Here is a 56,129-nt window from a genome sequence, read left to right as displayed (position 1 = left end):
ATAGGCGATGCGGCGGGTGAAGGCGATGACGGCGGATACGTCGGAGGCGATGAAGGTTTCTTGGTCGCCCAATGCCACCAAGAGCGGGCAGCCCATGCGTGCAACGACCATTTCTTCGGGTTTGTCCTGCGCCATTACGGCGATGGCATACGCGCCGTGGAAACGGGCTGTGGCTGCGCGGACGGCTTCAAACAGTTTGCCGCCGTTTTGTGTGTATTCGTGATTGACGCTGTGGGCGATGACTTCGGTATCGGTTTGCGATTCGAAGGTGTAGCCCAAGGATTGGAGGCGTTCGCGTTCGGCTTCGAAGTTTTCGATGATGCCGTTGTGGACGACGGCAATCATGCCGCCGGAGATGTGGGGGTGGGCGTTGGGTTCGGTTACGCCGCCGTGGGTTGCCCAACGGGTATGGCCGATGCCGATATGGCCGAACACGCCTTTTTCGCGTACGGCGTCTTCCATCAGCTGCACGCGGCCGACACGGCGCACGCGCTTGATTTTGCCGTCTGTGTTCACGGCGATACCCGACGAGTCATAGCCCCGATATTCAAGGCGTTTGAGACCATCGGTCAGAAAATCGACTACATTTTGATTGGCGCGGATGGCGCCGACGATACCGCACATATAAGTTCCTTAGTATCAATATGGGGCAGTAGCCCCGTTGGTAAAATCCGCAACGCTGACTTTCAGACGGTACGAGGTATTGTTTCAAGCTTTTCGGTGCCATTACTAACTAAAAGAACGGCCACCAAAACTTTTCTCAACTACTTCCCGTTGTGCTTCTTGGGCAATAGTTTGTTGTTCTTCTTGCTTTATTTTCTCCTGAACTTTGGCATCAAAAGCATCAACGATATTTTTATTGTCTGCTAACAACTGTTTGGTAAACGAACCGTCTTTATCGTTAATCAGGTTGTTAACTAAAGTACTAAAGTCATCATATGAAAATTGCGTACCTACTTTCTTATCTTCTCTCTGTTTAATTTTATTTATGGATTTTTCAGGATCAATAAATAGGTTTCTAATTTCATTATAATTATCTTTTTTATTCCCTTCTAATTTAGCAGGATTGTCAAGAGGAGTTGTTTTAACACTATTCCATTTATCAAAAAGACTATTATCTTTTTCTATGATATTTAATTGAGAGATTAAAGTTGCGCCTAATACTGCCTCTTTTCGACCAGTTTCTATATAGTCCTTTTTGCCGCTGGCTTTAATAAAGCTATCAATTCTACTATCTACTTCATTGACTGAATGAAATTTCCCATCTTTAACTTCTTGCAAAACTTTTCTCCCCCACCTTTCACTTTGATTATAAAGTTTTGAAGTAACTGCTACTAAATGTGTTTTATCATCAAAAGATAACTCTTGATATAGTTTTGTTTCTTGTAGAGGAATAAAAATATTTTGCTCAATCTTATTGATCTGATTTACATCTCGAGTATGAACCCAAGTAATTCCATCTTTACTACTTAAGAATTGATTGAGCCTAGATTTAAACTCAGATGGCAATGGTCGCCTATCTTCTCTTATTATCTCTTTCCCCGTTCTTCCCAAATCATGAATTATCGCTTTTTCTTGAGTTTCAGAGAGCCTCCAATCAGGTTTTTTCTCTAATGTCCATTTTTGATATGCTCCAACTAAATCTTTGGCAACTTCAGGGTGTTGTCCTAAGTCTGTTTGTATTGTTCCAATAGAATATCCACTATTTCCGATGGGATATAATTTTCCATCTCTAGTATTTGCTGCGATAACTAATCTATACGCGTTTGATTTTGATTCAGAAGAAACACCTACTGCAAAGTAAGCTATAGTTTGGAAATCTTCTTTACTTAATGTTTTATGTTGGTTGGTTGAATCTACCATTTCATACTCCTTATTTAGTTAAAATAAACTCATTACCTTTTTTATATAATTTATTATCTATTATATTATATTCAATAATTTTATTATTTTTTTTAATAAAATAACTTTCATCATTTTCATATTCAGGACAAGATTTATACCAATTGTTTCCTTCATCAGAACAATAATTTAAAAATAGTTTGTTTCCCTTCACATATCCTTTTAGTTTTCCACTTCCCCCGCTACCTGTCGAAATTCCTTCATTCCATATCCCTGTAACTAAATTACCCGTTTGTTTAAGGACCAATTCTTTCCCTCCAACGGTATCTCCAACCTGATCCGTATATAACCAAGTCCCTGAAAAAGATAATGGGCGAGCATTGGAAAATGCTGCCAAAGGAATTAATAAAAATATTGCGATAAGTTTTTTCATTATTTACCCTCCAAATATTACTAGTATCGTTTCTGAATTACTCTGTAACCATTTTCTCCAGCCTTACTTGTCCTTGCGCATAATTCGTTTTCGCAACGGACAATATCCGCCCGATTAATCCGTGTAATCATATCTACATCAAGCTTCTTACTCCGAAGAGCATTTGAATAAAACCAAAACAATGCAATTTTATCATTGATCAGATTGCTAACTAATGCACTAAAATCATTGTATTGTGCATTTGATGAATGTTGCTGCCCTTTTTGAATTTTATCTAAATATTCAGGAGTTAATTTTTGATAATACTCATCATACTTATTTTGTCTATCTGCCAAACCATTTAAACCACCATTAATATATTTTGTAGCTTGTCGTACATTCTCTTTGTGAGAATCCGGAACTCTTTTTTCCCAATATAAAATAGCTATTTTGGCCGCAACTTCTGAAGTTGCGGCTAATTCTGGTTTATTAATTAGATCGATCTGCAATTCTTTCGTAGCCATTTCATAATTACTGCGCCCAGTTAATTGAATATAGCCTCTACCTCGATAACGGTAACCATCTCCTGAATTAGAATTACCATTTCCCATTCTATTGGAGTACACATGATTAGCAATTTTTTCAGGGTTGTTAGCAATATTCAAAGCTTTTTCATTTGGATTATGATTTCCATCTGCATATCTTTTGGGCCATAATTGAGCTAATCTTTTAGCAGAATAATTTAAATTTTCTTCCATAGTACTAAAATTACCAGATTCATGAGCAACCTGAGCAAGAAGATTGGCCAGTTCTTTTCTCGAAGAAATTCCATTCGACATAGCTTCCTGAAGGATTTTTTCCTCATGCATCAATTTCGTATTATTATTATTCATATAGACTCGCTCTACTTAATTATAAAAAAATTCATCATAATTGAAATCTTGAAGTTTTACTGGTTTTGAACTATTTATACTTTTCCTTTTTATCTCATTCTTGCCAGTTGCCGTATCATACACGTTCAATCTCGCTTTTCTCAAAATCCATGTACTTAATTTAGGTGAATATTGAAATCTATATACAGAAGTCCATCTTTCACGACTTCCTCCTTCTTGTGTAATTTCAAACACATTTCTTTTTGCTTCAACCGAAACCAAAGGATCTCCTGTACTCACTCCTCCACAATATTTGCATAAAACCATATTACGGTTTTCAATAACTGTATTCCACTGTTTTTTAGAATCTTTAACAAGGATTTTTAAATTTCTTTTACCTTCCGAGTTTTCCTCAATAACTAATTTATCCTTTATTCTATCTTGATTTAAATCTATTTCTTTTTCATAAATTATCTTGGCAAGACTTTCAGGCCGACTTCCAGCATAAGCATTTGTTAAAAATAAAAAACTTGAAAATCCATATAAGAAATACTTTACCACGTTTAAAATCCTCACTATTTATTTAGCTCAAATAAGTTATCATCGTTTTTTAATAACTCTATACCCATTTTCTCCAGCTTTACTTGTCCTCGCGCATAAATCATTTCCGCAACGGACAATATCTGCTTGATTAATCCGTGTAACCATATCTGCATCAATTTTCTTACTCTGAATAACTCCCGAATAAAACCAAATCAATGCAATTCCCCCAATAACCAACGTTGCCAATGTTAGCGATGTAACCCATACTGAACGGGAAGAAATTTTATTATTTTCCTCCTGTACTTTCCGAAGGTAGCCATTAAATTCTCTAACTTGATCTGCCATCTGATTACGGGCTTTTTCCATATCTTTTACATAAGCATAAACAGCTTGAGAGACTTCTTTTGTTACTTCCTCCCTAATCATCTGAACAAGCATACGACGTTGTTCAATTAAAGATTTGTCTAACTCATTTCGAACATCATTCACAAGTTTTTCACTATTGTCTCGATATGCAACCATTAATCTAGATGTCTCGATAACCAAACTTCGAGCTTGTTCTATATCAGTGTTTTCTTCCATTAATACGTCCTAATTAAGAATTAAGTCTTTCTTATTTTCAGGCAGCCTTACTTCTTATCGCCTTTTTCCGGACGCACCCAGCCTTCGATGACGGTTTGGCGAGAACGGGCGAGGACGAGTTTGCCGTCTTCGCAATTGCGGGTAATCGCGCTGCCCGCGCCTGTCGTTACTTTGTTGCCGAGGGTGACGGGCGCGACTAGGACGCAGTTGGAGCCGATGCGGACTTCGTCGCCGATGACGGTTTTGTATTTGTTCACGCCGTCGTAGTTGGCGATGATCGTGCCTGCGCCGAAGTTGGTTTTGCTGCCGACTTCGGCGTCGCCGATGTAGGTGAGGTGGTTGGCTTTGGTGCCTTTGCCGATGGCGGCGTTTTTGATTTCGACGAAGTTGCCGACGTGTACGTCGTCTGAAAGACGGGCTTGCGGACGCAAACGGGCGTATGGGCCGATTTGGTTGTTTTCGCCGACTTCGCAACCTTCAAAATGGGAGAATGGGGCGATTTTGGTGTTGGCACCGATTTTGGCGTTTTTGATGACGCAGTTTGCGCCGATTTCGACGTTGTCGCCGATTTCGACTTCGCCTTCGATTACGACGTTGACGTCAATCACGACATCTTGTCCGTGTTTCAGACGGCCTCGTAAATCGAAACGTGCCGGATCGCGCAGGGTTACGCCTGCTTTGAGCAATTCTTGCGCCTGTTCGGTTTGGAAAATGCGCTCGAGTTCGGCCAGTTGGAGTTTGTTGTTCACGCCGGCGGCCAAATGGGAGGCGCGGACTTGGACGGGATGAACTTTGATGCCGTCGGCAACGGCTTTGGCGATGAGGTCGGTCAGATAGTATTCGCCTTGGGCATTGTTGCTGGAAAGACTGTTTAACCAAGCTTCGAGTTTGGCGTTAGGCAGAACCAAAATGCCGGTATTGATTTCTTTCACGGCTTTTTGGGCGGCATCGGCGTCTTTTTCTTCGACAATGGCGGTTACGCTGCCGTTGCTGTCGCGGATGATGCGGCCCAAACCTGTCGGGTCGTTGGGTACATCGGTTAACAGGCCGACTTCGTCGCCTGCGGCTTCGAGCAGGGTTTCGAGGGTGGCTGCGTCAATCAGGGGGACGTCGCCGTACAACACCAGCGTGCGGCCTTCGGCAGACAGGTGCGGCAGGGCGGTTTTGACGGCGTGGCCGGTACCGAGCTGTTCGGTTTGTTCGACCCAAACGACATCGCGTTTGACGGTGTCCAAGACTTGCTCTTTGCCGTGGCCGATGACGACGCAGATGTTTTGGGGATTCAGGGAGGCGGCGGTGTCGATAACGCGCTCAACCATGGGAAGGCCGCCGATGCGGTGCAGCACTTTGGGCATTTTGGAGTACATGCGCGTGCCTTTGCCGGCGGCGAGGATGACGATATTTAAAGCTGTCTGAGCCATGATACGGTTTCCGTTGTCGTTGTTTGAGGCCGTCTGAAAAGTGTGGCAACAAGTGTTGATTGTTTTTCACTCCGTTTCAGACGGCCTTGGGGATATTGTTATTCGGTTGCTGGCTGTTGGTTGGCAAATTGCGGTTTTTGCCAGTGCTGGCCGCGTTCGCCGTGTTCAGCATGATCCGCTTGGTTGGATTGGACGGCGCGACGCTCAGGACGGAATTGGTTGTAATTCATGTTTTTAGAATAAGTCCCGTCCTGATAAACGATAGGTGTGCCGGTAGCATATTTTTGGCGTACGGCGGTACGGCCGGATTCGTTGGTGTAGGTTTCCCAAGAGCAACTGGCCAAAACGGCGGCGGCGGTCAGAATTAAAGCGAGTTTACGCATGATGTTGTCCTTGTTTTTAAATGTTGGAAATACTGTGTATTGTACTGGTTTTTTAAAGGCTTAATGGCAGGTTTTGTGCAAAATCAAGCAAGCCCTGCATATCTTTCGCTGTGCCGTCGGCAAATGGCAGCGGATGGACTTTTTCGCCGTACCAAACGGTCTTCATGCCCAAGGCTTTGGCTTGGTGCAGATTGTCGGCGCTGTCGTCCACCATAATGCACTGTTCGGGTTTGACGCCCAACAGGCGGCAGACGTTGAGATAGGCTTGCGGATTGGGTTTGTAGAGCAGGCCAAAGTCGTCCGTGCCGAACAAGCCGTCAAAATGCGCTTCCAAGCCCAACACCTCAACCAATGCGCGGACATAAAACGAAGGCCCGTTGGAAAATACGGTTTTTCGCCCTTTCAGACGGCCTAAAACGTCATCAGTTCCATCCATACCCTCCACCTTTGCCAAAATTTGCTTAAGCGGGTGACTTTCACGCAAAAATTCATCGATATCGACTTCAGGATGGTGGATTTGCAAACCGGCAAGCGTCGCGCCGTATCGGTGCCAATAATCTTGGCGCAGGTGGGATGCGGCTTCTTCGGAAAGTTTCAGACGGCCTGCCATGTATTCGGTCATGGCGCGGTTGATGATGTAGAAAATGCCGGCTTCGGCATTGTGCAAAGTATTGTCGAGGTCAAACAGCCAAACAGGAGAATGATTCATATCGTGCCTTGATATGCAGATTTTGTTATGATATTTCGTATTTTACCCGTACAAAGGAAAGAGAATGAAACTGAAATTGTCCGCCGTGGCTCTGTTGCTGGCTTCGGCAAACCTGTACGCCCAAACCGAAGTGCGTTTGGCCGTGCACAAATCCTTCAGCCTGCCCCAAACCGTCATCGCGCAATTTGAAAAAGCCAACGATGCCAAAGTGTCCGTCATCAAGGCAGGCAGCGGCAACGAAATGCTCAACAAGCTGATTTTGAGCAAGGCCAACCCGATTGCCGATGCGGTTTACGGTTTGGACAACGCCAACATCGGCAAAGCCAAAGCCGCCGGCATCCTTGCCGCCAACCAACCCAAATCCGCACCCGTAACCGCCTCCCTGCCCGATGCGCTGGCCGTCGATTACGCCTATGTCGCCATCAACTACGACAAAAAATGGTTTGAACAGAAAAAACTGCCTCTGCCGCAAACCCTGCAAGACCTGACCAAACCGGAATATAAAAACCTTTTGGTAACCCCGTCTCCCGCCACATCCTCGCCCGGCCTCTCCTTCCTCTTGGCCAACATCGGCGGCATGGGTGAAGAAGGCGCATTCAAATGGTGGGCGCAAATGCGCCAAAACGGCGTGAAAGTTGCCAAAGGCTGGAGCGAAGCCTACTACACCGACTTCACCCAAAACGGCGGCGCCTATCCCCTCGTGGTCAGCTATGCCACCAGCCCGGCGGCCGAAGTCCACTACTCCAAAGGCAAATACAGCACCCCGCCCACCGGCAACCTCTTCCTCAAAGGCGGCACATTCCGCCAAGTTGAAGGCGCGGCCGTTTTGAAAGGCGCAAAACAACCCGAGCTGGCGGCCAAACTGGTGAACTGGCTGCAAAGCGGCGAAGTGCAACAAGCCCTTCCTGCCGAAATGTGGGTCTATCCGGCTGCCAAAAACACGCCGCTGCCCAAAGTATTCGAGTTTGCCCAAACCCCGAAACACAGCGATTCCCCCAACCGCGCCGACATCAACACCAAACAAAAACAATGGGTGAGCCGTTGGAGCAAAACTGTTTTACGTTAAACCGAAAAACTTGAAAACACATCAAGGCCGTCTGAAAAAACAAATCATTAGTTTTTCAGACGGCCTTGTTTTACAATGACCTTTTAAACAACTTCACACGCACACACAATTATGAATTTCGATCTTCAAGTCCTCTCTTCGTTCTCCGGCTGGGAACAACTCGCCCAAACCGGCATGTCTTTCGGTACCAACCTGCTGGCCGCCTTAGCCATCTTCTTTATCGGCCGCTGGGTCGCCACGCGCGTGGTGACACTGATGAAAGCCGCGCTGACACGCGCCAAAGTCGATAAAACACTGGTCAGCTTCCTCGGCAACGTTGCCAACATCGGCCTGCTGATCCTCATCATTATCGCGGCACTGGGCAAACTCGGTATCCCGACCACTTCCGTTACCGCCCTGATCGGTGGCGCAGGCTTGGCCGTGGCTTTGTCTTTGAAAGACCAACTGTCCAACTTCGCCGCCGGCGCGCTGATTATCCTGTTCCGTCCGTTTAAAGTCGGCGACTTTATCCGCGTCAACGGTTTTGAAGGCATCGTCCGCGAAATCAAAATGGTGCAGACCTCTTTGAGTACGCCGGACAACGAAGAAGTCGTCCTGCCTAACAGCGTGGTCATGACCAACAGCATCACCAACCGCTCCTCCCTGCCCCTGTGCCGCGCCCAAGTCGTTGTCGGCGTCGACTACGCCTGCGACTTGAAAGCCGCCAAAGCCGCCGTATTGAGAGCGGCAACCGAGCATCCATTGTGTGTTCAAACTGAAGAACGACCTGCCGTCGTATACATTACCAACCTTGGCGACAGCGCCATCGAAATTACCCTTTGGGCGTGGACGCAAGAAGAAAATCTCGGCCCGTTCCGATTCGCCCTGAACGAGCAAGTGGTTGAAAACCTGCGCGAAGCCAACATCAACATCCCATTCCCACAATGTGATGTCCACCTCATTCAGCCGAAAGACTGATTTCAGCTTTCAGGCCGTCTGAAATCCGGCGGGCCAAGCGCCTGCCCGGTTTTACCCTTTTCCCTAAGGAGCCGCCATGTCCCACCTGCAAACCATCGCCGAACACCTGACCAGCCGCCGCCAAACCGTTACCTGCGCCGAGTCCTGCACCGGCGGCCTGCTTGCAGGTGCGCTGACCTCCATTCCCGGCAGCTCGCAGTGGTTTCACCAAAGCTTCGTCACATACAGCAACCAAGCCAAACAAGACCGCCTCGGCGTCATGCCCGACACCTTGCTGAAACACGGCGCGGTTAGCCGCGAGACCGTCTATGAAATGGCACGCGGCGCAAAAGCCGTCGCGCAGGCAGATTACGCCTTGAGTATTTCCGGCATCGCCGGCCCTGGCGGCGGCAGCGCGGCCAAACCGGTCGGCACAGTCTGGTTCGGCCTGGCCACGCCCGAAGGCTCGTTTGAACAAACCGCGCTATTCACGGGCGATCGCGAAGCTGTAAGGGTGCAAGCCGTCGAATACGCATTGGCTTTCTTGGCGGAACATTTGGTTTGATAGAAAAAACTCAGGCCGTCTGAAATCTGGAAATCAGGTTTCAGACGGCCTTTTTATCTATTCAAACCATCGGAGGATTTATACGCCCAAAAGCTCTTTGCCGAGGAAGCTGTCTTTTTCGACACCCGGCAGGACGAAGAAATAGCCGCCGCCAAACGGGCTGATATATTCCTCCAGTGGCTCACCATTGAGCAGGTTTTGCACGAAGATGAAACCATCGGCAAGGTTGGCCTGATAGCAGATGAACACCAAGCCGACATCGAGCTGGCCGTTGGCGGCGAGACCGCGCGAGTAGTTGAAGGCGCGGCGGTAGAGCAGGTGTTTTTTCATGAACTCCGGATCGCGCGGATTGGCAAGGCGCATATGGCTGTCTTTGGGCGTGATTTTGCCGTCGGGGTCTTTGGCGAAATCGGCGGTGTCGCCCTCTTTTTTACCGTCCATGGGCGCGCCGCTGTATTTGCGCCGGCCGAAAATATCGGTTTGTTCCTGCATCGGGGTGCGGTCCCAAAATTCGACAAAGTGGCGGATGAGGCGGACGGCCTGATAGCTGCCGTTTTTCGTCCATGCCGGTTCGTCCAAGCTGTTGGCGGCAATGCCCGTCCACAGGACTTGATCGGCGACTTTGGGATCTTCGACTTTAGGATTGCCGGAGCCGTCGCGGAAACCTAAAAGGTTGCGCGCGGCAATGGCGCCGGGTTCGGCTTTAGGGAGCCAACCGTCTATGCTCCAGCGGATCACGGCAAACTGGGCGGTGTTTTTGATGATGTCGCGCAGGGCGGCTTGGCAGGTTTCGGGGGAGAATGCGCAAATTTGCAGGCTGAGGTCGCCGTCGCACCAAGATTTTTGGAGTTTGTCGTTAGGAAAGTCGCGCATTTCCTGCAGGTGTTTCGGCTTTTTGTCTTTGAGGCCGAAGCGGTCGTCAAAGAGGCTGTTGCCGACGCCGACGGTAACTGTCAATCCGTCGGGGCGGAATTGTTTGCCGAGGATGCCGCTGCCCGCAGGCGGGAGCTTGTCGTCGCCGTCTTGGTATTCGCCGCCTTGGGTGAGGAATTCGATGCGGGCGGTCAGGGCGCGGAACAGGTTTTCAAGTTGTTTGGCGTCTTTGGCGGTAACGTCAAAGGCACACATGATGCCGAAGAGCTGGTGTGGCGTAACGATGCCTGCCTGATGCTCGCCATAGCACGGATAGGCCAGCTCGGAATGTTGGTTGTTTTGGGTCTCAGCGGCGGTTTCGCCTTGTTTTTTACCGGCAAAATAACCGGCAACGCCGATGGCGCCGGCGGCAAGGGCAGTTTTGAAAAGGGTTCGTTTTTCGGGTTGTGCCGGTTGTTTGTTTTGGCTCATGGTCTGCTCCTTGGCAGGGAACGGAAAGATTGCAATCGTGTGAAGTAAGGTCGGTTTTCAAGCATATTTGTGTGGGCGACAATAAGATTCAGACGACCTTTCAATATCCAAAGGCCGTCTGAAAACGCGTTATCTTATTTCAAACCCAAAATACCGCGCAGTTTGGCCAAGTCTTCTGCCAAGGCATTAATCGGCGCCTGCAGGGCTTTGCGGTCTTCTTCGCTCAGTTTGTCATACAGCTCGAAACCGTTCGGGGTTTTGTATTTCGCCAAAATGTCTTCAACCTGTTTGAAGTTGGCATCGGTTTTTTCCAACAACGCTTTGTCTTTGGCTTCGATCAGCGGACGGAACAAATCAACGATTTTTTTGGAGCCTTCCACATTGGCTTGGAAGTCGCTCAAGTCGGTATGGCTGTAACGGTCTTCTTCGCCGCTGATTTTGCTGCCGGCCACTTCTTCAATCAGTTCGGACGCGCCGCCGACCACCTTACCCGGAGGGAATGCCAATGCGTCGATTTCTTTTTGTAGTGCTTCGACATCGGTCATCAGTTTGGCTGCAATTTCCTTCACGCCGGATACGTCTTTTTCTACCCAAAGGGCGTGTTCGATACGGTGGAAGCCGGTAAATCCGGCATCTTTCGCACCGTCTTTGAAGTCGTCTTCACGCGCATCGATGACGGGGTCGAGTTCGCTGAAAAGCTCGGCAATCGGTTCGATACGTTCGTAATGGACGCGGGTGGCGGCAAACAGGGATTTGGCCTTTTCAATGTCGCCGGCTTTAACGGCTTCGGTAAAGGTTTTGGTTTTCGCCACCAGCTCTTTAACCTCGCCTTGAACGTAAGCTTTATAGTCGGCGAGCGGTTGGGACAGTTTTTCCAAATCCGCTTCGTTGGCAGTATCTTTGAAGCCGCTGTCGGTAACAATCAGCTTACCGCGCGGATTGGTCAACAGGCCGCAAGTCATTTCATATTCGCCCGGCAGCAGGGTAACGGTCATTTTGTCGGATAAACCCGGGGCGATGTTTTCACGCTCGTCCACCACCATCACGCCTTTCAGGATTTCCCATTCCAGCTTGCGGCCGCTGTCGTTTTTAATATTGAACACGACTTGGCCGCTGGGGACGGTCAATTCCATTGGTTCACAAGCAGTATCGTTCACGCCGATATTGACCGAACCGTCGGCATTGGCGGCAGCGGATGCGCCTGAAGCGGCAGGCGCGGCTTTTTCGGCTTCAGGCGGCTGACACGCGGTCAAACCCAGAGCCAACATTACGGACAAAGCAGTCAGATTGAATTTTTTCATTTTCATTCCTTTTTATTTAGTTAACGTTTTTGCTGGCGCACTGCCGCGCAAAAACCAAATCATGACGGGAACCAGATACAGCAGCCAAATCAGGACTTCGCCTTCGGTTGGGTGGTCGGTATAGCCGAAGAAACCGCCGAGCAGCACGCCTAAAGGGCTGTCTTCATGCAAATATTTCGATGTGTCGAAAGCAATATCCTGCATCACATTCCATACGCCGGCCTCATGCAGCGCGCGAAACGAACCAGCCAGCAGACCGGCCGCCACTACAATCAAAAACGCGCCCGTCCAACGGAAAAACTTCGCCAAGTTCAGGCGCATACCGCCCTGATAAATCAGCGTACCGATGACAACCGCCACCAACAGCCCCAACACCGCGCCTATCGGCATAGACCATGTCGGGCTTTGCTGGAACACGGCCAGCAGGAAAAACACGCTCTCCAACCCTTCACGCGCCACAGCCAAAAACGCCATGCCGACCAAGGCCCAACCCTGGCCGCTGCCGCGGTTCAAGGCCGACTGAACAGAATCCTGAAGATGCTGTTTCATCGAACGTGCGGCCTTTTTCATCCACAAAATCATGTACGTCAGCATGGCCACGGCCACCAGGCCGATGACGCCGACCACCAATTCCTGTTCTTTTTGCGGAATCTCGCCAGTAGCGGAATGAATGCCGTAACCAATACCCAAACACATGACCGAAGCCAAAAACACGCCCAGCCAAACCTTCGGCATCAGCTCGCTGTGTCCCGACTGTTTCAAAAAACTGGCAACAATGCCGACGATCAGGGCGGCTTCGATGCCCTCGCGCAGCATAATCAATAAAGCAATCAGCATAAAAAACTCTAAAGTGAAACGTTCATTTGTTAACGCATTTATAACGCTTTATGTTTAATAATGCAAATTATTTTTATTTTTTAATAACCCTATATTTATTAAGATTTTTTAAAAGAAAATAACGAACGTAATCAATAAAAACTAAAAGGCCGTCTGAATTTTATTTTTTCAGACGGCCTTAATTTATCTAAGTAATTGTAAATAAATAATAAAAAAGTTCCATAGTATAAATTTCCCTATCAGTGATATTTTCAAAATTTATCAAATTTAAAAGGTTGATTTACAACAAAAATTAAAACCGCCTTATCTTTTATAGTTGGCATATTGCTGGTGCAATCAGCAATCCATGACATAACAAACGCATAACAAAGGAACCCTCCTACGCCACGTTTAAAACTCCACCAAATCGCTTTGGCTTTGGCCGTTTCTGCCGCGCTGACCGCCTGCGGCGAGAAAACGGCTCAAACAACCGAAACCCCTCAAGCAGCTTCTGCCGCGAGCGGTGCCGATGCTGCCGCAAGCACCGCCGCTGTTTCGGCCCCTCAAAATTCTGCCGATGTTTCTGCCGAAGACAAAGCCCTGTTGGAACGCGCGCAAGCTACGTTCAAACCTTTGCCTGACTTAGCCGAAATGCAAAAAGTTCGTCCGTTTACCGAAGAACAGGTCAAACTCGGCCAACAACTTTGGTACGAAAACCGCCTGTCCAAAGGCAACACCGTCAGCTGTAACTCTTGCCACAACTTGGCAACTGCCGGCGTAGACAACATGCCGACCAGCGCGGGTCACAAAAGCCAATTCGGCGGCCGTAACTCCCCAACTGCCCTGAATGCCGCCTTGTTGGGCAGCCAATTCTGGGACGGCCGTGCAGCCGATGTGGAAGAACAAGCCGGCGGCCCATTGCTCAACCCGGTTGAAATGGCCAACGCTACCGAAGCCGATGCCGCCGCCAAAATCGCCGGTATCCCTGAATACCAAGAAAAATTCAAAGCCGCATTCCCTGAAGACGGCGCGGTTTCCTTCAAAAACATCACCACCGCATTGGGCGCGTTTGAACGTACCCTGCTGACCCCGACCCGTTGGGACGACTACCTGAAAGGCAACGTATCTGCCCTGAGCGAACAAGAACGCAAAGGCGTACGCGCATTTATGGACAACGGCTGTATCGCTTGTCACAGCGGCGTCAACTTGGGCGGTAGCATGTTCCAAAAATTCGGTTTGGTGGATGGTCCTTACTGGAAACACATCGACGATCCTAAACACGACAAAGGCCGTGCGGACGTAACCAAAAAAGCCGAAGACGAATTCTTCTTCCGTGTTCCCGGCTTGAGAAACGTTGAACGTACCTATCCATACTTCCACAACGGCAGCGTTTGGGAACTGGATAAAGCCGTCAACATCATGGCAAAAGCGCAATTGGGTAAAACCTTGGCTCCGGAAGACACTGAAAACATCGTTGCCTTCTTGAAAGCCCTCTCCGGCAATGTTCCAGAGTCTGCCCGAACCATGCCTGAGCTGCCCGTCTCCCACGATGTCAAATCCCAACCTGACAACAAATAAGGTTTAGCATAAAACAAGGCCGTCTGAAAATCCGTTTCAGACGGCCTTTTTGTTGCCGGCCATATGGGCGCATTTGTTTCACGATTCCACACAATATGGTAATCTTGAACCGATTTTCACCATACATCCGAAAGGAACATCATGAGCCTGATTATTGAAGACTTGCAAGAAGGCCACGGCAAAGAAGCCGTCAAAGGCAAAGAAATCACCGTACATTACACCGGCTGGTTGGAAGACGGTACCAAATTCGACTCCAGCCTCGACCGCCGTCAACCGCTGACCATCACTCTAGGCGTCGGCCAAGTAATTAAAGGTTGGGACGAAGGCTTCGGCGGCATGAAAGAAGGCGGAAAACGCAAGCTGACCATTCCTTCCGAAATGGGCTACGGCGCACACGGTGCCGGCGGCGTGATTCCTCCGCACGCAACTTTGATTTTTGAAGTCGAGCTGCTGAAAGTGTACGAATAAGCATTTGACGCTCCCAAAGACCGAGGCCGTCTGAAACCCTGTTTTTCAGGTTTCAGACGGCCTGTTTTTATCAAGATTCGGTATAATGCCTGTTTTACAAACAAACCATTTCCCAAGGAACCCTCATGCTTTTACCCGAACAAGTCAAAACCCTGATTGAAGGCGTTACCCCTTGCGAACACGTCGAAGTCGAAGGCGACGGCCATCACTTCTTCGCCGTAATCGTTTCCTCTTCCTTTGAAGGCAAAGCCCGCCTCGCCCGCCACCGCCTGATTAAAGACGGCCTCAAGCCGCAACTTGAAAGCAACGAATTGCACGCGCTGTCGATTTCCGTTGCCGCCACGCCGGCCGAATGGGCGGCCAAACAGGCTTAATTCGGAATCAAACAAAAGGCCGTCTGAAACTTCAGACGGCCTTTTTCATACATATCAAACAGCGCAGGCAATCGATACAAACGCTACACCACATTCCACAATACGCAATCGCGGTGTAAACCCTACCGGCACAACCGCCAAACTAGCCCTGCCGTTTCGGGAAAAACTGCACCACGTTCTCCCCTTGCGGCAACACCAATTTCTTCACGGCATGGCCGTACACGGTTTCAAGCGTGATGTTCAGACGGCCTTCGTTGGCAAAAATCTTATCCACAGCTTCCTTGGCCGCTTGCGGATTGCTGAACTTCAACGCATTCCACAATCCCAAGGTTTCCATGTCCTGCCAAAACGTCCCGGCTTTTTTATAGCTCAACTCAAGCTTGGCCGTGTCGGTTACCGGATCGTAAAAGCCGTTGTCGGCGAGCATATCGCCCAAGTCGTGCATATCAATCAGCGTGGGCGCTTCGCATTCGATGCCTTCATGGTTCAGACGGCCTGTCAGCTCGCTCAGGCTGTCGCGGCCAAAGTGCGTGAAAAACAATAATCCGTCGGTTTTCAAGGCTGCGGCCCAGTTTTTCAAAACCGGCAAAATATCGTCGGCGCGGCTGAGGCTGAGATTGGCCCACAACATATCGACGGATGCTTCGGGCAGCGGCGCGGTCAGGGCTTGGCAATGCTGCGGGATGATTTTGCCGGTCAGCTTCTGCCAGAAACCGCCTTTGCGCGCGGCGGCGGCGGTTTTCAAAAAGTCGGCATTCGGATCGTATTCTTCAAACACGGCGTCGGGATAACGCGCGGCCAGCAGGCTGCGGCTGATGTCGGCATCGGCACCAATCAGCATGATGCGTTTAGGTGCATTGCGGACTAGCTGCAGGCGCTCGTCGGTGTCTTGGGCGAGATGGCGGTGAATCTGCCAGCGTTTGTCTTGTTCGGTCATGGTGGGTCGTGTCAGCGGGCTTTGCCCGACAATGTTTTTATGGTTTAAGGCTGTTTCAGACGGCCTTTTCGACAAAATTGCGGTAGGTTTCGGCAAATTCGTCGGCATGGCTTAAAAAGGGCGCGTGTGCGGCTTTGTCGATCAGGACCAGCTCGCTGTCGCTCAAATGGCGGTGTAAATATTCGCCCATGCGCGGCGGCGTAATGGCGTCTTTCTGTCCAAACACCAGCAATGACGGCGTTTGAATCAGCGGCAACAGCGGACGCGCATCGGCATGGTTGACCGCTTCAAGCGCGGCCTGTAAGGCGGAAGGCGTGCCGCAGCGTGCCAAATCGGGCAACACCCGGTTTAAGATTTCGCCTGAATGCGGCGTGTGCAGCAGTTGCAGTTGTAGAAACTGTTTAATATGTTTGGCATAATCCTGCTGGAATGCGCCGACCATCTTGCCCAAGGCAGGTTGCGCCAAGCCTTCGGGATAATCCGTATCGGCAGTCAATCGGGCAAAACTTGCCGTCAGGCAGAGCGATTGGATTTTGTCGGGATAAAGCGCGGTCAGATACAGGGCAACCAATCCGCCCAGCGACCAGCCGAGAATGTGTGCCGGCGTGTCGATTTGTCCGGCGAAGGCTTCGGCAACGGCGGCAATATCAAACGGTTCGGCAAAAGGCGCATCGCCGTGTCCGGGCAAATCCAGCGCGCGGACGTCCCAATCGGCAGGCAGGCGCGGTATCAAATCGTCGAATACATGGCGGTTCGCCGCCCAACCGTGTATCAGATAAACTTTTTTGGCGGAGTGTGGCATGAATGTTCTTTCTTGGTGGCGCAGTTTGAAACAGCTCAATGCGCGACGTTGCGTATTATGCCACGATTCCGTTTCAGACGGCCTTTGCCGAGGCTGCACAAACGATTTAACGGAATATTTTATCGATGCGGCACAAAGCTGCCCTTTGTGTTTCCACCATGTCGCGGGTGGGGCAGTGTGCGGCAGTTGTCAGAAAAATCCGCCCGCATTTGATAGAATGTGGGCCTCGCTATATTACGAACCGCCCGTCAGCAGCATGATACGCGAGCTGAAACACTTGGCCGATTTGGGCATGAGCCGTCCGTTGGCGGATTTAATGTGCCAAAACGCACCGGACTGGCTAACGACGGAACACTTTGATTTTGTCCTGCCCATGCCTTTGAGCAAAGAGCGGCGGCTCAAGCGCGGATTCAACCAAAGCGAGGCGTTGACGGATATTTTGGCAAAACGCTACGGCTGGACGCTGCTGCCGCGCCACGCGGTTTTCAGACGGCATGGCGAGCCGCAAAGTACGCTGAAAAGCGATGAACGTCTGCTAAATATCAAGAATGCATTTAAAATCAAAGCCGAATTGCCGAAGGCGTGTAATATTCTGTTAATTGACGATGTCTTCACCACCGGCTCGACTTTAAACGAATTGGCGAAAACGCTGAAAAAATCAGGCACAGGTAAGATTTTTTGCTGGAGCTTGGCACGGCCGCCAATGAAAAAATAGCTTAAACTTTTTGACACCCATGGAACATTTCGGCATTATGCCACTCTATAAGTGATTGATTTATATGTTTACCATAGTTTTGTACCAACCCGAAATCCCGCCCAATACGGGCAATATCATCCGCCTGTGCGCCAATACCGGTGCCGATTTGCACTTGGTCAAGCCGCTTGGTTTCCCTCTGGATTCGTCCAAAATGAAACGCGCGGGTTTGGATTATCACGAGTTTGCCAAACTGACGGTACATGAGAATTTCGAAGACTGCCTCAAGGCCCTCGAAGGCCGCCGCATTTTCGCGCTGACCACCAAAGGCTCTACCCGCCCCGACGAAGTTTCCTTCCGCGAAGGCGACGTGTTGCTGTTTGGTCCCGAAACACGCGGCCTGCCTGCCGAAGTTTTCGACAGCCTGCCTGCCGGACAAAAAATCCGCCTGCCGATGATGCCCGACAGCAGGAGCATGAATCTTTCCAATACCGTCGCCGTTATTCTGTTTGAAGCATGGCGACAAAACGGTTTTGCCGGCGGCGTATAACAGGCCGTCTGAAACCGCTGCGTTATCAACTCAAGAACGGAACCCGTTTTGACTTTTACTAAAAAAACCCTCCTTTCCTTAGCCGCCGCCACCATCGGCGTCCTTTCTATCAATGCCGCCGTTGCCGACAGCGTGGTCCGAGTCGAAAAACTGCATCCTTCTGCCAACCGCAGTTACAAAGTTGCCGGCAAACTCTACACGCCGCTGACCAAAGTTTCCTCTTTCAGCCAAACCGGCAAAGCCTCATGGTACGGCAACCAATTCCACGGCCGTAAAACTTCCAGCGGCGAGCGTTACAATATGAACGCCCTCTCCGCCGCCCACAAAACCCTCCCTATTCCCAGCTACGCACGCGTGACCAATATGCAAAACGGCAAAAGCGTCATCGTCCGCGTCAACGACCGCGGCCCTTTCCACGGCAACCGCGTCATCGATGTTTCCAAAGCCGCCGCCCAACAATTAGGTTTCATCAACCAAGGCTCGGCCAACGTCAAAGTTGAACAAATCATCCCCGGCCAAACCGCCGCTCAAACCATTATTTCCCCAAACAACAAAGAATTTTTTGTTGATTTGAAATCCTTCGGTACCCAACGCGAAGCGCAGGCTTATTTGAACCAAACCGCACAAAACCTACCATCCGACAGCAAAATCATGCTTGAAAAACGCAACTACGAATACGTTGTCAAAATGGGTCCGTTCAGCAGCCAAGAACGTGCCGCCGAAGCAGGCGAACGCGCCCGTCATCTGAACCTGGCATCCGCCATCTGATTTCGTCCGCGTTACCGCTGAAGTTTGATACAATACAAGGCCGTCTGAAACCCGATTGCAAGGTTTCAGACGGCCTTTTTTAATCACAGGGGAACACCATGATCAGCAGGCTTACAGGCAAATTGATTGAGAAAAATCCGCCGCAGGTCGTTATCGACGTCAACGGCGTCGGTTATGAAGCCGACGTTTCCATGCAGACTTTCTACAACCTGCCCTCCGTTGGCGAAGCCGTCCATCTCTACACCCAGCTGGTCGTCCGCGAAGACGCGCATTTGCTGTTTGGTTTCGCCTCAGCCGAGGAACGCGCCACCTTCCGCCAACTGGTCAAAGTCAGCGGCATTGGTGCCAAAACCGCATTGGGCATTTTGTCGGCCATGAATGCCGACGAACTGGCGCAAGCCATCGCCGAGGAAGATGTCAAACGCCTATCTTCCGCCCCCGGCATCGGCAAGAAAACCGCCGAGCGCATGGTGTTGGAACTGCGCGGCAAACTTGTATCCCATACCGTTTCAGACGGCCTGTTTGCCCCTGTTGCCGTTGCCGACGAAAGCCAAGATATCATCAACACCCTGCTTGCCCTCGGCTACAACGAACGCGAAGCCAAAGCCGCCACCAAAGGCATTCCTAAAGGCACGGAAGTCGGCGAAGGCGTGCGGCTGGCCTTGAAAAACCTGCTTAAATAAGGCCGTCTGAAACATGAAGGCATTGGCCCTGAGCATCACCCTCTTACTGAGCGCGTGCGTCTATACCGAGACTCCGTATGGGCGCACCGCCGTCTTGGACCTGCCCGTCCACTCGCAAACCACCATCAACAAAACCGTAACCATCAACGCCCCGCCCGGGACGACCGTCATCTATCAAGACAGCGAACCCGTCCGTAATTACCCGGCCTATCCCGTCTATCCGCGCCGGGTTTATCATTATCGATAAACAACGCTGACCGTTTGAAACCATATGTTCAGACAGCCTGTTGAGAGACCGACCATGAAATACATCCTTCCCCTGCTTTTACTCCTAAGTGCCTGCACACCGGACACCAAGACCACAGATGCCGCATCCTCCCCAAAAACATACGGCTTCGCACACCGCCTGACCGAAGGCGAAAAACTGCTGACCCAAGCCCTCATCAAACAAGACCTCGCCGCCTACTTCAAACACGAAACCGGCGGCGCATTTGCCGAACAAGCCCCCTTATTCTCGGCCCAACAACTTGCCGAACAGAAAAACATCCCCAAAAACGATGCCATCGGTGTTTACGGCAAAATCATCAAAGCCCAAGGCCGAACCGCCTGGCTGCAAACCGACAAGCAAACCCTCAAACTCGATTTGGCCGAACCGCTGCAAGAAGCGGAAGGCGAAGTTACCCTCGTCTGCCAACATGAAAACACTGCATTTCAAGACTGCCAAACAGAAGAAAACTTCGCCCGACGCTTTACAGAACAAATTTTCTCGGCGGTCGAGTCCGGGCGCGTATCCGCCCAAACAGACGCACCGGCCGAAGAAATCATGGCCGGCCGCCTCATCCCATTTTTGAGTGCCGCCAGCGACTTTACCGGCAACTTCAAAGCCTGCGCCACCACCATGACCGAATACTGCACCAGCCGCCTGGCACGCGAAATGCCCGAATCCGCAGTCCGCAAAAAAGCACAGGAATTGGGTTTAACCGAAATAGCATTTAAAAAGAAAAAATAAATATTTAGGCCGTCTGAACCTTATAGCGACTGTGCTATAATCCGCGACTCATACAGGTCGGACAGACAGTCGCCGCGTATCGCGTAAGGCATACGGGGAGGAAAGTCCGGGCTCCATAGAGCAGAATGCCGGCTAACGGCCGGGCGCGGCAACGCGACGGAAAGTGGAACAGAAAGCAATACCGCCGATGATTGCCTTCGGGCAAAACAGGTAAGGGTGAAAAGGTGCGGTAAGAGCGCACCGTGCATTTGGTAACAAAGCGCAGCAGGCTAAACCCCATTCGGAGCAAGACCAAACAGAACGCGATGACGCTGCTCGCCGAGCGTTCGGGTAGGTTGCTTGAGCACACCAGCAATGATGTGCCTAGAGGAATGACTGTCCGCGACAGAACCCGGCTTACCGTCCGAGCTGTATGTCCCCATACCGCGGCAGGTTTTAAAAACCTGCCGCATTTTTATAGAAATAAAAAGGCCGTCTGAAACCTGAATCTTTCTTGGTTTCAGACGGCCTTTTTTAAATCGCTGTTTATGGACGGTATTCCGGTTTCATGCCGTTGGGCAGGAGCTGCCATACATAGCCGGTGGTTTTCATTTTGCCGGCCACTTCGCCTGCTTCGTCGCCATATCCCCAGAAATAATCCACACGGACCGCGCCTTTAATCGCGCTGCCGGTATCTTGCGCCATAATCAGGCGGTTGAGGGCTTTTTTAGTGGTCGGGTGGGCAGTGGCGACAAATAATGGTGCGCCAAGCGTGATGTAGTGACGGTCGATGGCACCGGCGTATTCGCCCATCAATGGCGTACCCAATGCGCCCACCGGGCCGGAATCACTGCTGCCGGTCAGCTCGCGGAAGAAGACGTAGCTTGGGTTTTGTCCCAAAACTTCGGCAAGGCGGCCGGGGTTTTGCTTCATATAGGCCTTGATGCCCTGCATGCTGGTCTGACCCAACGGCAGATAGCCTTTGTCCGCCATATAGCGGCCGATGGAAACATACGGATGTTCGTTTTTATCGGCAAATCCAACGCGGATGTATTTGCCTGACGGCGTTTTCAGACGGCCTGAACCTTGAATGTGCATAAAGAAAAGTTCGACCGGATCATCTGCGTAACCCAAAATCGGCGCTTTACCGTTAAGCGCGCCGCCGTTGATTTGGCTGCGGGTGTAGTAAGGAACGAAACGGCTGCCTTCAAAACGGCCTTTCAGCGCAGTGCTGCGTGCTGTAATCGGGAATCTGGACAAATCGGCCGTGTATATGCCGCTATTGTCGATGACGCCGCTGTTTTGGCCGGTTTGGCGGATGCGGACGGTGGCTTTGCTGCCTCTCAAGTTTGCAGCCAGCGGAACAGAAACAAAATCGTTCGGAATGCCGTAAATAGGGAAACGGGATTGGCTTGTGGACTTGTCGTCGCCGTGCAGGACCGGTTCGTAATAGCCGGTAATGGTGCCGGCAGGATTACCGCCGTTATCGACGCGCCATGCGGTGAAATAGCGCTCGAAAAAGTGCTTGGCTTGGAAATGGTGCACCGGCGTTTGCATGGCTTGGATACAAACGTCCTGCCAGCCTTGGCGGTTTTTGAGTTTTTCACAGCCTAAGCGGAAAGATTCCAGGCTTTTGGCGAAGTGTTGGGTGCTCCAGTGCGGCAGTTCGTTGTAGGAAACAACGGTGTAGTTTGCTCCTCCCCCGCTTACAGTCGTACCGATGGGGTCAGGCGTACCAGTGGGGCGGTCAGGGCCCTTTATAACGCTGGTGTCGGTTTCGGGAAGATTTTTAATGCTTTTGCTCGGACAGGCGGCAAGAATGGCTGCGGCAATGCTGACGAGCGTAATGCGGTACAGGTGTTTTTTCATGGAATCAATAGCGTGTCGAAAGGCCGTCTGAAAGCTATTTTTCAGACGGCCTATGTTGGAAAGTGCTGATTTTAACACAAAAAAGCGATTTATCGGCGCGGCGGCAATTTGACGACAACCGTATCGGCCAGTATATCGTAGAGCGTGCGGCGGTCGCGTTTGACCATAAAGAGCAGGACAAAGTTGGCAAGAAATGCCAGCAGGTTGATGGCGCTTTCTCCGTTTTCACCTGCTATAAGACCGATAATGGCGGCAATAATGGCAACCAAAACCGACCATGCGATTTCGCGTACCAAAACCGTACCGACAAAACCGGGATTACGTCCGTCAGTTTTCAACACCCTGATTTTCATAATTTTCTTACCTAATGACTGCCCATCCCTGCTCATATAGTAGATTTGGACGACGCTATAAACCAAAATGGCGACCAACCCGATCCAAAACGATGCCATACCTGCCAACAGTCCGAATATTTCCTCACTGTCGCCGATTCTGCCTTCATGCTTGACGGCGAAGATAATCAGTCCGACAAACGGCACCAACAAAACTAAAAAGGTAAACAATTGGTTCAACAGGGCCGCAAGTATCCTGTCTCCGGCACCGGCAACCGTTACCTCGATTTCCTGAATGTCAGACCTGCCGACACCGGCCGCACCGATATAGTTATTTCTTTCTTCCATGTTTCTTCCTGATAATTGTTCTTAACTGACCCCGATTCTACCGTCCTTACACCAAAAACGCCAATATTTAAAGAAATCCCGATAAAGAACTTTACATTTTCTTAAGACGGCGTTAAAACACTTCCTTTACGCAATACATAATTTTGTTAACGATTTTCCTCAAGGAGCAACACATGAAAGTAGGTTTCGTCGGCTGGCGCGGTATGGTCGGCTCTGTTTTAATGCAGCGTATGAAAGAAGAAAACGACTTCGCCCACATTCCCGAAGCGTTTTTCTTTACCACTTCCAACGTCGGCGGCGCTGCCCCTGATTTCGGTCAGGCAGCCAAAACATTGTTGGATGCCAACGATGTTGCCGAATTGGCAAAAATGGACATCATCGTTACCTGTCAGGGTGGCGATTACACCAAATCCGTCTTCCAACCCCTGCGCGACAGCGGCTGGAACGGCTATTGGGTTGACGCGGCTTCTTCCCTGCGCATGAAAGACGACGCGATTATCGTCCTCGATCCTGTCAACCGCAACGTCATCGACAACGGCCTCAAAAACGGCGTGAAAAACTACATCGGCGGCAACTGTACCGTTTCCCTGATGCTGATGGCTTTGGGCGGCCTGTTCCAAAACGATTTGGTCGAATGGGCGACCAGCATGACCTACCAAGCCGCTTCCGGCGCGGGCGCGAAAAACATGCGCGAACTCATCAGCGGCATGGGTGCGATTCACGCCAAAGTGGCAGACGAGCTTGCCGATCCTTCCAGCACGATTCTCGACATCGACCGCAAAGTGTCCGATTTCCTGCGCAGCGAAGACTATCCGAAAGCCAACTTCGGCGTACCGCTCGCCGGCAGCCTGATTCCGTGGATTGACGTGGACTTGGGCAACGGCCAGTCTAAAGAAGAATGGAAGGGCGGCGTAGAAACCAACAAAATCCTCGGCCGCAGCGACAATCCGACCGTAATCGACGGCTTGTGCGTGCGCATCGGCTCTATGCGCTGCCACAGCCAAGCCCTCACCCTGAAGCTGAAAAAAGACCTGCCTGTTTCTGAAATTGAAGCCATCTTGGCAGGTGCAAACGACTGGGTGAAAGTCATCCCTAACGAAAAAGAAGCCAGCATCCACGAGCTGACTCCGGCCAAAGTTACCGGCACGCTGTCTGTTCCTGTCGGCCGTATCCGCAAACTGGAGATGGGCGGTGAATACATCAGCGCGTTCACTGTCGGCGACCAACTCTTGTGGGGCGCTGCCGAGCCGTTGCGCCGCGTATTGCGCATTATCTTGGGCAGCCTGTAATTTAGGTTGGCATGAAAAAAGCAACGGTTTGAGCCGTTGCTTTTTTTGTTACAAAAAGGCCGTCTGAACCTTTCAGACGGCCTTGTTTCCTATTCTTTCTTACCGGCCAAACCGATTTCTTTGGTAGAGTCGCCAACTTTGATTTGCGCCTTACCGGCAATTTCTTCAGCCTGCGGGCCGAAGAGTTTCAAATCGTAACGGCCGTTTTCGACACCGTTCAAACTGGTTTTACCGCTGATGGCGGCTTTGCCATTGTTATTGGCAATACCTGCGGCAAGCAGGTCGACATTATTGTGGGAAGCCATGCTGCTGATTTTGCCGTAACCTTGTTTTTTATCGAAATCAACGGTGTATTTCAGACGGCCGCTACGGTCGTCGCCGTTAAACGCAATGCCCGAATACTGATAGCTGCCTTGTTTGGGCAAATTGCGATATGCAGTTTCATCGCCTTGGACTTCGCCGACGGTAAATGTGTATGTATCGAGGTTTTGCAGTTTGCCCGCGTCATCGGCTTTTTGTTTGGCGTAACGCGCGGCAACAGTGGAATAATTTTGTTTATACACTTGGAAATCGCCCGTTTCCAAAGTGATGACTTGACCGTTTACCTCAATTTTTTGAGCGTAGTCGTAAGAAGATACTTTATCGGTTTTCAAAAAGCCGGTATCGAGTTTACCGCCTTTTTGCAGGGTTTGCGTTTTACCGTTGGCCGTCAGCTCCAACGTACCGTTTTCAGGGACAGATTCGTTCAATTCAATGGACAACACGCCTTTCGGATGCGGATTGAGCGGTTCGGTCACGGCATTCGACAAGCCGCTTGTTGCGCCACCGCAGGCAGCCAACATCAAAGACAGGGAAACAGTCAAAGCAGAAATGCGGAGGGTTCTCATCATTTTTTCCTTTCCTTTTTATTTGGTATGATATTTATCATATACCTAAAAAAATAAACAATAAATGATTTTTGTCAAAATTAAGCATTTTGAATATTGATTTTATAAATATTGAAACATTTTTAAAACAACGGATATTCCGTTAATACAGAATCCCTTCCGCTATAATCATTTTATTTTGCAAACGGACTTCATCATGCCGAAAATCACCCTTATCGCCGCCTACGCCACCCGCCGCTGTATCGGCATCAACAACACCATGCCTTGGCATTTGCCCGAGGATTTTGCCTTTTTCAAATCCTACACTACCGGCAAACCCGTCATTATGGGCCGCAAAACATGGGAGTCGCTGCCGCGCAAACCGCTGCCCGGCCGTCAAAACATCGTCATCACCCGCCAAGATTATCAGGCCGAAGGCGCGCAAACGGCGGCCTCTTTGGAAGATGCGCTGGCTTTGTGTCAGGGAGTTGAAGAAATCATCATCATGGGCGGCGCGCAAATTTATGCACAAGCCCTGCCGATTGCCACGGATTTGCGTTTGACCGAAGTCGGTTTGGATGTGGACGGCGATGCGTTTTTTCCTGAGTTTTCCACAGAAACATGGCAAGAAGCCTCTCGGGAAAACCATGTTTCCGCCAAAGGTATCGAATACGCGTTTGTGCATTATGTGAAGGCATAATCCGACAACGCAAAGGCCGTCTGAAACCCTGTTTTTTCAGGTTTCAGACGGCCTTTTTATTTCATTTGTTTACAGTATGCCGTTTAAGCCGTTTTGTTTTTCAAAGGCAGTTTGATATGCGGTTTGGCCGGCTTGGGCGCTTCTTTCAGTCCAAGTTCGATTTGCTGCTCTTCGCTCAACAAATTGCTCCAGTCGCCTTTTTTATACCAGTCGCGACCGTCCAACTCGATGGGGTGTTGGATGCGTTCGCAACCGTTGCCGCATTGCAAATCGTCTTCTTTGCAGTATTTGTCGCAACCCCAGCAGATACGCTCGGGATTTTTCGGGAAAATGGGAAATTTCTTGGCCATGGTGTGCTTCTTTTGTTTGTGTGCGGTATGGGCAGAATTATAAGTGATTTGAATGGGGCTGGCGGCGGGTTTATCGTGTTTTACGCTGATTTTTTAAGATGTGTTAACCTTTCAGACGGCCTATACTGTGAAAACTATCCCTATGCGGTACAACAAGAGGATCTGATATGAACATATGCCGTCTGAAGCCTGAATTTGTCGAGCCTTTAGCCCTCGCGCTGTTTGAGGAATGGCACGATTTTGCGCCGTGGTCGTCTCTAGACAAAATCCGTGCGTATTACGCGCAGTGCCTCGATGGGGATAATTTGCCGCTGGCGTTTGCGGCTGTGGATAACGAAGGGCGGCTGATGGGTTCGGCGGCATTAAAGCGGTTTGATATGGCGTGTTTTCCCGAATACGAATATTGGCTGGGCGATGTGTTCGTTTTGCAGCAGTTTCGCGGTTTGGGCGTAGGCAGGCAGCTGGTTTCGTTTTGTCTGGATAAAGCACGCGAACTGGGTTTTCCGTATCTGTTTCTCTATACGCCGGATGTGCAGGCCGTGTATGAAAAGTTCGGCTGGAAGGAAATCACGCAGACTTGGCACAACGGGGAAACCGTATCCGTCATGAAATTGGATTTATAGCTTGAAATGAATAAAAGGCCGTCTGAACATTTGGTTCCAGACGGCCTTTACCTTTTGAACAATCCACAACTACCCTATCCGTTTAAACGGCGGCAGACAGGCCAATAATTGTTGGCCGTAGCGTTGCGTTTTGACGCGGTTGTCGAGGATGGTGACGCGGCCGTAATCCTGTTCGGTACGGATAAGGCGACCAACGGCTTGGATCAGTTTGATGCTGGCTTCGGGAACGGTGATTTCGATAAAAGGATTGCCGCCACGTTGTTCAATCCAACGGTTTTGGGTTTTCTCGATAGGATTGTCCGGCATGGCAAACGGCAGCTTGGCAATAATGACTTGCACGCAGGCCGTACCGGGCAGGTCGAGGCCTTCGGCAAAACTGTCGAGGCCGAAAATAATGCTGGCTTTGCCTTCGGCAATGGCTTGATGGTGTCTTTGTAAAAGAACAGCCTTGGGCAACTCGCCCTGCACAAGCAGAAGCGGCAAGTATTCGTCAGGCAGGCGCAAGGCGACATCCTGCATTTGTTTACGCGAGGAAAACAGCACCAGCGTGCCGATGGCTTCAACCGGTGAAACCAACTTCGGCAACCATTCGACAATGGCGGCCGTATGCGCATCAGGGTCTTTGGGGCTGGCATGAACCGGCGGAATATACAGCTCGCCTTGCGTATCGAAATTAAATGGGCTTTCCAAAGCAAGCGTGGTGGTTTCGGGCAACCATAATAGGCCGGTTTGGCGCAAAATCAGGTTGAAGCTACCGAGCGATTGCAGGGTGGCCGAAGTCAACACCGCGCCTGCCGCGCGCCGCCACAGGCTGTTGGCAAGATGGGATGCGCTGCTGATGGGGCTGGCGTTAAAAATGTAGTCGTTTTTGTCGTCGGCACGGCGGGTTATCCATTTCGCCAACGGCTCTTCGCCCTCAATGGGAACGGTGGAAAGCAAATCCCAAACCGCACTGATTTGTTCGATACGGGCGATAAAAAGGCCGAACTCGCTGGTCAGGCGGTCGAGGAGTGCACCGTCCTGCTCTTTTTCGCGGCGCGCGGCGGAAAGCGCATCGTTCAAGCCGACAACATGTTTGAGCAGGCTGCGCGCGGCAATGGCCGTATTGGAAACTGTGGTTTCCAGGCCTTCAGGGATTTTGCCGTCTTCCCACAACCAAGTCGGTTCGTTGTGTTTCCGCCTGTCATTTTCAGACGACCCCAGACTTAAAGACGGCTCTTCCGCCAAATGGAACTGCCATTCGTGCAAACTGTCGAGCAAAGATGTGGCAGCTTCGTCGGCAAGGTTGGCAAGTTCGGCTTTATCGGTAAGCGCGGCAATTTTGCCGGTCAGCTGCGGCAGTTTTTCCAGCGTCCAAACGGCAATATTCCATGAATGTTCGGCGGCAAAGCGGCTGAGGGCTTTTTTGGGCAGGTGGTGCGCTTCGTCTATGCAATAGAAACTGTTTTCGGGCGCAGGCAGAATCACGCCGCCACCCATGCTGATGTCGGCAAGCAGAAGATCGTGGTTGGCAACGACGACATCGACAGTTTCCAAGACATCACGTGCCAGGTAAAACGGACATTCCGCACGGTTGGGACAGGCGGCTTTCAGGCAGCCGTGGCGGTCGTTGGTAACTTTGAGCCAAATCGTATCATCGATTTTTTCCGGCCAAGCGTCGCGGTCGCCATTAAAGCGGCGGGCGGAAAATTCATCGGCAATGTCGCGCAGCAGGTTCAATTCTTCCGGCTTGGGTTTGCTGTCCCACAACACTTCCGGCGCTTCAAAACCAAGCAGGTTTTGCTGGGCGTTGTTTTGAGTCAGTTGATAGAGTTTGTAGGGGCAAAGATAACGGCCGCGCCCTTTGGCAAGCGCAAAGGTCAGCTCCAAACCGCTTTTTTCGACCAGAAACGGCAAATCGCGGTCAACCAACTGCTCCTGCAAAGCCACCGTCGCGCTGCTGACAATCAGCCGTTTGCCGCGCGTTTGCGCCATGATGCCTCCGGCCAAAAGATAGGCCAACGATTTACCCACGCCGGTCGGTCCTTCGATCACGGCAATGCTCTCTCCCTCGCGTTTAGGCGCTTCTTCGCCTTCTTCACGCGTCAACGTCCGCGAAAAAGCGTTGGCAATAGCCGCAATCATTTCCCGCTGCGAAGCGCGCGGACGGAAACCGGGCAGGTTTTTGCCGATGTTTTGGTAATGGTCGCGGATGGCGTTTTTTTCTAAATCGGTGAGCATTGAGGCCGTCTGAATGGGTTTGCAAGAATAGCGTATTTTAGCATTTTTACCTTCATGAAGCCTTCGTAAAGTCTTACTCTATTTTAGGGTTTGGCATTTTGATGGCGATGGACGAGCCGCAAAAGCATAATCGGTTTTAATCAAGCAAAAGGCCGTCTGAAGCTTTAGCCGCACTGATGCAGAGGCACCCACAATTTTTGCTTTTCGGATTTGTTTTTCTCGTAGCGGTTCCACGCTTTTTCATGAAAATAAAAGACGACGGTATTGACGATGGGTTCGATCAAAGCGACCGCGCTGGAAACGCCGATACTGCCGGTCAAAATATAGGCGACACTAAATGCGACGCTGAAATGCAAAATAGCAAATGTAATGGTTTTAATCATGCTGTTTTCCTGATACATTGATGTTTTAATAGCTACATAATAATGATTATCAACTAATACGTATATTTTAAATCCTTTATCTTGATTTAGATTTTATAAATCGATATTTTATTTCTGATAGGAATTTTATGAACCCGCTCCATATTGTCGTCCTCGACCGCGATACCCTCGTCAACCGCCCATTTGATTTTGATTTTCCACATACATTGAGTAGCTACGGCACAACCGAAGCGCACGAAACGCTGGAGCGCATCCGCGGCGCGGACATTGTGATTACCAACAAAGTCGTGATTTCCGCCCAAGCATTTGCCGAAAATCCACAACTCAAGCTGGTTGCCGTTACCGCGACAGGCGTCAACAATGTGGACGTTGAAGCTGCCAAACAAAACGGCACGGCAGTATGCAATATCCGCGCTTACGGCAATGAATCCGTGGCAGAACACGCGTTTATGATGATGATTACCCTGATGCGCAACCTGCCTGCCTACCAGCGCGACGTTGCGGCAGGCTTGTGGGAAAACTCGCCGTTTTTCTGCCACCTCGGCGCACCGATGCGCGATTTAAACGGTAAAACGCTGGCGATTTTCGGTCGCGGCAATATCGGTAAAACGCTGGCAACTTATGCTCAGGCTTTCAAAATGAATGTCGTGTTCGCCGAACATAAAAATGCCCAAAGCGTTCGCGACGGCTATGTTTCCTTTGACGAAGCCATCCGCTCCGCCGATGTCGTGTCGCTTAATTGCCCGCTCACGCCGCAAACGGCCAACATGATAGGCGAAGCCGAATTGCAGCAAATGAAACCCGGCGCCATCCTCATCAACTGCGGACGCGGCGGCTTGGTTGATGAAGCCGCTTTGGTTGCAGCGTTGAAATACGGCCAAATCGGCGGGGCAGGTTTTGACGTGTTGACACAAGAGCCGCCACGCGACGGCAACCCTCTGCTGAAAGCCCGACTGCCCAACCTCATAGTCACGCCACACATTGCATGGGCAAGCCAAGAGGCCGCCAACCGTCTGTTTGACATCCTTTTGGACAACATCAACCGCTTCGTGGCCGGTAATCCGCAAAATCTGGTTTAATCTATGGAAAACCTGTTGATAAGGTTGTGAATAATTTTAAAGGCCGTCTGAAATATTCAGACGGCCTTTATTAATCCTTATTTATTTCATAAAGTTATCTATCAAATAGGTTAAATCGTTTCATTCTTTGTTGTGGATAACCCTATAAAAAGGCCGTCTGAAATACTCAGACGGCCTTTTGTTTGCTCAGGCAAATTAAATATCGTATGTGGTTGAAGCGGTATCGCCGCCTTTGCCTGTCCAGTTGGTATGGAAGAACTCGCCGCGCGGTTTGTCGGTACGCTCGTAAGTGTGCGCGCCGAAGTAGTCGCGTTGCGCTTGCAGCAGGTTGGCCGGCAGACGCTCGGAAGTGTAGCCGTCAAGGAAGGTAATGGCGGAAGCCATGCAAGGCATCGGAATACCGCACTCGATCGCTTTGGCCACCACTTTACGCCATGCAGGCAGACAGGTTTCCAACACGTCTTTGAAATAAGGATCGGAACCCAAGAAGACCAAATCAGGATTGGCTTCGTATGCGTCGCGGATGTTGCCCAAGAACGCGCTGCGGATGATGCAGCCTTCGCGCCACAAGAGGGCAGTGTTGCCGTAGTTCAATGCCCAATCGTTGTTTTCGCTGGCTTCGCGGATGAGCATGAAGCCTTGTGCGTAGGAGATGATTTTGGATGCCAACAGCGCTTGGCGCAGGGCTTCGACCCATGCGGCTTTGTCACCGTCAACGGGGGTAACGGTTTTGCCGAACAAGCGGCCGGTTTGAACGCGTTGGTCTTTGAACGCGGATACGCAGCGGGCAAATACGGCTTCGGAAATCAGCGTCAACGGGATACCCAAATCGAGGGCATTGATGCCTGTCCATTTGCCTGTGCCTTTTTGACCTGCGGTATCGAGGATTTTTTCAACCAAAGGTTCGCCGTTTTCATCTCTGTAACCCAAAATCGCGGCGGTAATTTCAACCAGATAAGAATCCAGTTCGGTTTTGTTCCACTCGTTGAAGATTTGGTGCATTTCATCATAAGACAGGCCCAAACCGTCTTTCATGAATTGGTACGCTTCGCAAATCAACTGCATATCGCCGTATTCGATGCCGTTGTGCACCATTTTGACGAAATGGCCTGCGCCGTCGCGGCCGACCCAGTCACAGCAGGGTTCGCCTTGCGGGGTTTTGGCGGCAATGGCTTGGAAGATGGGTTTGACGGCGGGCCATGCGGCTTCGTCGCCGCCGGGCATGATGGACGGACCGTGACGCGCGCCTTCTTCGCCGCCGGAAACGCCCGCGCCGATAAAGCGGATGCCTTTTGCCGCCAGCTCGTGGGTGCGGCGGGTGGAATCGGGATAGTTGGCGTTGCCGCCGTCAATAATAATGTCGCCTTGTTCCAAAAGTGGGACAAGTTGCTCGATAAAGTCGTCAACGACAGAACCTGCGCGTACCATCATCATGATTTTGCGCGGTTTTTCCAATTTATCCACTAAATCTTGCAATGAATAGGCACCGATAATGTTGGTGCCTTTGGCTGCGCCGTTGAGAAAATCGTCTACTTTAGCGGTGGTCCGGTTGTACGCCACGACTTTGAAACCGCGATCGTTCATATTCAAAATCAAGTTTTGACCCATAACAGCCAAGCCGATGACGCCGATATCGCCTTTCATTGATGGAAGCTCCATTATTAATTTAATTTATCAGCCGTAACTCTATCTGATTTACAGAGGTTTAACAATCCTTAACTATCTAATTTTTTGAAAAGATACCTTTACGTTGCAGGCTTTGGCTGCGCGATGGGAAAACAAACTATAAATAAGATTTTAAATAATAAATAGATGATTATATTGAGTCGCGCATTTGTTTGTGTATAACTTTTATTCCTTTTTTAGTTCAATAAGTTGAATGCTAATTTTGGATGCGGATAAACCGCTGTTTGTCTTGTTGGCAGATGTGGATAATTTTGACATTTGGTTTGGCTCTGTGCATAACTTTCCGGCTATACACACAGCCTGCCGGTTTTATACCGAGCCCGAACGGAACTGTATGACGAGATAAACAGTCCAATCGTTTTTCATGTTTCAGACGACCTTTTGCATGTTTTATTCCTATTAAAGGTCGTCTGAAAATATCTCATCAAAAGGGAGTAGATATGAAATTTTCCTTTGGATTAAACCTGTTGGCAGTTTTGGTTTTGGCGGCGTGCGCGCACCAGCCTATGCAGAAACCTGATGCCGCGCCTGTGCCGACGGCTGTGGATAACCATGCGCCGGAACAAGGGACGGGGCTGACCGAGCAGAAATTGATCCGCGCCAAACATTATATGGCGGCGTCTGCCAATCCGTTGGCGACCGAGGCGGGATACGAGGTTTTGAAACGCGGCGGCAGCGCGATAGATGCGATGATCGCCATGCAGACGACCTTGGGCCTGACCGAGCCGCAGTCTTCCGGATTGGGCGGCGGTGCGTTTTTGGTGTATTGGGACAATAAGGCGAAAAAGCTGACAACGTTTGATGCCCGTGAAACAGTGCCGAAAGCGGCAACGCCAGAACTTTTCTTGGACGAAAACGGCAAACCGATGGGCTTTATGAAAGCAGTGGTCGGCGGCCGTTCGGTCGGTGTGCCGGGGATTCCGAAGCTGCTGGAAGATGTCCATAAGCGTTACGGCAAATTGCCGTGGGCAAGTTTGTTTAAGAAACCGATTACTTTGGCGGAACAAGGTTTTGCCGTTTCTCCGCGTATGGCGAAATCCATCGAGCAGAATCTGGAACCCTTGCAACGTTATCCGCAAACCGCCGCCTATTTCCTGCCTGACGGTAAGCCTTTGGCAGCGGGAACGGTGTTGAAAAACCCTGAATTTGCGCGTTCCGTACGCCTGTTGGCGGAAAAAGGCAGTGCGCCGTTTTATCAGGGAATGCAGGCGCAGAATATTGTCCGTGCCGTTACCGGTGCTGTGGATAATCCCGGCAAAATCAGTATGGCGGATTTGAAAAACTATCAAGTTATCGAGCGTCAACCGGTTTGTGCGCCGTATCGTAAATATGAAGTTTGTGGCATGGGTGCGCCAAGTTCCGGTGCCATCGCTTTGGGGCAGATTTTGGGCGTATTGCAAAATCAGGATATGAAGGCGTTGGGTGCGGAAAATATCCACAGTTGGCGCTGGATAGGCGATGCGTCGCGGATTGCTTTTGCCGACCACGATTATTATGTCGGCGATCCCAAGTTTGTGAACGTTCCGACCCGCGCCATGATTTCTCAGGCTTATTTGAAACCACGTGCCGAAGAAATCCGCAAAGCTGACAAGGCCTTGGAAACTATTCAGGCAGGCAAGTTCGGCAAGGAATACGCGCAAGGCATGGCGGTCGAGCTACCGTCCACCAGCCATTTGGTGGTTGTGGATAAAGACGGCAACGTTGTATCGATGACGACTTCGATTGAAAACGCATTTGGTTCGGGTCTGATGGCAAACGGTTATCTGCTTAACAATGAATTAACTGATTTTGCCTTCAATCCCGTCGGCGCGGACGGTAAAACAGTAGCAAACAGCGTGGCGGGCGGCAAACGGCCGCGTTCTTCGATGGCGCCGACCATTGTGATGAAAGACGGAAAACCTTATATGGCGGTCGGTTCACCGGGCGGCAGCCGCATTATCGGTTTCGTTGCTAAAACGTTGGTGGCGCATATCGACTGGGGTATGGACATTCAGACGGCAATCTCCCTGCCGAATATGCTCAATCGCGGCAGCCAGTATGAGATCGAGGATAAAACCGCGGCGGCGGATAAAGCGGCTGCGTTGGAAAAATTGGGCTACAAAGTCCAAATCCGCGATTTGAATTCCGGCGTACAAGGGATTTTAATCGGCAAAGACGGTTTGCTTGGCGGTGCCGACCCGCGCCGTGAAGGCAAGGTCATGGGCGATTGATTTTATCGGTTTTACATGCAAAGGCCGTCTGAAACCTAGTTGTTCAGACGGCCTTTTAGTTTGGGAAAATATATGGATAAGATGTGTATAAGAATAGAGTTAAATTTTAATATTTTTATTTTTCAATAAGATAAAATAGATGAATATGTGGATAATTATTTGTGGAAAACGACATAATTTAGGCCGTCTGAAAGGTTCAGACGGCCTTTGCATTGAACTGCGTTATCTATTTTCTATTTGGCTGCCGGCAATTCGTGAAAAGCGGTGGGCAAGTCTTCGTCATCGGCAAACTCAACCCATTCATAAGCGCTTTCATCTGCCAAAACGGCACGCAACAGCGCATTATTGATGGCATGGCCTGATTTGTAACCTTCAAATGCGCCGATAATTGGATGGCCGACAATGTATAAATCGCCAATCGCATCAAGGATTTTGTGGCGGACAAATTCATCGGGATAGCGCAAACCTTCCGGATTCAAAACATCCATGTCGTCAATCACGATGGCGTTGTTCAAATTGCCGCCCAGTCCGAGATTGTGGGCACGCATCATTTCCACTTCGTGCATAAAGCCGAAGGTACGGGCGCGGGCAATCTCATCGATATAGGATTTTCCTGCAAAATCAATCTCAAAAGTAGGTGCGCTGCGGTTGAATACGGGATGGTCAAATTCGATGGTTAAATTAACTTTAAAGCCGTCATAAGGCGTAAAGCGCACCCATTTTCCGGTTTCTTTGATTTCAACGGGTTTGAGGATTCTCAAAAAACGTTTTTGGGCTTTTTGATCGACCACGCCTGCATCTTGTAAAAGGTAAATAAACGGCAGGCTGGAGCCGTCCATAATCGGAATTTCAGGCGCGTTCAATTCAATCAAGGCATTGTCGATGCCATAGGCAGACAGAGCCGACATAATGTGTTCAATTGTGCCGATGCGCACACCTTTATCGGTAACGATAGTGGACGACAGGCGCGTATCGTTGATGAGGTAAGGCGTAAGTTTGATGGTTTCGCCCATTTCGCCGTCCAAATCGGTACGGCGGAAGGAAATCCCACTGTTTTCAGGCGCGGGGTGCAGGGTCAGCGCGACCCGTTCGCCCGAATGCAATCCGACGCCGGTTACGCTGATGGATTTTGCCAAAGTTCGTTGCAGCATAAACCGTCTCCTTAGTAATCATTGGTTTGATGTTTGGATAATACGATAAAAAGGAAAAAATAATCCATTATTTTTAATAGTATTTGCTAATGTAGGCGTTTCAGAACCATAGATTTTTCAGACGACCTTTTGTACCGGTAAGATTATCCACAATATGCCGTGTAATCCGAGTGGAAAAATCTGATTTTATCCACAGAAATATTCAAACGATTACAGATTATCCGACTTTGTTCTCACACAAAACAAAACTTGAACGCAGCCTTTAAATGAATACAACAATTTGATTATACAATCAGTAATCAGGTTATTCACAAAATAGGGACGTACTCATCATAATCACCATTTTTTTAAATAATTACATATTAATTTTGAAAACAGGCCGGAATTTATCCCCAAATATGGGAGCAAACCGTACCAATCTGTATTTTCAGACGACCTATTTCACGGTTTTTTTATTTAAATCAAACATTTTAAAAGTAGCGTCGTGTAATTCTAGGTAGTAGTTTTATTTCAGGATACAATAGCCCTTATTGAAATTTATCCCTTTCCCTACTGACAGGAGTATCAAAATGAGCATCAAAGTAGCGATTAACGGTTTCGGCCGCATCGGCCGTCTGGCATTGCGTCAAATTGAAAAAGCCGAAGGTATCGAAGTCGTCGCCGTTAACGACCTGACCCCTGCCGATATGTTGCTGCACCTTTTCAAATACGACAGCACCCAAGGCCGATTCCAAGGTACTGCCGAATTGAAAGATGATGCGATTGTTGTTAACGGCAAAGAAATCAAAGTATTTGCCAATCCTAATCCTGAAGAATTGCCTTGGGGCGAGCTGGGTGTGGACGTTGTCCTCGAATGTACCGGTTTCTTTACCAGTAAAACCAAAGCTGAGGCCCATATCCGTGCCGGTGCGCGCAAAGTTGTGATTTCTGCCCCTGGCGGCAATGACGTGAAAACCGTTGTATACGGCGTAAACCAAGATATTTTGGACGGCAGCGAAACCGTTATTTCAGCCGCTTCTTGTACGACTAACTGTCTGGCCCCTATGGCTGCGGTATTGCAAAAAGAGTTCGGCATTGTTGAAGGCCTGATGACCACCATCCACGCTTATACCGGCGACCAAAACACCCTTGACGCGCCACACCGTAAAGGCGACTTCCGCCGCGCCCGTGCCGCTGCATTGAATATCGTACCGAATAGCACCGGTGCTGCTAAAGCCATCGGCTTGGTTATCCCTGAGTTGAACGGCAAACTTGATGGCTCTGCCCAACGTGTTCCCGTAGCCACCGGCTCTTTGACCGAACTGGTTTCTATTCTCGAACGCCCTGTTACCAAAGAAGAAATCAATGCAGCCATGAAAGCTGCCGCCAACGATACTTTAGGCTACACTGAAGATCAAATCGTTTCTTCCGACGTTATCGGTATTGAATACGGTTCACTCTTCGATGCGACTCAAACCCGCGTGATGACTGTTGGCGACAAACAATTGGTGAAAACCGTTGCTTGGTACGACAATGAGATGTCTTACACTTGCCAATTGGTTCGTACCTTGGAATTCTTTGCCAGCAAAATCTAAAAAATAACAGGCTGAATCAATCAGTCTGTGGATAATTAAAAGGCCGTCTGAACATTTCAGACGGCCTTTTGTGTGTAGATAGATTCAATTTGCAATCAGATTGTGGATAGTTTAATCACTGTGGCACATTTGTTTTCTATCCTAAACTGCACTTCATAGTCCGCAATATTCATTACATAAACCCGTTCGGGAATATCTTGATAGGCAGGGCGAGGATCTTGGGCAATACTTTGCTCAATGAGATGTTTTTCTTCTGTGGATAAATGTTCCGCAAGCGTACTTTCTGCCCAGACTACGTTCAATTCTTCAGGTTTGCCGCTGACAAAGCCTGATGATGCGTCAGGTTTGGATTCGACAAAGGGGATGTAGGGTTTGATATCCACTACCGGAGTACCGTCTAATAGGTCTGCACCGCTGCAATAGATGCGGACAGGTTTGCCTGTTTCGATACGTTCGAGCTTTAACAGCGACAGTCCGAGATGATTGGGGCGGTGGGGGCTGCGCGTGGCAAATACGCCCATTTTTTGTTTGCCTCCGAGTCGCGGCGGACGCACCATTTGCGCCCAACCTTCATTCAATACGCCGTGGAAAATAAAACTTATCCACACATAGTCGAAATCTTCCAAGCCCCGAACGCTGTCTGCGGTAAATTCAGGAGTGAGTTCAATGCAAATTTCTGCTGCAGGAACTAAACCAGGTTGGCGGGCAATGCCGAATTTTTGTTTGTAGGGGGAATGAACGGTTGCAATAGGCGTAATCGAATAGGACATAATTTGTGGATAAATATTCTGTGCAAACTGTCATCATATCACAGATGTTTTCCCACATTTTGCGGTAGTAATTTGTTATAATACAAAGTATTTATTCCAAATGTCCGTACATTAGCAATAAATGCTTAATTTGAATAATATAAAATAAAATCAATAGGTTATATTAATACATGATTGTTTCTATCGATGTAGATGCACAAAAAACGTTTACGCCTTTGTGCCCGAAAGAATTGCCTGTTGCCGAAGGTCATCTGATTGCGGATGAACTCAATGCCCAAGCTGCATTGGCGGATTTACGCGTGATGACGAAAGATGCGCATCATGCCGCGGCAAAATGGCTTGTGGATAATCCTGTTGATATGTTGAAACCGACGGGTTTGCCGGATGCGGATTTGACTTGGGTGTCGCATGCGATGGTTGGAACATATGGCTATGAGTTGTTGGATGGCCTGCCTTCAGCCAAAGAATACGATTATTGCGTTTGGAAAGGCGTTGATCCTGAGTTACACCCCTACGGCGCATGTTTTCATGATATTGAAGAAAAGCTCAGTACAGGTTTGATCGAATGGTTGCGCTGTCAAAATGCAGATACAGTCATTGTTGGCGGTTTGGCAACGGATTATTGTGTGAAGACAACGGTTTTACAGTTGCTTAAAGGCGGGGCTTGGAAAGTCATCGTTAATCAGGCGGCTTGCCGCGGCATTGCTCCTGAAACGGTTGAATCTGCATGGCAGGAAATGCATTCTGCCGGAGCAGTTATTTTAGAAAACGCCGAAGAAATAAAAAAATACATTAATAATCAATAAATTATATTTAAGATTCTGTTGTTTCACGTGAAACATTTTTCAAAATATGAAGATTTTACTTGTCCGCTTGTCTAGTATGGGCGATTTAATTCACACATTGCCCGCAGTTGAAGATTTGGCGCGACAATGTCCTGAGGTAGAGCTCCATTGGCTGTGTGAGGCAGGGTTTGCAGATATTGCCCGCTTGCATCCTTTTGTCAAAAAAGTTCATGTAATGAAATGGCGACAATGGCGCAAACACCTTTTTCAGGCTGAAACGTGGCGTGAAATAGGCCGTCTGAAAACGGATTTACAGGCTGAATCTTTTGATTTTGTTTTAGATAGCCAAGGACTGATTAAAAGTGCATGCTTTGCCAAAATGGCGAAATCCCCTATTTACGGATTGGATAAACACAGCGCGCGTGAAAGTTTGGCTGCCTTTGAATACAGTAAAACGTTTGCCGTGCCGAAAGGCAAAAATGCGGTCTGGCGAAATCGCGAATTATTCGCCCGAGTATTTGGTTATACAATGCCTGAGACGCAGGTGTTTGGTTTGTCGGTTCCTGAATCAGGCCGTCTGAAAAATTTGCAATTCCCTTATTACGTTGCTTTGCATGCAACCAGTCGCGACAGTAAATTATGGCCGGTAGAACACTGGCGTGCATTATTGAAAAAGTTGAATGAAGAACAACAATGCAATGTATATCTGCCGTGGGGAAATGAAACCGAAAAAATGCGTGCCGAGCAGATTGCAAGTGATTTACCGTTTGCTTCGGTTTGCGACAAAATGAATTTATTACAGGCTGCATTTTTATTGAAAAACGCAGAGGGTATTATTGGCGTAGATACCGGGTTGCTGCATCTTGCCAATGCCTTGGAAAAGCCTGTTGTAGGAATTTATACAGATACAGATCCGGCCAAGACCGGCGTTCAAGTTTCGGCTTATGCAAAAAATTTAGGTGGTATTGCTCAAATTCCCAATGTCAACGAAGTTTATCAAACCTTGATGGATTGTGTGGCAGCATACGGTAAATAATTGCTGGGGAGTCGGATTTATTTTCTGAGTAAATGCTTTAGAAATGATATAATTCCGCTCTATTTGCCAAGATTTATACAAATTTGGTTTTATCATGTTGGTGAAAACCGAATTGGATTTTATATAAAGAATGTATCAAAAGCAGTATGCTAGATTTGATGGGCATTCTTTTTAGGAGAATTGAATGAAAGCACTGGTCGCAGTAAAGCGCGTAGTGGACTACAACGTCAAAGTTCGTGTGAAAGCCGATGGTTCCGATGTGGATATCGGTAATGTCAAAATGTCGATGAACCCGTTTGATGAAATCGCGGTAGAAGAAGCTGTCCGTTTGAAAGAAGCCGGAAAAGTAAGCGAGATTGTTGCCGTTTCTCTTGGCGAGAAAAAATGCGAAGAGACGTTGCGTACTGCTTTGGCGATGGGTGCCGACCGTGCGGTTCATGTTGAGACTGATGCAAAGTTGGAGCCTTTGGCCGTTGCAAAATTGCTGAAAGCTGTTGCGGATAAAGAAAATCCGCAAATTTTACTGCTGGGCAAACAGGCAATTGACGATGACGCCAACCAAGTTGCCCAAATGCTGGCTGCGTTGTTGAATGCGGCTCAAGGTACTTTTGCATCAAAAGTGCAAATTGAAGGCGAAGAAGCATTGGTAACCCGTGAAATTGACGGCGGCGAAGAGACTGTTGCGTTGAAGCTGCCTGCGGTCATCAGTGCAGATTTGCGTTTGAACGAACCACGCTTTGTCAAACTTCCTAATATCATGGCTGCAAAGAAAAAGCCTTTGGAAAAATTAAGTCCTGCCGATTTGGCTGTGGATATTTCTCCGCGTTTGAATACCGTGAAATTTGCCGAACCTAAAGCACGTCAAGCCGGTGTGAAAGTGGCTGATGTTGCCGAGTTGGTTGAAAAGCTGAAAAACGAAGCCAAAGTGATCTAAGGAGTATGAAATGAGCGTATTGATTATTGCGGAACATAATAACCAACATTTGAATCCTGCCACTTTGCATGCGGTAACGGCTGCCGCTAAATTGGGTAATGTAGATTTATTGGTTGCCGGCAGCAATGCTGCTGCGGTGGTTGAAGAGACGAAACAGGTTGCAGGCGTAGCGAAAGTTTTAGTAGCCGATGCACCCTATTACGCTGAAGGTTTGGCAGAAGAATTAGCGCCTTTAGTTGTTAAACTGGCTGTGGATTACCGCTATGTGGCTGCGACTGCAACTGCGTTTGGTAAAAATCTGTTGCCCCGAGTAGCTGCCCTGTTGGATGTGCCACAAGTTTCGGATTTAACCGAAGTTGTGGATAACTCGACATTTGTCCGTCCGATTTATGCCGGTAATGCATTTGAAACTGTTCAATCCAATTCTGAAAAACTGGTGCTGACTTTCCGTGCAACCGCATTTGATGCTGCCGGACAAGGCGGTAATGCGGAAGTGGTCAATGTTGAGGCAACGCCTGCTCAAAACCTGAGCTGTTTTGTAAACCGTCAACTTTCCCAGTCTGACCGCCCTGAATTGACTCAGGCAAAAGTGATTGTTTCCGGTGGCCGTGCATTGGGTAGTGCTGAAAAATTCAATGAAGTGTTGACTCCTTTGGCGGATGCGTTGGGTGCCGCGATTGGTGCTTCCCGTGCGGCAGTGGATGCCGAGTATGCGCCAAATGATGCCCAAGTCGGACAAACCGGTAAAGTGGTTGCGCCGCAACTGTACTTCGCTATCGGTATTTCTGGAGCTATCCAACACGTTGCCGGTATGCAGGACAGCAAAGTGATTGTTGCCATCAACAAAGATGCCGATGCTCCGATTTTCAATGTGGCAGATTACGGCTTGGTTGGTGATTTGTTTGAAGTTGTGCCTCAACTGACTGAAGCACTGAAAAACTAATGTTTCACGTGAAACGTTCAGACGGCCTTTGTTATATAAGGCCGTCTGAAAATATTTTGGCATGATTACGACCTATAAAACCATTACCACACCGACACAGGCTGAATTTAAAGATAAAGGCAGCCGCTTCATCGCATACGCCTATCCGATACGAACGTTGGCCGATGTGAAGAAGTATCTCGACCCATTAAAGGAAGAGCATCACAAGGCAAGACATTGGTGCTACGCCTATCGACTGGGTGTGGATGGAATGCAGTTTCGCGCAAACGATGATGGAGAACCGTCCGGGAGCGCAGGCCGCTCTATTCTGGGGCAGATTGATTCTGTCGGCGTAACGGATGTGTTGGTTGTGGTGGTGCGCTATTTTGGCGGTACGCTATTGGGTGTTCCCGGTCTGATTCATGCTTATAAGGAATCAACAGCTCAGGCATTGGCGATAGCTGAAGTTGTTGAAAAGAATGTCGAAAAGACAGTTTGGTTGAAGTGTGAATATCCTGTTTTGAATGAGGCTATACGGATTGCCAAACAATATCAGGCCGATATTGTAGAACAGGATTTGCAGTTGGATTGTAAGTTGACAGTGAAAATAGCATTAGCCGATTATGAAGCTTGTATTGCTGCTTGGAAAAATACGCGCCAAATTGAAGTAGATACTGATAAGTCGTTTGAATAAAAGGTCGTCTGAACATATTTGAGAAATCAAAAGTTTCAGACGGCCTTTGATGTTTTAGCCTTGGTATCTGTCTAAAGCATTTACGCTTGAGCGCAGATGTTCCCAAGCCAGTTGATGAAATTCCCCCAGTGCGTTCCATAGGGCATCTTCGCTCATAATGCTGTATTCGCCCTGTGTGCGCAAATCAACATCTGCCACTTCTTCAATGGCTTGATGGCATGCTTGGTATTCGTTGGTATAGAAGTCATCCATGTCTTGCATGAGGCTTGCGGCATGTTTCCAGCGGGCAATATCTGCTTCCAGTTGCGGCAGTAATTCGCACCATTCGCGGTATTTGCTTTGAATTTCGTCAATACGTTTTTGCATGATTTTCCTTTAGTTATTTGAAATTAGAGTATGGTTGTCTTGGTGCAATATTATTCTTAATTTGAAACATCTATACAAGATGGAACAATATTCCATCAATTGAATTTTATTTACAACATCTATTCTTCAAGGAGATGGTATGAAATTGCTCGTTATTGGTAATGGTGGACGTGAACACGCACTGGCTTGGAAATTGGCGCAGTCGTCTAAAGTTGAAACTGTCTTTGTTGCACCTGGTAATGCCGGAACGGCAATTGAGCCTAAACTGCAGAATATAGCGTTGACGGCGCATCAAGATTTGATTGATTTTTGCCGTAATGAAAATATTGCCTTTACCGTAGTCGGTCCTGAAGCTCCTTTGGCTGCCGGTGTGGTGAATGATTTCCGTGCTGCCGGATTGAAGATTTTTGGCCCGACTCAATACGCGGCCCAGCTAGAGAGTTCAAAAGATTTTGCTAAAGCATTTATGGCAAAATATAAGATTCCGACTGCGCAATACCAAACCTTTGAAAATGCCGATGCGGCACATGATTACGTCAACCAAAAAGGTGCGCCGATTGTAATTAAAGCGGATGGTTTGGCTGCCGGTAAGGGCGTGATTGTCGCCATGACTTTGGATGAAGCTCATGCTGCTATCGACGATATGTTGTTGGGCAACAAAATGGGCAATGCAGGCGCGCGTGTTGTAATTGAAGATTTCCTGCAAGGCGAGGAAGCGAGCTTTATCGTTATGGTGGACGGCAATCATGTTTTGCCGATGGCAACCAGTCAAGACCATAAACGCCTTCTGGATGACGACAAAGGCCCTAATACCGGCGGTATGGGCGCATACAGCCCTGCTCCGGTGGTAACGCCTGATGTGTACGAGCGCGCGATGAATGAAATTATTTTGCCGACTGTGGCCGGTATGAAAGCAGAAGGCCATGAGTTTACCGGCTTTTTATACGCGGGCTTGATGATTGATAAAACCGGTGCGCCTTATACCATCGAATTCAACTGCCGCTTCGGCGACCCTGAAACCCAGCCGATTATGAGCCGTTTGGATAGCGATTTGGTGGACTTGGTTGAAGCGGCAATCGATGGCAAACTGGATAGTGTTGCTGCCGAATGGAATCCGCAGACTGCAGTAGGCGTGGTGTTGGCTGCACAAAATTATCCTGACTCTCCGAAAAAAGGCGATGTGATCTTCGGCTTGGATAAAGCCAATCAAATCGGTAAAGTTTTCCATGCCGGTACTGCAACGAATGAAAAAGGCGAAGTGGTAACCAACGGCGGCCGTGTGTTGTGTGTGGTCGGTTTGGGCGATGATGTGGCACAAGCTAAAAGCAAGGCTTATGAGGCATTGGAAACAATCCGTTTTGACGGTATGCAATACCGTAAAGACATTGCTGATAAAGCCATCAACCGTTAATAATGAATAGAAATAGGCCGTCTGAACACAGATTGTCCGACAATCTCAGTTTCAGACGGCTTTGGTATTATGATGATGTTCCCCAGAATTTTATCTGCTGCAGCCCAACGTAAGCTGCAGGCGCATCTTAAAAAAGGCGGTTTGGTCGCCTATCCTACCGAGTCTTGCTATGGCTTGGGCTGTGTCCCTACTTTGCCCAAAGCACTCAATCAACTGATCCATCTGAAAAAACGACCGCAACACAAAGGCATGATTGTCATAGGCCATAGCTTGGAACAGTTGCAACCTTTACTGCAAAGGCCGTCTGAAAATATCCAAACCATGCTGCATGAAGCGTGGCCGGCTCCAAAGACTTTTTTATTGCCGGTCGGCAAAAAAGTATTGCCCTCATTGCGTGGGAAAGCACGCAGTAAATTGGCTGTCAGGGTTCCTGCGCACGCAGGTGCAAGGCGTTTGTGTCAGGTTTTGGAAATGCCTTTAGTCTCTACCTCATGCAATCGTGCAGGCAAACGGGCGTGTAAAACAGAAAGGGAAGTTAGAAGACAGTTTGGCAGGAAAGTCTGGGTTGTAGGCGGATTGATAGGTAAGCAGAAAACGCCTAGCCAGATTATTGATGGGGAAACAGGGGCAAGGTTGCGTTAAAGAAGGGCTGTATCATCAAAGGAAAGGTGTTTATTTGGAGAAGAAAATTTTTTCCAAAAGATTGGAATACCTTTGTGAAAAGCATTTAGCGCGGATCCAGTTTGATGCATGGTAGTTTGTAAATACAGCTCGATTAAGCAGATAGTAAGTCAGTAAATAGAGTAGAAAGCAGTATTTTGTGAAATGCGCTTGCAAAGAATGAAGCAAATTTTGAGCGTGAATGAATCGCTGTAATAAATTATTTTTGAATAAACAAAATTTGTGGATAAATTTGAAGATAAATTTCCATCAAAACATAAAAAGGCCGTCTGAAACTTGATATTCAAAGCATTCAGACGGCCTTTTAAATATTTAAACTGTGGATAATTTTGTGAATAAGTGTGGATTAAAGCTTATGTCCGCACACAGTTTCGTATTGTTTTTCAGTAATTGTACCGCTCATGACGCTCATTGGGCGGATGCTGGTCGGCGTATAACTTTGGTTGGAAATTACCCGGCCGTGTTCATCCATCAATTGCAGCGTTGCCAGACGATAGGTTTTGTTTGAGCAATGAATTTCCCAGCTGCCGATAGCTGTTTTATAGGCCGGCGTATTGACGAAACGTTCCTCTTTCAGTTTGGAAACGGTTTTTTTATCGCGGAAAGTAACCAGTGCGCCATTTCTTTTAATGCTGCTTCTATCAATGGCCACTTTGATATTGCCTTCAGAGATGGTGCCGATATTGGTCCAGCTGCCGCCGCCGCTTGAAGTAGTTGTTGTTTCACAGGCACTCAACATCAAAGCCGTAAATACGGTTGCAGTTAGGGAAAAACGTTTGATATTCATAAAACCTCATTATTTACAGAAAGTCAGCCGATATTATCCGTGAAGATGGCATATATCGTAAATCGATTTTGCAAAGTTGAACCTCTGAAAAGAATTTTATGAAAAATACGCTGAAAAGGCCGTCTGAAACCTGTCTTTCAGACGGCCTTGGAGTGTAAAATCATGTATAATTGCAAACAATTTGGTTTTCATCCCATAGGAAGATCCGACATGATTAACCCTATCGCTGCACTTTCCCCGTTAGATGGCCGCTACGCCAAATCCGTTGAAGCATTGCGTCCGATTTTCTCCGAATACGGCCTGATGCGTGCGCGTGTCAAAGTTGAATTAAACTGGCTCAAAGCCCTTGCCGCCGAGCCTAAGATTGTAGAAGTTCCTGCTTTCAGCGATTTTACGCTTGCCGAAATCGACAAAGTGATCGAAAACTTCTCACTTGAAGATGCCGCCGCCGTCAAAGCCATTGAGGCGACCACCAATCACGACGTCAAAGCCATCGAATATTGGCTTAAAGAGCGCTTCTCCGGCGTGCCTGAAGTGGCTGCTGCCAGCGAGTTCATCCACTTTGCCTGCACCAGCGAAGACATCAACAACCTGTCCCACGCTTTAATGCTGCAAGAAGCGCGTGAGGCTGTTTTGCTGCCGAAACTGGCCGAAATCATCGAGAAGTTGACCGGCATGGCGCATGAGTTGGCTGCCGTCCCTATGATGAGCCGCACGCATGGTCAGCCTGCTACGCCAAGCACACTGGGTAAAGAAATCGCCAATGTCGTGTACCGCCTGCAACGTCAGTTTAAAAACCTGCAAGCGCAAGAGTTCCTCGGCAAAATCAATGGCGCAGTCGGCAACTACAACGCCCATATGGTCGCTTATCCCGATGTGGATTGGGAAACTCATTGCCGCAACTTCGTTGAAATCAGCCTCGGCCTGACCTTCAACCCCTACACCATTCAAATCGAGCCGCACGACTATATGGCGGAATTCTTCCAAGCCATCAGCCGTGTCAACACGATTCTGATCGACTTCAACCGCGATGTTTGGGGCTACATTTCTTTGGGTTACTTCAAACAAAAAGTCAAAGCAGGCGAAGTCGGCTCTTCCACCATGCCGCACAAAGTCAATCCGATCGACTTTGAAAACTCCGAAGGCAACCTCGGTATGGCCAATGCCGTATTGGGCTTTTTGTCCGAAAAACTGCCGATTTCCCGTTGGCAGCGCGACCTGACCGACAGCACCGTATTGCGCAATATGGGCGTAGGCGTGGGCTATACCGTATTGGGCTTTGCCGCCCATCTGCGCGGTCTGAACAAGCTTGAGCCGAATCCTGCCGCCCTTGCTGCCGATTTGGACGCTACTTGGGAGCTGCTGGCCGAGCCGATTCAAACCGTAATGCGTCGTTACGGCGTGGCCAATCCTTACGAAAAGCTGAAAGACCTGACACGCGGTAAAGACGGCATTACGCCTGAAGTGTTGAAACTCTTTATCGAATCGTTGGAAATTCCGGCAGAAGCCAAAGCCAAATTGCTTGAGCTGACCCCTGCGTTGTATGTGGGTAAAGCCGAAGAGTTGGCAAAACGAATTTAAAAGGTTTTTGCAGGGCGCACTTTCTTAGTTATTGAGATTTTTTGATAGATAAGAAACCAACCCTTTGCATCCGACAAATTAAAAAGGCCGTCTGAAATCTTTTTCAGACGGCCTTTTTTGATTCAATCCGTTATTTCACTTTGCCTTTCAACGCGCCGTAGCCTGCCGCGTCCATTTGTTCCAGCGGGATGAATTTCAGGCTCGCGCCGTTGATGCAATAGCGCAGGCCGCCTTTGTCTTTCGGGCCGTCGGGGAAAACGTGTCCCAAGTGTGAGTCGGCGGCATGGCTGCGCACTTCGGTGCGGCGCATGTTGTAGCTGAAATCGTCGTGTTCGGTAACAGCAGAGGCGTTAATCGGGTGAGTGAAGCTCGGCCAGCCGCAGCCGGAATCGAATTTGTCGGCGGAGCTGAACAGGGGTTCACCGCTGACGACGTCCACATAAATGCCGGGTTTGAACAGATGGTCGTATTCGTGGCTGAAGGCGTATTCGGTCGCGCTGTTTTGGGTAACTTGGTATTGTTCTTCGGTCAGGAGGCGTTTGAGTTCGGCAGTGCTGGGTTTTTTATACGTTGCCGCGTTAAAGCCTTTGCCTTGCGGGGTAGCTTTGGTTTTTCCCGGCAGCGGTTCGTCGGCTTTGCGGATGTCGATGTGGCAGTAGCCGTTGGGGTTTTTAATCAGGTAGTCCTGATGGTATTCCTCGGCGTCGTAGAAGTTTTTCAGCGGCTCGTTTTCAACGACGAGGGGCTGTTGGTATTTTTGCTGCTCGCGTTTGAGCGCGGCGGCGATGACGGCTTTTTCGGCGGGGTCGGTGTAGTACACGCCGCTGCGGTATTGCGTGCCGATGTCGTTACCCTGTTTGTTGAGGCTGGTCGGATCAACGACGCGGAAATAGTATTGCAGGATGTCGTCGAGGCTGAGTTTGTCAGCATCATAGGTGACTTTGACGGTTTCGGCATGGCCCGTATCGCGGTAGGAAACGTCTTCGTAGCTTGGGTTTTCCGTTTTACCGTTGGCGTAGCCTGATACTGCGTCAACCACGCCGTCTATACGTTGGAAATAGGCTTCCAAGCCCCAGAAGCAGCCGCCGGCGAGGTAGATGGTGCGCGTGTTCATGATTGCTGAATCCTTTTTCTGTGTGTCGGGTTTGTAGAACGAATTTTTCAGACGGCCTATATCGGCATTCGGGTCGCGGATTAACGCCAATGCCTGCGCTTCATTGATGCTGCCTTTGACGATGCGCTGTACGTCGCCGTCTTTGCCGATTAATGCCCACGAAGGGTAAACGCCGATATTCAGGCTTTGGGCGATGGTGCCGCCGTTGTCGGTAACGACGGGCAGCTTAGGATAGTTCAAACCGGCATACCATTTTTGGAAGTCGCCGTTTTTTTTCTCGTGCAGAAAACCGGGGGACGCGACGGTAATCAGGTTGGCGGAGCTGAAGCGCTTGTCCTGCGCCCATTTTTCGGTCTGCCCCAATTCGGACAAACACAAAGGACACCAACTTGCCCAAAATTTAATCAGGGTGGGTTTGTCTTTTTTCAGAAAAACACTGGCAGGGCGGTTGTCAGGGGTTTTCAACGAGGACAATGCCTGCGGTATGGTTGCGGCTTCGGTATCCATCATTTTGGATGAGCAGGCGCCAAGCGCAAGCAGGCAGCCGAACTTGGTGCAAAGTGAAAATAATGTGCGGGGATTCATTGCTATGTTTCCTGTATGGATGGTTTGTCTGATTAGACGTTGGAAATGCCAAAACCTGACAACCTTGATTTTCAGACGACCTTGCCACGTAAAATACGCTACAATACTCCCTATTTCAAGTTTCTAAAATTAAAAGGAAAATTTAATGTTCAGCTTCTTCCGTCGCAAGAAAAAACAGGAAACTCCGGCTCCTGAGGAGGCTCAAGTTCAGGAAACCGCAGCAAAAGTAGAATCTGAAGTTGCTCAAGTAGTTGAAAATATTAAAGAAGATTCCGAATCTTTAGCAGAAAACGTCAAAGGGCATGTTGAATCAGTTGTCGAATCGGCTGTTGAAACTGCCAGTGAAACCGTAGAACAGGTTCGGGAAGCTTTAACCGAAACGCCGTCTGAAACAGTTGAGAAAGTAGAAGAACACGTTGAAGCGGCAAAAGAAGCGGCCGTTGAAACCGTCAGCGAGGCTGTTGAACCGGTTCAAGAAACCGTTGTCGAGATGCCGTCTGAAGTAGCCGAGGCTACTGAGGAAGCAGCAGAACAGGCCGAAGCAGTAAAAGAAGCGGCCGTTGAAACCGTCAGTGAGGCTGTTGCACAGGTTCAAGAAACCGTTGCCGAGATGCCGTCTGAAATAGCCGAGGCTGCTGAGGAAGCAGCAGAACAGGCCGAAGCGGTCAAAGAAGAAGTTGTTGAAACAGTTAGCGAAGCTGTCGAGCAATTTCAAGAAGCCGTTGCGGAAACACCGGCTGAAGCCCCTGCTCCGGTAGAAGAACACAAGCTCAGTTGGGCTGCGCGTTTGAAACAAGGCTTGACCAAATCACGCGACAAAATGGCAAAATCGTTGGCCGGCGTGTTCGGTGGCGGACAAATCGACGAGGATTTGTACGAAGAGCTGGAAACCGTGCTGATTACCAGCGATATGGGCATGGAAGCCACCGAATACTTGATGAAAGACGTGCGCGACCGTGTCAGCCTCAAAGGCCTCAAAGACGGCAACGAATTGCGTGGCGCGCTGAAAGATGCGCTGTACGACTTGATTAAGCCTTTGGAAAAACCTCTGGTCTTGCCGGAAACCAAGGAGCCTTTCGTGATTATGCTTGCCGGTATCAACGGCGCAGGCAAAACCACATCTATCGGCAAATTGGCCAAATACTTCCAAGCGCAGGGCAAATCTGTGTTGCTGGCGGCAGGCGATACTTTCCGTGCCGCCGCGCGTGAGCAGCTTCAGGCTTGGGGCGAACGCAACAATGTGACCGTGATTTCGCAAACTACGGGCGATTCCGCAGCCGTTTGCTTCGATGCCGTTCAAGCCGCGAAAGCGCGCGGGATCGACATCGTGCTTGCCGATACAGCCGGCCGTCTGCCGACGCAGCTTCATTTGATGGAAGAAATCAAAAAAGTGAAGCGCGTGTTGCAAAAAGCCATGCCTGATGCGCCACATGAAATCATCGTCGTGCTTGATGCCAACATCGGGCAAAACGCCGTCAACCAAGTGAAAGCCTTTGACGAAGCGCTGGGTCTGACCGGCCTGATCGTGACCAAGCTAGACGGTACGGCCAAAGGCGGTATCCTTGCCGCACTTGCCTCCGACTGCCCAGTTCCTGTCCGCTACATCGGCGTAGGCGAAGGCATCGACGATTTGCGTCCGTTTAATGCCAAAGCGTTCGTAGATGCCCTATTGGATTAAACAGACAGGCTGAGGCTTGTAAACGCAGTTTGCGGGGGGTTTCTGAGCCGTATTTTGCAAAGATCTCGCCTTGCAAGAAGCGGGCGTGGAAATCATAGCGCAAGAGTAGCGGAAAATAACGGAAGGCCGTCTGAAAACCCTATTTCAGGTTTTCAGACGGCCTTTCTTTGAGTCTTACGGCTCGTCTGAATCAAACAGGCCTCGGCACGCATACAGCAGCCCTCCCGCCAATACGGCCAGGCCCACCGCCGCCCAGTACGCATCGGCATAGCCGACCGACTTTGCCAGCCGCAGGGCGGCGAAACCGGCCGCGTAACTGCCGAGCAGGATGACGGAAAATTGCAGGCTGCTGTCGAGTGCGGCGGTGGCGCGGTCGGATTTGTCCATCACTAACGCCAGTATTACCGGCAGCAGCAGCGTGTAGCTCAGACTCAGGGCGATGATTTGCGCGGGCGGCAGCCAAGGGTGAACGCGGGCGAGCACGTCGATGGCGGTCATGGATGCCAAAAGCGGCAGTTGCAGCGCGTAGAGCAGGAACACGAGTTTGCGGCGCGGATAATTGCGCGAAAACCAGCCCGATAGCGGCGTAACAATCAGGCAGGCAACGGGAATACCCACCGCCAGAATCCCGCCCGTCTGTTTCGGGGAGAAGCCCAAATCCGTCAGCTTGGGCACAAAAGTCGCCGCCGCAAACGCATACGGCGCGGCAACGGCAAACAGCAAAACCAGCCACCGCCAGCCCGTTTCAGGCTGCCGCCAAAAGGAGACCAGCCGCGCCGCCAACGCTGTCAAACCGCCTTGCGCCGTCGGGCTTTCCGGCTCGCGGTAGCACAAGAGTTGCAGCAACATCAGCAGGCTGAACGCCAGCATAAAGCCCGCCGCCGTCTGCCCGTATTCCTGATACAGCCACAATACCAGCGCGCCGCCTATCATCTTGCCGCCGCGCGCCGCCATCGTCTGAATCACGCCGCCGAAACCTCGTTCGCAGTGCGGCAGGACGATGCACGACAAACCCAACATCGCGCAGCCGTACACCGCCGACATTGCCGAGAGCAAAACGCAGCAGGTCAAAAGTAGCGGGAAGTTCTGCGTGATGTCGGTGCAGGCCATCAGCCCGAACACCGCCGAAAGCCCCAGCGTCGCCGCCAGCAGCCAGCCGCGAAACCGCCCGAACCGCCCCGCCGGCCGCCGCTCCATCAGCGCGGCAAACAACACCTTCGCCGCTTCGATACCGCCGATTAAATGTATCCAGCTCAGTTGGTTCAGGCTGTAACCGTGGTTTTTCAAAATAGCGACCAGCGCGACCAGATAAAAACCGGTCAGCGTGAATTTGTAGGTACTGCCGCCGATAAGCAGCAGCCAGTCGCGCGGGGCGGGGGATGCGGGGGTTTGCGACATGGGTTGGTTTTCCTTGGGGCGGAGCGTGTGAAGGTAAAGGCCGTCTGAAAATAAAAAATCAAGCGTGTGCAGCCGGTTTGCGGCCGAAAAACCGCTATCGGTGTTTGCAGTCTTTTTCAGACGGCCTTCAACGCTTCTTCCGCCCGCAGCAGGGCGGTTTGCTCGTCGGCTTCGACGATGTAGTTCACGCCCAGCGCGGGGGCGAGTTTGGACGATTGTTCGCGGAAGAACGCCAGTTGCGCCGCGTCGGGTTCGATGAGGAGCATGGCGGCGCAGCGTTCGGCGAGTTGCGGGCGGTGTGCCTTTATCCATTCGATGTAGGTTTTGCGGTCGGCAATGCGCTGTTCGTCGCTTACCTGCCGCCGCATGGGGGTGCAGACGGTGGCGAAGCGGGTGTTTTGGCTTAACAGGGTTTCGAATTCGGCCAGCCAGTCGGCGAAGTCGGCGACGTAGGTCAGGTCGGTCAGGTAGACGGTGCCTTCGGGCAGGGTTTTGGCGGGGGTGAAGTAGTGCATGGGGTTCCTTTGGGTGTTTTGGGGAAGCAGGGTAGGTCAATAGTTGGGTATTTATGCTTGGCTTTTTATTAGACTTCTTGTGCCGTCATTCCCGCGCAGGCGGGAATCCAGAATGGAGACTCAAGGGCACTTCTTTATCCGATAAGTTTCTGTGCGGATAGGTCTGGATTCCCGCCTGCGCGGGGGTAGCGAAGCGGACTTGCGTAAGCTAATGACGATAATCGGTTGTTACGGCCGTTTCAGACGACCTTCGTTATTCCAGTCACCGTAGGTAGAGCATTGATGCCCGACCTACGATTGTTTCAGACGGCCTCCATCATTTCAGCTTCGCCTAAAACTTCCATTCCGCGCTCACGCCTACGCTTCTGGGGCGTTGGTAGAGCGCGTCTTGGCGGTCGGCGCTGGAAATGAATATGGGGCGGCGGCGGTTGAACACGTTGTCGGCGTAGAGCGAGACGCGGCCTTGTTTGAAGTTGTAGGCGGTGTAGAGGTTGACTTGGTTGTACGCGCCGATTTTGCCTGATTCGGCATTGTCGGCGGCGGAATAGTAGCCGCCGTAGAAGCGCACGTCGCCGCCGGCTTCCCAGCCTTTGTCGTTCAGGTATTTCACGCCGATGTTGGCGGTGTATTTGGGCGCGCGGCCGAGTTTGTTGCCTTCGATGCCGCTGTTGGGATAGCTTTTGATTTTGGTGTTGAGCAGTCCCAGTCCGGTGGTGAGTTTCAGGCTGTCGGTGGCCTGCCAGTCGGCGGCAAGTTCTGCGCCGTAGGTATGGACTTTTTTGGCGTTGCGGATGACGACGGAGTTGGTGCCGAGATAGAAGGGGAGCTGCATGTCGCGGTAGTGGTTCAGGAACAGGTTGCCGGAGAGTTGCAGGCGGCGGTCTGCGCTGCGCCAGCGGGTGTACCACTCGTAGTTGTTCACATATTCGGGCTCATAAGTGTAGGTTACGACGGGGCGACCGAAGGTGATGCCCGCGCCGCCGGGGTTGTAGCCGCGCGCGGCTTTGATGCCGCTGACCCATTGGTCGGTGGGTTTGAAGGCGATGTCGATTTTGGGCAGGAACACGGTCTGGCCTTTGTCTAAATCGAGGTGCAGTGCGCCGCTGCCGCCGCTTCGTTTGTGCGTTTCTTTTTCAATGCGGGCGGCGGCTGTGATGTCCCATTTTTCGCCGGGGCTGTATGTGGTTTCGGCAAACAGGGCGCGCACGCTGTTGCGGTCGTCAAAGGTGTTGCGGCCGCCGACGCTGCGGATGTCCACCCATTCGTCTTGTTTGCTGCGGAAGTAGTGCAGTCCGGCAAGACCTTTCAGACGGCCTTTGTTTGAAAAATGCAATACCGGCTCCCATTGCAGTTCACGGCCTTTGAGTTCGGCAGGCACGCCTTGCGGGCTGACGGTCATCGGCAGGTGCAGCCGCTCGTTGTGGTAGCGGCCGTAAACCAGTTTGTTTTCCAGTTTCAGATAGTCGTTAAGCTGCCACGATACGTCCCAGATGCCCGATGTCGAGCCGGTTACGAACACGGGCTTTTCTTTTAAAAAACGGCGGCTGGTGGTGTTGCCCATGATTTCGTTTTGCGGCGCGCGCGAACGGATGTGGTTCAGCGTCAGGCGGCTGTAAAAATCGGGATGGTTTTCGGGCGTGAGCAGGAGTTTGAAGCGTACGTTGGTGTTTTCCACACGGCGCGGGTTGCCGGTCGGCTCATAGGACACGAACGGCTCGTAACTTTCGCGTTGCTGCCGCTCCGCGCTCAGGCGGAAGGCAAGGTTGTTTTTCACAATCGGGCCGGACACTACGCCGGCGATGTTGCGCGTTTTCTGGTTGCCCAAACCCAAGCGTAGCGCGCCTTCCCATTCGTTGGTCGGATCTTTGGAACGCATCACCACCGCGCCCGCCACCGCGTTCTGCCCGCGCACATGGCTTTGCGGCCCGCGCAAGATTTCCACCTGCTGCATGTCCCACAGCGACTGCGTGCCAAAGGCGTATTCGTTGTAAGTGGCGGAGCGGCCGTCTATGGACAGGTTCAGGCGCGGCCGAGTGCCCGCGAAAAACGCCACCGCGCCGACGGCGGGGCCGGAACCATCCACGCCGCGCACGGTCGGCAAATCGTTGCCGCTGCCCAAGTCCACCGTGTTCACGGTCTGTTTGAGCAGGTCGGTTGCGGAAAGATTGTGGCCGCTGCGGTCGATGTTCGGCGTGGTGAAAACGCGGTTGGACGTGGCGGTTTCAAAGCCGCTGCGGTTGGTGCGTTCGCCGGTTACGACGACTTCTTCCAACTGCACTTGTTCCGCATCTTGCGCCGTATCAGTGGCATAAATCCATTCGGAGGCGAAAGCGGCGGCAAGCAGCAGCGGCAGGCGGCGGAGGGTGGGTTTCTGCATTTCCTTATCCTTTCAGACGGCATACACCGGGGCGGATTGAACATCAGGCAATCCAACCGATCCGGCAGTATGCAAATATTTGTTGTTTACACATTTACATAAAACAAACTATTAATGTAAAGTATAAAAAACAAAAAACAGGAATGCAAGTGTTTATCATTTACTTTACTTGTTCCTTTTTATAGTGAACCATCTAAAAAACAATTCCCTCTCCCATTTGGTGGGAGAAGGTTGGTGAGGGCGATTCTGCGGCCTTTATGAATTTGGCCTGCTAAGCATCCGACAGCCCCCTGTCCGCAGGGCGGAGCGGCGGGATAAGGAAAGAGGTAGTCTGAAACGCCGCCGTATTGCCATTGCCGTCGTGGGGAAATATGATGAGTATCCGACTTGCGGATAACTTTAATGAAAACCCTTTATGAACAAAATCAAAACCTTCCTACCGTCATGACCGCCAGCAAACAACAAACCATCGCCGACACCGCCCGCCGCCTGTTCCGCGAACACGGCTTTTCCGCCGTATCCGTAGGCGGAATCTGCGCCGAGGCCGCCGTCAGCCGCGTTACCTTTTACAAATATTACAGCGGCAAAAACGCGCTCTTGCAGGAAATCGTTACCGAACAGAAAAACCGCGTCCGTGCCGAATTTGAGGCGCTGCTTGCACGGCAATGCAACCTGCGCGAAGCCGCCGAAGCCGTGTTTGTCCTACAAAAACAATCGTTTGAAGAACTCTATTCCGCCGCCTTCCTGCGCGACATCGAAGAAAACACCGATTTGGAGCTGGAGCGGTTTTTCCATGAGTTGAACGAAGAAAAATACGCCTTTATGCGCGGTTTCTTCCATACCCTGCAACAACGCCGCCTGATTCAGCCCGATTTGCCGGTGGAACTCATCGACCTGTTCATCCGACAGGCAGATATATTGATGCGCCACCCGCAATTGGCCGCGCTTTATGCCGCTGCGCCGCAAAAGCTGCCGCAGGATATATTGGGATTGATGCTGCACGGTTTGGCGGGGGAAGAAGGAAGGAACGAGTGAGGAGATTGATTTTTTGGGGAAGATGAAAGGGATTTGCTGAATTTCTCATAAAACGTCGTCTGAAAACGAATTGTCGATTTTCAGACGACGTTTTAATCCTGTCTGAACTGCTGGAACTGATTAACCGCCAACTGACCGAAAAAAAC

Annotated in this window: 57 protein-coding genes and 1 other RNA gene (1 of these 58 running past the window's edge); 29 read left to right on the top strand and 29 right to left on the bottom strand. The window is 49.9% G+C overall.

Going from position 1 to position 56,129, the window contains the following annotated elements; all coding sequences use genetic code 11:
* From glmS to O3660_RS09120, 9 genes are all read right to left on the bottom strand, one after another.
* On the bottom strand, positions 1-624 hold the 5' portion of the coding sequence (glmS, locus tag O3660_RS09160) for a glutamine--fructose-6-phosphate transaminase (isomerizing) (protein WP_049350740.1). It extends 1,215 nt beyond the left edge of the window; only the first 624 of its 1,839 coding nucleotides appear in the window; the start codon lies at positions 622-624; its stop codon lies beyond the left edge, outside the window.
* A 105-nt stretch (positions 625-729) separates the two neighbouring features.
* Positions 730-1,863, bottom strand: a complete 1,134-nt coding sequence (locus tag O3660_RS09155; RefSeq protein ID WP_371464873.1) for a hypothetical protein — start codon at positions 1,861-1,863, stop codon at positions 730-732.
* A gap of 10 nt (positions 1,864-1,873) precedes the next feature.
* Positions 1,874-2,275 carry a hypothetical protein gene (locus tag O3660_RS09150; protein WP_318250413.1) on the bottom strand — a complete coding sequence of 134 codons (402 nt, stop codon included), beginning with the start codon at positions 2,273-2,275 and terminating at the stop codon, positions 1,874-1,876.
* Between the two features lie 20 nt (positions 2,276-2,295).
* Positions 2,296-3,147, bottom strand: coding sequence for a glycoside hydrolase family 19 protein (locus tag O3660_RS09145; protein WP_049350741.1), 852 nt, complete (start codon positions 3,145-3,147; stop codon positions 2,296-2,298).
* Between the two features lie 15 nt (positions 3,148-3,162).
* A complete protein-coding gene (locus tag O3660_RS09140; RefSeq protein WP_049350742.1) occupies positions 3,163-3,687 on the bottom strand; it encodes a hypothetical protein in 525 nt (174 codons plus the stop codon).
* A gap of 39 nt (positions 3,688-3,726) precedes the next feature.
* Positions 3,727-4,251: a hypothetical protein gene (locus O3660_RS09135; RefSeq protein WP_003686621.1), complete on the bottom strand. Its 525-nt coding sequence runs from the start codon at positions 4,249-4,251 to the stop codon at positions 3,727-3,729.
* A 47-nt stretch (positions 4,252-4,298) separates the two neighbouring features.
* Positions 4,299-5,672 carry a bifunctional UDP-N-acetylglucosamine diphosphorylase/glucosamine-1-phosphate N-acetyltransferase GlmU gene (gene glmU, locus O3660_RS09130; protein ID WP_049350743.1) on the bottom strand — a complete coding sequence of 458 codons (1,374 nt, stop codon included), beginning with the start codon at positions 5,670-5,672 and terminating at the stop codon, positions 4,299-4,301.
* Between the two features lie 98 nt (positions 5,673-5,770).
* Positions 5,771-6,055, bottom strand: a complete 285-nt coding sequence (locus tag O3660_RS09125) for a membrane lipoprotein lipid attachment site-containing protein (protein WP_049350744.1) — start codon at positions 6,053-6,055, stop codon at positions 5,771-5,773.
* A gap of 52 nt (positions 6,056-6,107) precedes the next feature.
* Positions 6,108-6,764 (bottom strand): pyrimidine 5'-nucleotidase, encoded by a 657-nt coding sequence (locus O3660_RS09120; RefSeq protein ID WP_371464872.1) that lies wholly within the window; start codon positions 6,762-6,764, stop codon positions 6,108-6,110.
* A gap of 64 nt (positions 6,765-6,828) precedes the next feature.
* Here O3660_RS09120 and O3660_RS09115 point away from each other — a divergent pair, with 64 nt between their 5' ends.
* The 3 genes from O3660_RS09115 (at position 6,829) to O3660_RS09105 (ending at position 9,331) form a co-directional block, all read left to right on the top strand.
* Positions 6,829-7,830: a thiamine ABC transporter substrate-binding protein gene (locus O3660_RS09115; protein ID WP_371464871.1), complete on the top strand. Its 1,002-nt coding sequence runs from the start codon at positions 6,829-6,831 to the stop codon at positions 7,828-7,830.
* Positions 7,831-7,941: 111 nt separating this feature from the next.
* Positions 7,942-8,787, top strand: a complete 846-nt coding sequence (locus O3660_RS09110; protein WP_070615742.1) for a mechanosensitive ion channel family protein — start codon at positions 7,942-7,944, stop codon at positions 8,785-8,787.
* Between the two features lie 76 nt (positions 8,788-8,863).
* The gene (locus O3660_RS09105) at positions 8,864-9,331 is read left to right on the top strand and encodes a CinA family protein (protein WP_371464869.1); all 468 of its coding nucleotides are present in this window, start codon (positions 8,864-8,866) and stop codon (positions 9,329-9,331) included.
* 78 nt (positions 9,332-9,409) lie between these two features.
* Here the strand turns inward: O3660_RS09105 and efeB are convergent, their stop codons facing one another.
* The 3 genes from efeB to efeU form a co-directional block, all read right to left on the bottom strand.
* A complete protein-coding gene (efeB, locus tag O3660_RS09100; protein WP_371464868.1) occupies positions 9,410-10,675 on the bottom strand; it encodes an iron uptake transporter deferrochelatase/peroxidase subunit in 1,266 nt (421 codons plus the stop codon).
* Between the two features lie 134 nt (positions 10,676-10,809).
* Complete coding sequence (efeO, locus tag O3660_RS09095) at positions 10,810-11,976, bottom strand: iron uptake system protein EfeO (RefSeq protein WP_049335642.1); 1,167 nt, start codon at positions 11,974-11,976, stop codon at positions 10,810-10,812.
* Between the two features lie 12 nt (positions 11,977-11,988).
* A complete protein-coding gene (gene efeU / locus O3660_RS09090) occupies positions 11,989-12,813 on the bottom strand; it encodes an iron uptake transporter permease EfeU (protein WP_049322979.1) in 825 nt (274 codons plus the stop codon).
* 417 nt (positions 12,814-13,230) lie between these two features.
* Between efeU and O3660_RS09085 the strand changes: the two genes are divergently transcribed.
* The 3 genes from O3660_RS09085 (at position 13,231) to O3660_RS09075 (ending at position 15,212) form a co-directional block, all read left to right on the top strand.
* On the top strand, positions 13,231-14,370 hold the full coding sequence (locus O3660_RS09085; RefSeq protein ID WP_371464880.1) for a cytochrome-c peroxidase: 1,140 nt from the start codon (positions 13,231-13,233) through the stop codon (positions 14,368-14,370).
* A 138-nt stretch (positions 14,371-14,508) separates the two neighbouring features.
* Positions 14,509-14,838 (top strand): FKBP-type peptidyl-prolyl cis-trans isomerase, encoded by a 330-nt coding sequence (locus O3660_RS09080; RefSeq protein WP_094192864.1) that lies wholly within the window; start codon positions 14,509-14,511, stop codon positions 14,836-14,838.
* Positions 14,839-14,963: 125 nt separating this feature from the next.
* Positions 14,964-15,212 carry a BolA family protein gene (locus O3660_RS09075; RefSeq protein ID WP_003686612.1) on the top strand — a complete coding sequence of 83 codons (249 nt, stop codon included), beginning with the start codon at positions 14,964-14,966 and terminating at the stop codon, positions 15,210-15,212.
* A gap of 142 nt (positions 15,213-15,354) precedes the next feature.
* On the opposite strand, the gene O3660_RS09070 is transcribed toward O3660_RS09075, so the two are convergent.
* Entirely contained in the window at positions 15,355-16,149 is a 795-nt protein-coding gene (locus tag O3660_RS09070; protein ID WP_371464879.1) for a class I SAM-dependent methyltransferase, read from the bottom strand.
* Between the two features lie 55 nt (positions 16,150-16,204).
* Positions 16,205-16,951: a pimeloyl-ACP methyl ester esterase BioH gene (bioH, locus tag O3660_RS09065; protein WP_254347320.1), complete on the bottom strand. Its 747-nt coding sequence runs from the start codon at positions 16,949-16,951 to the stop codon at positions 16,205-16,207.
* Between bioH and O3660_RS09060 the strand changes: the two genes are divergently transcribed.
* The 7 genes from O3660_RS09060 (at position 16,950) to rnpB (ending at position 21,070) form a co-directional block, all read left to right on the top strand.
* Positions 16,950-17,666, top strand: coding sequence for a ComF family protein (locus tag O3660_RS09060; protein WP_371464867.1), 717 nt, complete (start codon positions 16,950-16,952; stop codon positions 17,664-17,666). The genes bioH and O3660_RS09060 overlap by 2 nt on opposite strands.
* A gap of 64 nt (positions 17,667-17,730) precedes the next feature.
* On the top strand, positions 17,731-18,195 hold the full coding sequence (trmL, locus tag O3660_RS09055; RefSeq protein WP_371464866.1) for a tRNA (uridine(34)/cytosine(34)/5-carboxymethylaminomethyluridine(34)-2'-O)-methyltransferase TrmL: 465 nt from the start codon (positions 17,731-17,733) through the stop codon (positions 18,193-18,195).
* 48 nt (positions 18,196-18,243) lie between these two features.
* The gene (locus O3660_RS09050; RefSeq protein WP_371464865.1) at positions 18,244-18,963 is read left to right on the top strand and encodes a septal ring lytic transglycosylase RlpA family protein; all 720 of its coding nucleotides are present in this window, start codon (positions 18,244-18,246) and stop codon (positions 18,961-18,963) included.
* A 98-nt stretch (positions 18,964-19,061) separates the two neighbouring features.
* On the top strand, positions 19,062-19,646 hold the full coding sequence (gene ruvA / locus O3660_RS09045; RefSeq protein ID WP_283121501.1) for a Holliday junction branch migration protein RuvA: 585 nt from the start codon (positions 19,062-19,064) through the stop codon (positions 19,644-19,646).
* 13 nt (positions 19,647-19,659) lie between these two features.
* Complete coding sequence (locus O3660_RS09040; RefSeq protein WP_371464864.1) at positions 19,660-19,893, top strand: methionine-binding protein; 234 nt, start codon at positions 19,660-19,662, stop codon at positions 19,891-19,893.
* A 54-nt stretch (positions 19,894-19,947) separates the two neighbouring features.
* Positions 19,948-20,655, top strand: a complete 708-nt coding sequence (locus O3660_RS09035) for a hypothetical protein (RefSeq protein WP_371464863.1) — start codon at positions 19,948-19,950, stop codon at positions 20,653-20,655.
* Between the two features lie 53 nt (positions 20,656-20,708).
* An RNA gene (gene rnpB / locus O3660_RS09030) (RNase P RNA component class A) lies at positions 20,709-21,070 on the top strand.
* A 110-nt stretch (positions 21,071-21,180) separates the two neighbouring features.
* Here the strand turns inward: rnpB and O3660_RS09025 are convergent.
* Positions 21,181-22,503 (bottom strand): murein transglycosylase A, encoded by a 1,323-nt coding sequence (locus tag O3660_RS09025; RefSeq protein WP_371464861.1) that lies wholly within the window; start codon positions 22,501-22,503, stop codon positions 21,181-21,183.
* An 89-nt stretch (positions 22,504-22,592) separates the two neighbouring features.
* Positions 22,593-23,183, bottom strand: coding sequence for an RDD family protein (locus O3660_RS09020; protein WP_371464859.1), 591 nt, complete (start codon positions 23,181-23,183; stop codon positions 22,593-22,595).
* Positions 23,184-23,356: 173 nt separating this feature from the next.
* On the opposite strand from O3660_RS09020, the gene asd reads away from it, so the two are divergent.
* Positions 23,357-24,472 carry an aspartate-semialdehyde dehydrogenase gene (asd, locus tag O3660_RS09015; RefSeq protein ID WP_154953775.1) on the top strand — a complete coding sequence of 372 codons (1,116 nt, stop codon included), beginning with the start codon at positions 23,357-23,359 and terminating at the stop codon, positions 24,470-24,472.
* A gap of 89 nt (positions 24,473-24,561) precedes the next feature.
* On the opposite strand, the gene O3660_RS09010 is transcribed toward asd, so the two are convergent.
* Positions 24,562-25,359: a factor H-binding protein gene (locus tag O3660_RS09010; RefSeq protein WP_371464878.1), complete on the bottom strand. Its 798-nt coding sequence runs from the start codon at positions 25,357-25,359 to the stop codon at positions 24,562-24,564.
* A 196-nt stretch (positions 25,360-25,555) separates the two neighbouring features.
* Here O3660_RS09010 and O3660_RS09005 point away from each other — a divergent pair, with 196 nt between their 5' ends.
* Positions 25,556-26,038, top strand: coding sequence for a dihydrofolate reductase (locus tag O3660_RS09005; protein ID WP_154953776.1), 483 nt, complete (start codon positions 25,556-25,558; stop codon positions 26,036-26,038).
* An 83-nt stretch (positions 26,039-26,121) separates the two neighbouring features.
* On the opposite strand, the gene O3660_RS09000 is transcribed toward O3660_RS09005, so the two are convergent.
* Positions 26,122-26,388: a DUF3079 domain-containing protein gene (locus O3660_RS09000; RefSeq protein WP_003686685.1), complete on the bottom strand. Its 267-nt coding sequence runs from the start codon at positions 26,386-26,388 to the stop codon at positions 26,122-26,124.
* Between the two features lie 167 nt (positions 26,389-26,555).
* Between O3660_RS09000 and O3660_RS08995 the strand changes: the two genes are divergently transcribed.
* Complete coding sequence (locus tag O3660_RS08995) at positions 26,556-27,011, top strand: GNAT family N-acetyltransferase (protein ID WP_371464858.1); 456 nt, start codon at positions 26,556-26,558, stop codon at positions 27,009-27,011.
* Between the two features lie 69 nt (positions 27,012-27,080).
* On the opposite strand, the gene dinG is transcribed toward O3660_RS08995, so the two are convergent.
* Positions 27,081-29,231 (bottom strand): ATP-dependent DNA helicase DinG, encoded by a 2,151-nt coding sequence (gene dinG / locus O3660_RS08990; RefSeq protein WP_371464857.1) that lies wholly within the window; start codon positions 29,229-29,231, stop codon positions 27,081-27,083.
* A 164-nt stretch (positions 29,232-29,395) separates the two neighbouring features.
* Positions 29,396-29,614, bottom strand: coding sequence for a DUF2061 domain-containing protein (locus O3660_RS08985; protein ID WP_371464856.1), 219 nt, complete (start codon positions 29,612-29,614; stop codon positions 29,396-29,398).
* Between the two features lie 128 nt (positions 29,615-29,742).
* Between O3660_RS08985 and O3660_RS08980 the strand changes: the two genes are divergently transcribed.
* The gene (locus tag O3660_RS08980) at positions 29,743-30,693 is read left to right on the top strand and encodes a D-2-hydroxyacid dehydrogenase (RefSeq protein ID WP_063076330.1); all 951 of its coding nucleotides are present in this window, start codon (positions 29,743-29,745) and stop codon (positions 30,691-30,693) included.
* Positions 30,694-30,888: 195 nt separating this feature from the next.
* Here the strand turns inward: O3660_RS08980 and gnd are convergent, their stop codons facing one another.
* Positions 30,889-32,337 carry a decarboxylating NADP(+)-dependent phosphogluconate dehydrogenase gene (gnd, locus tag O3660_RS08975; protein WP_371464854.1) on the bottom strand — a complete coding sequence of 483 codons (1,449 nt, stop codon included), beginning with the start codon at positions 32,335-32,337 and terminating at the stop codon, positions 30,889-30,891.
* Positions 32,338-32,819: 482 nt separating this feature from the next.
* On the opposite strand from gnd, the gene ggt reads away from it, so the two are divergent.
* Positions 32,820-34,589: a gamma-glutamyltransferase gene (gene ggt / locus O3660_RS08970; protein ID WP_049351330.1), complete on the top strand. Its 1,770-nt coding sequence runs from the start codon at positions 32,820-32,822 to the stop codon at positions 34,587-34,589.
* Positions 34,590-34,822: 233 nt separating this feature from the next.
* On the opposite strand, the gene lpxC is transcribed toward ggt, so the two are convergent.
* Complete coding sequence (gene lpxC / locus O3660_RS08965; RefSeq protein WP_049351331.1) at positions 34,823-35,740, bottom strand: UDP-3-O-acyl-N-acetylglucosamine deacetylase; 918 nt, start codon at positions 35,738-35,740, stop codon at positions 34,823-34,825.
* A 569-nt stretch (positions 35,741-36,309) separates the two neighbouring features.
* Here lpxC and gap point away from each other — a divergent pair.
* Positions 36,310-37,314 carry a type I glyceraldehyde-3-phosphate dehydrogenase gene (gene gap, locus O3660_RS08960; protein WP_049351332.1) on the top strand — a complete coding sequence of 335 codons (1,005 nt, stop codon included), beginning with the start codon at positions 36,310-36,312 and terminating at the stop codon, positions 37,312-37,314.
* 95 nt (positions 37,315-37,409) lie between these two features.
* On the opposite strand, the gene tsaA is transcribed toward gap, so the two are convergent.
* Entirely contained in the window at positions 37,410-38,084 is a 675-nt protein-coding gene (gene tsaA / locus O3660_RS08955; protein WP_049351333.1) for a tRNA (N6-threonylcarbamoyladenosine(37)-N6)-methyltransferase TrmO, read from the bottom strand.
* A gap of 170 nt (positions 38,085-38,254) precedes the next feature.
* Here tsaA and O3660_RS08950 point away from each other — a divergent pair, with 170 nt between their 5' ends.
* The 5 genes from O3660_RS08950 to O3660_RS08930 all read left to right on the top strand — a co-directional run bounded on the left by O3660_RS08950 (position 38,255) and on the right by O3660_RS08930 (position 42,455).
* Positions 38,255-38,890 (top strand): nicotinamidase, encoded by a 636-nt coding sequence (locus O3660_RS08950; RefSeq protein WP_049351334.1) that lies wholly within the window; start codon positions 38,255-38,257, stop codon positions 38,888-38,890.
* Between the two features lie 46 nt (positions 38,891-38,936).
* Positions 38,937-39,905, top strand: coding sequence for a lipopolysaccharide heptosyltransferase I (waaC, locus tag O3660_RS08945; RefSeq protein WP_049351335.1), 969 nt, complete (start codon positions 38,937-38,939; stop codon positions 39,903-39,905).
* A 184-nt stretch (positions 39,906-40,089) separates the two neighbouring features.
* Complete coding sequence (locus O3660_RS08940; protein ID WP_003686610.1) at positions 40,090-40,839, top strand: electron transfer flavoprotein subunit beta/FixA family protein; 750 nt, start codon at positions 40,090-40,092, stop codon at positions 40,837-40,839.
* Between the two features lie 10 nt (positions 40,840-40,849).
* Positions 40,850-41,782 (top strand): electron transfer flavoprotein subunit alpha/FixB family protein, encoded by a 933-nt coding sequence (locus O3660_RS08935; RefSeq protein ID WP_049351336.1) that lies wholly within the window; start codon positions 40,850-40,852, stop codon positions 41,780-41,782.
* Between the two features lie 61 nt (positions 41,783-41,843).
* A complete protein-coding gene (locus tag O3660_RS08930) occupies positions 41,844-42,455 on the top strand; it encodes a YigZ family protein (RefSeq protein WP_049351337.1) in 612 nt (203 codons plus the stop codon).
* Positions 42,456-42,509: 54 nt separating this feature from the next.
* Here O3660_RS08930 and O3660_RS08925 read toward each other — a convergent pair whose 3' ends face one another.
* Positions 42,510-42,821 (bottom strand): DUF4298 domain-containing protein, encoded by a 312-nt coding sequence (locus O3660_RS08925; protein ID WP_003686705.1) that lies wholly within the window; start codon positions 42,819-42,821, stop codon positions 42,510-42,512.
* 139 nt (positions 42,822-42,960) lie between these two features.
* Here O3660_RS08925 and purD point away from each other — a divergent pair, with 139 nt between their 5' ends.
* Together purD and O3660_RS08915 are read left to right on the top strand one after the other, a co-directional pair.
* Positions 42,961-44,232: a phosphoribosylamine--glycine ligase gene (purD, locus tag O3660_RS08920; protein WP_049351338.1), complete on the top strand. Its 1,272-nt coding sequence runs from the start codon at positions 42,961-42,963 to the stop codon at positions 44,230-44,232.
* Between the two features lie 72 nt (positions 44,233-44,304).
* On the top strand, positions 44,305-44,874 hold the full coding sequence (locus O3660_RS08915) for an L-threonylcarbamoyladenylate synthase (protein WP_049329371.1): 570 nt from the start codon (positions 44,305-44,307) through the stop codon (positions 44,872-44,874).
* A 385-nt stretch (positions 44,875-45,259) separates the two neighbouring features.
* On the opposite strand, the gene O3660_RS08910 is transcribed toward O3660_RS08915, so the two are convergent.
* Positions 45,260-45,700 (bottom strand): surface-adhesin E family protein, encoded by a 441-nt coding sequence (locus O3660_RS08910; RefSeq protein WP_049351339.1) that lies wholly within the window; start codon positions 45,698-45,700, stop codon positions 45,260-45,262.
* Between the two features lie 210 nt (positions 45,701-45,910).
* Between O3660_RS08910 and purB the strand changes: the two genes are divergently transcribed.
* A complete protein-coding gene (purB, locus tag O3660_RS08905) occupies positions 45,911-47,281 on the top strand; it encodes an adenylosuccinate lyase (protein ID WP_049329319.1) in 1,371 nt (456 codons plus the stop codon).
* A 130-nt stretch (positions 47,282-47,411) separates the two neighbouring features.
* On the opposite strand, the gene msrAB is transcribed toward purB, so the two are convergent.
* Complete coding sequence (gene msrAB, locus O3660_RS08900) at positions 47,412-48,980, bottom strand: bifunctional peptide-methionine (S)-S-oxide reductase MsrA/peptide-methionine (R)-S-oxide reductase MsrB (protein ID WP_049351340.1); 1,569 nt, start codon at positions 48,978-48,980, stop codon at positions 47,412-47,414.
* A 145-nt stretch (positions 48,981-49,125) separates the two neighbouring features.
* On the opposite strand from msrAB, the gene ftsY reads away from it, so the two are divergent.
* The gene (ftsY, locus tag O3660_RS08895; RefSeq protein ID WP_049351341.1) at positions 49,126-50,658 is read left to right on the top strand and encodes a signal recognition particle-docking protein FtsY; all 1,533 of its coding nucleotides are present in this window, start codon (positions 49,126-49,128) and stop codon (positions 50,656-50,658) included.
* Between the two features lie 174 nt (positions 50,659-50,832).
* Here ftsY and O3660_RS08890 read toward each other — a convergent pair whose 3' ends face one another.
* The 3 genes from O3660_RS08890 to O3660_RS08880 form a co-directional block, all read right to left on the bottom strand.
* Positions 50,833-52,056 carry an MFS transporter gene (locus tag O3660_RS08890; protein ID WP_371464852.1) on the bottom strand — a complete coding sequence of 408 codons (1,224 nt, stop codon included), beginning with the start codon at positions 52,054-52,056 and terminating at the stop codon, positions 50,833-50,835.
* Between the two features lie 116 nt (positions 52,057-52,172).
* Positions 52,173-52,571: a hypothetical protein gene (locus tag O3660_RS08885; RefSeq protein WP_049351343.1), complete on the bottom strand. Its 399-nt coding sequence runs from the start codon at positions 52,569-52,571 to the stop codon at positions 52,173-52,175.
* A 331-nt stretch (positions 52,572-52,902) separates the two neighbouring features.
* Complete coding sequence (locus O3660_RS08880) at positions 52,903-54,948, bottom strand: TonB-dependent receptor domain-containing protein (RefSeq protein ID WP_049351344.1); 2,046 nt, start codon at positions 54,946-54,948, stop codon at positions 52,903-52,905.
* A 402-nt stretch (positions 54,949-55,350) separates the two neighbouring features.
* On the opposite strand from O3660_RS08880, the gene O3660_RS08875 reads away from it, so the two are divergent.
* Positions 55,351-55,983, top strand: coding sequence for a TetR/AcrR family transcriptional regulator (locus O3660_RS08875; protein ID WP_049329313.1), 633 nt, complete (start codon positions 55,351-55,353; stop codon positions 55,981-55,983).
* The last annotated feature ends 146 nt before the right edge of the window (positions 55,984-56,129 follow it).

Source organism: Neisseria sp. 27098_8_139, from assembly GCF_041433195.1.
Taxonomy (GTDB): Bacteria; Pseudomonadota; Gammaproteobacteria; order Burkholderiales; family Neisseriaceae; genus Neisseria; species Neisseria subflava.
This window is presented reverse-complemented; position numbering and strand designations above follow the sequence as displayed.

Coding starts and splice junctions, on each gene's coding strand:
- O3660_RS09125 (WP_049350744.1), bottom strand. CDS start 6,055: ATGCGTAAACTCGCTTTAATTCTGACCGCCGCCGCCGTTTTGGCCAGT.
- O3660_RS08910 (WP_049351339.1), bottom strand. CDS start 45,700: ATGAATATCAAACGTTTTTCCCTAACTGCAACCGTATTTACGGCTTTG.
- O3660_RS08980 (WP_063076330.1), top strand. CDS start 29,743: ATGAACCCGCTCCATATTGTCGTCCTCGACCGCGATACCCTCGTCAAC.
- O3660_RS09135 (WP_003686621.1), bottom strand. CDS start 4,251: ATGGAAGAAAACACTGATATAGAACAAGCTCGAAGTTTGGTTATCGAG.
- O3660_RS09025 (WP_371464861.1), bottom strand. CDS start 22,503: ATGAAAAAACACCTGTACCGCATTACGCTCGTCAGCATTGCCGCAGCC.
- tsaA (WP_049351333.1), bottom strand. CDS start 38,084: ATGTCCTATTCGATTACGCCTATTGCAACCGTTCATTCCCCCTACAAA.
- O3660_RS08950 (WP_049351334.1), top strand. CDS start 38,255: ATGATTGTTTCTATCGATGTAGATGCACAAAAAACGTTTACGCCTTTG.
- msrAB (WP_049351340.1), bottom strand. CDS start 48,980: ATGAATCCCCGCACATTATTTTCACTTTGCACCAAGTTCGGCTGCCTG.
- lpxC (WP_049351331.1), bottom strand. CDS start 35,740: ATGCTGCAACGAACTTTGGCAAAATCCATCAGCGTAACCGGCGTCGGA.
- purB (WP_049329319.1), top strand. CDS start 45,911: ATGATTAACCCTATCGCTGCACTTTCCCCGTTAGATGGCCGCTACGCC.
- O3660_RS09105 (WP_371464869.1), top strand. CDS start 8,864: ATGTCCCACCTGCAAACCATCGCCGAACACCTGACCAGCCGCCGCCAA.
- asd (WP_154953775.1), top strand. CDS start 23,357: ATGAAAGTAGGTTTCGTCGGCTGGCGCGGTATGGTCGGCTCTGTTTTA.
- efeB (WP_371464868.1), bottom strand. CDS start 10,675: ATGAGCCAAAACAAACAACCGGCACAACCCGAAAAACGAACCCTTTTC.
- O3660_RS08885 (WP_049351343.1), bottom strand. CDS start 52,571: ATGCACTACTTCACCCCCGCCAAAACCCTGCCCGAAGGCACCGTCTAC.
- dinG (WP_371464857.1), bottom strand. CDS start 29,231: ATGCTCACCGATTTAGAAAAAAACGCCATCCGCGACCATTACCAAAAC.
- purD (WP_049351338.1), top strand. CDS start 42,961: ATGAAATTGCTCGTTATTGGTAATGGTGGACGTGAACACGCACTGGCT.
- bioH (WP_254347320.1), bottom strand. CDS start 16,951: ATGCCACACTCCGCCAAAAAAGTTTATCTGATACACGGTTGGGCGGCG.
- O3660_RS09070 (WP_371464879.1), bottom strand. CDS start 16,149: ATGACCGAACAAGACAAACGCTGGCAGATTCACCGCCATCTCGCCCAA.
- O3660_RS09075 (WP_003686612.1), top strand. CDS start 14,964: ATGCTTTTACCCGAACAAGTCAAAACCCTGATTGAAGGCGTTACCCCT.
- O3660_RS09145 (WP_049350741.1), bottom strand. CDS start 3,147: ATGAATAATAATAATACGAAATTGATGCATGAGGAAAAAATCCTTCAG.
- O3660_RS09020 (WP_371464859.1), bottom strand. CDS start 23,183: ATGGAAGAAAGAAATAACTATATCGGTGCGGCCGGTGTCGGCAGGTCT.
- ggt (WP_049351330.1), top strand. CDS start 32,820: ATGAAATTTTCCTTTGGATTAAACCTGTTGGCAGTTTTGGTTTTGGCG.
- O3660_RS09110 (WP_070615742.1), top strand. CDS start 7,942: ATGAATTTCGATCTTCAAGTCCTCTCTTCGTTCTCCGGCTGGGAACAA.
- O3660_RS09115 (WP_371464871.1), top strand. CDS start 6,829: ATGAAACTGAAATTGTCCGCCGTGGCTCTGTTGCTGGCTTCGGCAAAC.
- O3660_RS09010 (WP_371464878.1), bottom strand. CDS start 25,359: ATGAGAACCCTCCGCATTTCTGCTTTGACTGTTTCCCTGTCTTTGATG.
- O3660_RS08935 (WP_049351336.1), top strand. CDS start 40,850: ATGAGCGTATTGATTATTGCGGAACATAATAACCAACATTTGAATCCT.
- gnd (WP_371464854.1), bottom strand. CDS start 32,337: ATGAAAGGCGATATCGGCGTCATCGGCTTGGCTGTTATGGGTCAAAAC.
- O3660_RS09040 (WP_371464864.1), top strand. CDS start 19,660: ATGAAGGCATTGGCCCTGAGCATCACCCTCTTACTGAGCGCGTGCGTC.
- efeO (WP_049335642.1), bottom strand. CDS start 11,976: ATGAAAAAATTCAATCTGACTGCTTTGTCCGTAATGTTGGCTCTGGGT.
- trmL (WP_371464866.1), top strand. CDS start 17,731: ATGTTTACCATAGTTTTGTACCAACCCGAAATCCCGCCCAATACGGGC.
- glmU (WP_049350743.1), bottom strand. CDS start 5,672: ATGGCTCAGACAGCTTTAAATATCGTCATCCTCGCCGCCGGCAAAGGC.
- O3660_RS09155 (WP_371464873.1), bottom strand. CDS start 1,863: ATGGTAGATTCAACCAACCAACATAAAACATTAAGTAAAGAAGATTTC.
- O3660_RS09005 (WP_154953776.1), top strand. CDS start 25,556: ATGCCGAAAATCACCCTTATCGCCGCCTACGCCACCCGCCGCTGTATC.
- O3660_RS09150 (WP_318250413.1), bottom strand. CDS start 2,275: ATGAAAAAACTTATCGCAATATTTTTATTAATTCCTTTGGCAGCATTT.
- O3660_RS09120 (WP_371464872.1), bottom strand. CDS start 6,764: ATGAATCATTCTCCTGTTTGGCTGTTTGACCTCGACAATACTTTGCAC.
- O3660_RS08880 (WP_049351344.1), bottom strand. CDS start 54,948: ATGCAGAAACCCACCCTCCGCCGCCTGCCGCTGCTGCTTGCCGCCGCT.
- ruvA (WP_283121501.1), top strand. CDS start 19,062: ATGATCAGCAGGCTTACAGGCAAATTGATTGAGAAAAATCCGCCGCAG.
- O3660_RS08930 (WP_049351337.1), top strand. CDS start 41,844: ATGATTACGACCTATAAAACCATTACCACACCGACACAGGCTGAATTT.
- O3660_RS08915 (WP_049329371.1), top strand. CDS start 44,305: ATGATGTTCCCCAGAATTTTATCTGCTGCAGCCCAACGTAAGCTGCAG.
- waaC (WP_049351335.1), top strand. CDS start 38,937: ATGAAGATTTTACTTGTCCGCTTGTCTAGTATGGGCGATTTAATTCAC.
- ftsY (WP_049351341.1), top strand. CDS start 49,126: ATGTTCAGCTTCTTCCGTCGCAAGAAAAAACAGGAAACTCCGGCTCCT.
- O3660_RS08890 (WP_371464852.1), bottom strand. CDS start 52,056: ATGTCGCAAACCCCCGCATCCCCCGCCCCGCGCGACTGGCTGCTGCTT.
- O3660_RS09035 (WP_371464863.1), top strand. CDS start 19,948: ATGAAATACATCCTTCCCCTGCTTTTACTCCTAAGTGCCTGCACACCG.
- O3660_RS08995 (WP_371464858.1), top strand. CDS start 26,556: ATGAACATATGCCGTCTGAAGCCTGAATTTGTCGAGCCTTTAGCCCTC.
- O3660_RS08925 (WP_003686705.1), bottom strand. CDS start 42,821: ATGCAAAAACGTATTGACGAAATTCAAAGCAAATACCGCGAATGGTGC.
- gap (WP_049351332.1), top strand. CDS start 36,310: ATGAGCATCAAAGTAGCGATTAACGGTTTCGGCCGCATCGGCCGTCTG.
- O3660_RS09000 (WP_003686685.1), bottom strand. CDS start 26,388: ATGGCCAAGAAATTTCCCATTTTCCCGAAAAATCCCGAGCGTATCTGC.
- efeU (WP_049322979.1), bottom strand. CDS start 12,813: ATGCTGATTGCTTTATTGATTATGCTGCGCGAGGGCATCGAAGCCGCC.
- O3660_RS08940 (WP_003686610.1), top strand. CDS start 40,090: ATGAAAGCACTGGTCGCAGTAAAGCGCGTAGTGGACTACAACGTCAAA.
- O3660_RS08875 (WP_049329313.1), top strand. CDS start 55,351: ATGAAAACCCTTTATGAACAAAATCAAAACCTTCCTACCGTCATGACC.
- O3660_RS08985 (WP_371464856.1), bottom strand. CDS start 29,614: ATGATTAAAACCATTACATTTGCTATTTTGCATTTCAGCGTCGCATTT.
- O3660_RS09060 (WP_371464867.1), top strand. CDS start 16,950: ATGAATGTTCTTTCTTGGTGGCGCAGTTTGAAACAGCTCAATGCGCGA.